We start from the raw sequence: 57671 nt of genomic DNA on the forward strand, positions 1-57671 counted from the left end.
AAGTGCTGCATCTTAATAGCGCCTCCGGGGCATGTTGCACCGCAGGTGCCGCAGCCCTTACACATCGCATCGTTAACGTTCGCCCTTCTCTTGCCGTCTGCAAGGCTGACCATGGATATTGCCTTGTACGGGCACTGGGCCTCACAGATGCCGCAGCCTGCGCATAGCTCTTCACTGACCTTTGCCGCGATGGGCTCCAGCGCGACCTTGCCCTGGTTGATGGGCACCTGGGCCGCAGCCGCCGCTCCGGCAGCCTGGGCCACCGTGTCGGGGATGTCCTTCGGGCCCTGGCAGCACCCGGCCAGGAATATGCCGTCCGTCGAAGTCGAGAACGGGTTCAGCTTCGGGTGAGCCTCGAGCAGGAACTTATCCGGGCTCCTGGAGATCGTCAGCTTGTTCCTCAATAATTCAGTGGTCGCCTTGGGCACTATTGCCGAAGCGAGGACGACGACGTCCGCTTCGAGAGTGACAGGCGTGCCGAGCAGCGTGTCCTCTGCGTGGACGATCAGGTTCTTGGTGGCCGGGTCCTCCTCGATGTACGAGACCCTGCCCCTCACGAACTTCGCGCCCTCGTCCTGGATACGGTAATAGAACTCCTCATACGCCTTACCGAACGCCCTGATGTCCATATAGAACAGCCATGGCACCACGCCCGGCATCTTTTCCATGATCTGGTGGGCGTGCTTCAACGAGTACATGCAGCACACACGGCTACAGTACGGGTTCGCGTCCTGGTCCCTCGACCCTGCGCACAATACGAACGCAACGTTGTGAGGCTTCTGGCCGTCCGAAGGCCTTATCAGCTTACCGCCCGTCGGGCCGGAAGCGTTGATGAACCTCTCGAACTGCATGCCGGTAATGACGTTATCAAACCTGCCATAACCCCACTCCTCCTTCTTCTCGATCTCATAGAGATCGAATCCGGCCGCTACTACAATAGTGCCGACTTTGATCTCTACTAGCTCGTCCTTCATGTTGAGGTCGATGGCGTTCTTGTCCCCGCACTTCTTGACGCAAAGCTCGCACTTGATGCAGCTGTTGAAGTCAACCGTGTACTTGAGGGGCACTGCCTGGGGGAACGGCACGTATATGGCCTTCCTCGGCCCGAGGCCAAGGTCGAACTCGTTGCCCTTCGTTACCGGGCATACTGCAGCGCAGTCGCCGCAACCGTTACAGTCAGCCTCCTTCACGCCTCTCGCCTTCTTGCGCACCGTGACGGTGAAATTGCCGATGTACCCGTCGACCTTCTCCACCTCACAGTAGGTCATGGTCTTAATGTTCGGGTGCCTGTCAACATCCACCATCTTGGGCGTAAGGATACACTGCGAACAGTCCAGCGTCGGGAACGTCTTATCCAGACGGGACATGTTACCGCCAATACTCGGCTCCTTCTCGATGAGGTATGTAGTGATCCCGGAGTCGGCGATCTCCAGCGAGGCCTGAATGCCCGCCACGCCGGCGCCTATCACCATGATAGACTTCTCGACCGGGATGTACTTCGTATCCAGAGGCTCAAGCAACGACGCCCTGGCAACGCTCATCCTGATAATGTCTTTCGCTTTTTGCGTGGCCTTCTCCGGCTCCTTCATGTGGATCCACGAGGACTGCTCACGGATGTTGGCCATCTCGAATATGAACATGTTCAGGCCGCCTGCCGCCGACGCCTTCCTGAACGTGGGCTCATGCAGACGAGGCGAACACGCCGCGACCACGACCGCATCAAGGTTCTGCTCCTTAATTGCGGTCCTGATCTTCTCCTGGCCAGGCGTCGAGCACATATACGTATAATTATCTGCGTGCACGACGTTCGGGAGCGTCTTAGCGTAAGCTTTTAGTTCCTCGATGGGGATGACGCCCGCGATGTTGGTGCCGCAGTGGCAGATGAACACTCCGACTCTGTTAGGTTTCTTTTCTGTCATTTCTTCTCCCTCACACGATCTTATCCAGTAATGAGTCTACCTTGATCTGGTGCGCCTCAAGCCCCAGCTCGTCCGGGCTCAAGCCCTGGGCAAGCCCGAGAAGCTGGCCGTAGTGCAGCACGGGTATGTTGTACACGTCGCCGAACTTCTCCTTGATCTCCACCTGGCCCAGGTCGAACTGCAGGTGACAGAACGGGCACACGTCCACGATACAGTCCACTCCGACGGCCTGCATGTTCCTGAGCTTCTCGTTGGTCATATCAAGGGCGAAATCCTTCTTGTACCCACGGACGCCTCCGCCTGCCCCGCAGCACATCATCTTGTTCTGGTACTCCATGCTCCTCGCCCCAAGCGCCTCGACCATCTCATCGAGGAACCTCGGCAACTCGGTGCCGAAGCTCGGAGCGTTCGGGAAGTTCCTCTCCCTGCCAGGCCTCAACAGGTGACAACCGTAGTGAATACCCACTTTGATACCGTTAAGCGGCTGCACCACGCTATCCCGGATCTTCTTGATCCCGACATCGTTATACAGCTGCTCGGCCACATGCCGCACCTCTATAGAGCCCTGGAACTTCATGTCAGCCAGCTTGAGGATACCGTTGACCTTCTCCTTCTCCGCAGGGTTCTGCTTCAACTTCTCGTTAACATCATACAACGACTTGTAACAGCCATTACACACAACTGTGCAATTCATGCCCATCTGCTCCGACAGGCAAATATTCCTCGCCGCCAAAGCCTCCCACGTCAGGAGGTCCATCGAACCGAACGCACCGGGAGCCGGACAGCACCCGGCACCCTTAAGGTCCACCAGCTCAACGCCAAGATTCTTCGACGTCTTGATAGTAGCAGCCTCAATGCCCGGATAACGGTTCGGAGCAATACAGCCCAGGAACAACGACGACTTAAACTTAGATTCGCTCATTACTTCGCCCCCGCATCGTACTTAGCCTTCAAAGCCATGAGTCCTGTTCCCTCCAGGATCTTCTGCACGCCGGGCATGTACTCCGGGTACGCGTGAGTCGTCGGCGGCACCTCGGACAGTCCCAGCTTGACCCTGAGCTTCTTGGTGGCGTCGTTGATCGGCACTGCGTGGCCGGTCTGGTAGATGAACGTGGCGTTCTGCAGGAAGTTCTTCGGCGCCATCAAATTCTTCGTGGCCATGTTCCTCAACGCCAGTATCACGTCAGTCGGCTTCACGTGCCTCGGGCACCTGTCAGTACAGGTGTAGCACGTCGAACAATACCAGATCTCATCGCTCTTCATCAGCTCATCCTTCAAGCCAAGAGCGGTCATCCTCATTATTTTACGGGTCCTGAGCGCAGTGCGCCTGCCCATGGGGCAGCCTGCGGTGCAGGTGCCGCACTGGTAGCATACGGAGATGTTCTCTCCTCCGCCCTTCTCCACCTCGTGGGTGAAGTTCACGAGACCCTTGTTTAAGTTCATAACCTGAGATTCCAATGATGACATTACTTACGCCCCCTGGATCTTAGGAGTCTTTTCTTCTAACAGCTTAGCCTCGATCTTGTTGAAGAGGTTGGTCTTCTCGCCGGTGACGTTCACCTTAGACCGCTTGAGCGTGATCGTGCCGTCCGCCGGGCATGCCGTAACGCATGCTCCGCAGTACATGCAGAAGTCCTTGTTGTAGCTCAGCTTGCCGGGCTTCTGGCCCGCCTCTTCGACCAGCGGCAGATACAGGGCGTTGCACGGGCAGATCTCGACGCACGTGGAACAGCCGGCCGGGCACTTATCAGTGTTGATGGTCAGCTCGCCCTCGAATAATTTCTCGACCTTCGCCGCTTCCTGGGGGCAGATGACCTGGCACCAGGAACACGTTGTGCACTTCTCCAGGTCGATGTCGACCTTGCCCTTAAGCTTCGGCTCCTCAAGGATCTTACGCTCGATCTGAAGCGCGTCCTCGGGGCAGATCTCCACACAGACCTTGCACGCGTCGCACTTCTTCTCGTCGAAGTTCAGCTTGCCGATCTTCTTCACGGTGAGGGGGGTCGGCTCCTTGTAATCGATCTTGAACGCATCGCACGCCTCGGCGCAAATGCCGCAGAGCGTGCACTTGTCCTCGTCGAGCTTGTAATCGATCGAGTATTTCATGGTTGAGGATGCCTTATGGCCCTGGTCCACGTCGGCCACTTCTCGCTTGATGGCGTCCCTGGGGCAGACTTCCTCGCAAAGCACGCAGTGAGTGCACTTCTCGGGGTCGATCTTCGCCTTCTTCTCCAGGACGGGGAAGCCCTGCTGCTCGATGATGGGCAGCTTCGGCTGGCCGTCCACGGTCAGCTTGATCGCGTCAAACGGGCACATGATGTTACAAACGCCACAGAATGAGCATTTTTTCTCGTCCACATCAATTTTTGCCACTTTAGCTTTGCCTCTACCTGACGCACCGACGGCCCCGCGAGTTATTGCCTCTTCGGGACACGCGTCGATGCACACTCCACAACCAGTACACTTGTCGAGCTCGACCGTTAAGTTGGACTTGGTCAATAATAATTTCTGCTCGACGTCCAGTCTATTGTTGTCTAATCTTTTCGCATAACCGGGAAACAAATCCCTTCCTCCTATACGCTCGACTCCGTTGTTAGCGTGATCGCTCTCTGAGGACATACCATTAAGCAAATGCCGCAACCATTGCAGACGTCCTCATCGATCACTACAGCCTTTCCGTTCAGCACGTTGTACGTCTTCTTCTTAGTCACCGGGTTGATCACGGTGAGCTCCAACGCGTTGACCGGACAGGCGACAACGCAATTATTGCAACCAGTGCAGATCCTGCCCTGGATGTCTAACGCTATTGCCGTCACTTTTCGCACCAGCCATAGATATTAATGAAAAACGTTATATAGATAATATATTTAAAGTTTGCCGTACACGTAGCGCTCTAAATACGAGAAATGGCATACATGTAACTTATTTACAATTTTATGCCATTTATTAAAATACTTTCTGGTCGAATATATCAATAAAAGTAGCCATTTAAAATATAGAAAATTTATTTGGAAACGACGTGCCTAATAAATTACTACTAAAAATGAATGTATAATACTGTATTTTTCGTTATTCCGTGCACTGGACCACGCGCTCGCTGACAATGTTGCCGTCCTTGAGCTCGTAGATGTACTTGCGCCGGGTGTTCATGCAGTAAACGGATGTCTCGATCGTGCCCTTTTTCTTGTCTGTGGTATGGGTGCTGTGGTCTTTCATATGGTCACCTGTGTTCAGTTTTCGAAAAAGAGTAAAGCCTGGATTAGCCGTACCCCCCGATATTATTCATATACTTATTGGTTTGTTATCGCTCAATGGCCAACCATTGAAACTTACGTGTTGATGGAGATAATGCTATATATACTTTTATATCGACACTTGCCGTATTTTTGAATTTTTCCTGCCTTCCGGATGGAATGGTAAACGGATCCTCGCCCGGCGTATAAATTGCGGCGCGAGATTTAAGGTATTATGAGTTAAAGGTCCTGGAGTATGAAAGCCGAACGTTTTTCCAGGAAAATTTATAAGACTGGCATTAATTTTGCGGTCGACGTGCCGCACGAGGTCAGCAAAGCGTTCGGCATGCGGGGTAATATCCCGGTCACGGGCTCGGTGAATGGCGTACCCCTTAAGGCGACGCTCGTGCCTGTCGGCCAGGGGCGGCATCGCCTATTCTTGAACGGGGATACGAGGAAAGCGCTGGGCGCCGGAGAGGGTGATACGGTGGAGGTCTCGGTCAGCATCGATAAGGAGCCCCGCACGAGGCCCGTCCCGCCAATGTTCCGGGAGGCCCTGGATAAGGACCCGGATGCGAAGGCGGCCTGGGATAAGCTTCCGCCGTCCCGCAAAAAGGAGATCCTCGCCTATCTTAATAATTTAAAAAGCCCTGAATCTCTCAAACGTAATATCGATAAGGCCATAAAGAACCACCTGGTCTTTTATGGAAGAAAAAAAAATAAAGGGCCGGGAGGGGATTCCTCCCGTTCTCGCTTTTTAGAAGCCAAGAGATATTTCGAGCTTCATTGCGCTCTTTGCCCATACTCCCGCCGGGTCGGAGAGCACGACCCTTACCCGGGCGCCGGCGATGGAGATGTTCAGCGGCCGGACGCCGCGCTGCCTGAGCAGGTCGGCGAGCTTTACCTTTGCCACAGGCACGGTCAGGTCCTCCACGAATATTAGGATGCTTAAGCCGGGGTCGAGGGATGCGGGCTTTTTGCCGGAGAACTCGACCTTGAGCCGGTGGAGGGTATCGGCGCCGCTCAGCTTTTTGGGGCTGAGGGCGGAATCGAACAGGACTGCCTCGCCGTTCGTAAAGGCGGCCGTGCCCGAGTATACGATGACCTCAGCATTCCGCGGTATCGGGAATGACTCGTCATCAATATCTTCTATAACGCTGGAGGAGTGGTTCAAGTGGTAGACCATATCCGGCATGGCAAACTTGCTGGCCTTCCGGGCAGGGCTCATCAGCTTGAAACTTGCCGACGGAGCCTGCTTCGGTATCGGGGCGCATGACAGTATATCGGCGGACTCGAAGCTCTGGTCCCAGCCTTCAGGCAGCGCATTGGGCACGAGCGCCGTGGCCTCGACACGCTTCCCTGCCCTGTGATAGACAGCGATGAGCGCGGTCTCCGAGGACGGCAGGCCATATCCCAGTGACTCCTTCACGATGAAGTCCCGCAGGGCTTCTATCTCATTCACCTGGCTGTTCTCAGGGTAGAGCTTCGGCGGCCTGTCGAATACCTTTTCCGGATCGTAGCCGAGCGTTTCGAGCTCACTCCTGAGGGCTGTGCCAGTATACCTCGAGTGGATGAGGTATTCGAGGCCGAGGAGCTTTTTCGCCCCGAAGAGCGGCTTGACCTCTGGCATTACGTCCGCTTTCGTTATCGAATGTGTAGATATCGTGGCGCCCGCACGGTTTAGCACCCGTATTGTCATGCCTTCCCCGATGGAGCCCGTCACCTTCCCTGAGGCCCAGATAGTCCTGCCGGCGGGCAGGTCGCCGATATCCAGGTAGCGGCTGCCGTCGGTAACAGGATGGACCGTGCCGCTGGTCGAGTCTAAGCCCGGCCTGTCGACGGTGAGCCTCAGGCCCGCCAGCAGCGGCTGGCGCCAGTCATCCAGGATGGCGTCCAGTGCCGACGAGATGTCGCCCTCGGACGGGTCGCTTGTCAGGAATTTGACGATGCCCCCGCCCCGTTCGGCAATGGCCGCGGCGAGGTACGAGTTGGGCGCCGCGTCGATGCAGAGCAAACTTATAGAGCGCCGGTCCGGGCGCCGGGACTCCCGGTCGACCAGCCGCAGGATGCGGCCGCCGTCGGTGACCTCGGCATCCGTTATTATTAAGACGTGGCGGGATACGTCTCCCTTGAGCCTTTTAATGTCCAGGGCCTGTTCAAGCGCCACTCCCATCTCGGTGCCTCCGCCTTCGAATTTGCTCTTCATGAACTCGACCGCGTTCTTCACTGTGTCCCCGGTGGCGCCGGCCAGCAATCTGGAATACCACCTGGTATTATTGCTGAATGCGCCGAGCGTGAACCAGTCGTCCGGGCCGAGGCCGAGCAGGAACTTTCCGACCGCCCATTCGGCCGCCTCTTTCTTGGGGCCCGCCATGGAGCCCGAGTGGTCGATGAGGATGACGTATTCGCCCGAGATCTTTTTAACATCTTTAGAGGCGGGCGGCGCCAGCATGGCCATGAAATAGGTGTCGCCGGAAGCGTCCTCGTGGGCCATCGCCTTCAGCATCGGGCGCGCCCCCTCCTGCTTCGGCTTCCACACGAGCATGCAGTCCCGGTCGGGCACTACTTCGCCTTCCTGGAGCCTTACGATGATAGAGTCGCCTTCCCGGGCCATGCTCAGGCGGTGTGTCGGGCTTTCCACGCAGGAAGCGCCCAGTATCTTCAAGTCCATAGCAAAGCGGTGCCCGGGGTCCCTCAGGACGGCCAGGGGCTGCCCGTGGGCATGCCGTGAGCTGAACTCGTCCTTACGGATATAGCGGGGCGCCGTGGTAAGAGGCACGCGGATAGACCATCCGATGCCCTCGGGCGCGGCAAGCTGGACGTAGCGTGTCTCGACCTTCACGTCCATCTCCGGCTCGATGCCGGCGATGCATATCGTAAAGACGTCGGGCGACTCGCGGGTGACCATGACGGCCTTTTCCCCGGCCTTCTTCGCCTCTTTATACTCGTCCTTAGCTTCCTGGCGGCTCTTTAGCTCGGTCTGGATCTCCGTGTCGCCGAAGGTGACCTTAACGCCGGTGACGGCCGCGTCGCCCGGCAGCGGGAAACGGTAGCGTGCCTCGAGGACCTTATCGCACTGCTCCTTTGAAAAGCGATAAGTCTGGGTGAGGCACAGCGAGGCTAGCGGTCCCGCTATCTCACCGGTAAGCTCCGACCTGCGGAGCGCAGCAAAAACGATCTCGTAATTTTTCGCCGTCTTCTCGCCGGCGATCTCGAGTACGCCGATGCCCCCGGCACGGCTGTTCTCATAAGTGTTCTTGTTGAATATACAGATTCCTCCTTGTGTGTTCTAAATTTGCCTCTTTTTGTTGCGCGAATAAAGGGCTGTAGATAAGTTTTTCGAGGTCATGCCAACGTAGCTGGAAAGGCGCAAGGAGATGACACCTTCCAATTGGCGAGTGGTTTATATACAAGCCACTTCATTTACGCGTTTAAATGTTATAGGGTAATATAAATCTAATGGTTCAGGTCCTTATTCGGCCGTAGTTTTGCCGGCCCATCATATGGCGGAAAAGGCCGACTCTCTTCCATCGCAAAGGATAGCTTGACTGGAGTTCCGTCCTCAAGCAGGTCGAACTGATATTGTTCGAATATTCTGCCATTGCTCACGAACTTGAAGTACCACCAGTAGGTCTGGCCGGCATATTCCCGGATCTTCGGCAACAATTCGCCAAAGCCCTTCGGAATACTCTGGCCTTCGGGCGCCAGAGCCTTGAAGACGAGCTCATCGCCTTCGATCTCCAATTTGAGGAGAACCTCCTGGCCCTTATACAGGAACTTTCCGGAGAAGAGGACGCTATCGACGCTGACCTTATACATCTCCTGCATCCGCTCATCGACCAGCTTCAGGTCAAAGTCCAGGACTTCCATGTATTGCTGGAAGAAGGCACGGACATTGTTGCCGACGAAGCGCAGGGAGTACTGCTGGTGGAAGTACTTCATCCAGTAATAGCGTGCCGCCTTTTTGGCTTCCTCGCTGAGCTCGTCATATTTATAGAGCTTTAATTGTTCAGTCCTCAGGTTATCACCTTTTATTGTATTTTATTCATGGCTTCGGTAAGCACCGCTTTTGCACGAATATACCGCTTGATGCGGTCGACATTGACCAGTGACGGGTCCTTGAAGCGCCGCACGTCCAGGTTATCGTTCAGGTCGGCCAGCTTTACGCGGGTAGCGACCGTATTCGTCTTCACGCGCTCGATGAAGGCCTCGTATGGCTCGCCGCGGCGCTTTGTCAGAAGGGCCAGGGCATCGGTCACCTCTTTCGGGTAGCCCAGCTTTTCGAGCATAGGCAAGTCAATCGGCGTATCCTCGACAACATCGTGCAGGATGGCCACGACCTTCTCCGTCAGAGACTCGACCTGGAACATGACCCTTAGAGGGTGCAGGATATAGGGAGCGCCCGCCTTGTCCTTCTGGCCCGCATGGGCGGATGCGGCGAGGGCGATCGCCATTTCTAATGTAGGCATGTTTTACCTCCTTTTTAGATGGTCACGGGCATCCGGGGGCTTTCGATGCCCAGGGAGCCCGGCAGCTCAAAAGTGTATCCATTCAGGGCTGCATGGACAGCCAGCGTCCGGATGCAGTCGTTGAAAGCGTTATGCGCTTCCAGGCGGAGGACGCCATCATGCGTAACGTGGTTTTGCACGTAGCGCTCGAGCCTGGAGTATCTTTCAGGCATCATCTCCCGCCAGACAAGTGATGGAGGCAGCATGCGGGCCATCCGGAAGAGCACGTCCACGAAGTGCTTATCGAAGTGATAGTTCCAGGCGCCGACGGGCATTGCCTCGTACTTTGCGAACAGCGCCTTGAGGTCCAGGCAGACCTGCGTGGGTGCAGGGGCACTGTCCAGCTCTTCGGGCAATATGCCGTGGATGAGCATGGTGTCATCAGCCTTTGATGTGTCCGGTATGCGGATGAGCGAGTACATGCCGTCCACGCACCGCACCTGCTTCTTTACCACGTTCACGTCTGCGACCACGGCCCCGATGCTGATCGGGTAATCGACCCTTCCGGGATTCGCCCTGTCGAATTTTCCCAGACCCGTTGTTTCCGTATCGATGACACATAATAAGGTCATGCTTAACACCTCACATCGCTTGCTAAGTAATAATAGTCGGTTCATGTTAATAAATGTTGTTACATGCCAATTAATAACGATAAATTTGAGCAATTGATTTAAGTAAGACCATTCCCTATCTTATTGAAATGGGTTGGTATGGCAGCGATAACCATCTATGATGGCGCCGAGTCCATCGGTGGCAATAAAATTTATGTTGAGGATAATCAGCGCGGAGTTTTTCTGGATTTTGGCATGAACTACGCGAGGCGTAGTGCCTTTTTTGTTGATTTCCTTAACGAAAGGGCAGTAAGGGGTATCCATGACATGCTATATCTGGATATAATCCCGAGAATTAACGTATACCGGCAGGATCTATTAACTTCAGACGTAGAGCCGCTGATAAAGTCATATCCAAAGGTGTCGCCCGAAGCTGTCCTGTTAAGCCATGCACATACAGACCATAATGGAAATATCGGATTGCTTGACCACGGGATCCCGGTCGTGGCATCTGCTACCAGTATAGCTATCATGAAAGCCATGAGGGATATTAAATCGAGTGGATTGGGTGGGGATATCGCATATTCTACGTTAAGGGAAAAAGACAAAAACAATAGCAATCTCCTGAAAACAGAAGGCAGTAAATATCAGGGCCGGCAGTTCTGCTATGCAGGAAAATGTAACCCTGAGCTGAGCGAGTTTATATCCGATAAGCCAGGGAGCGGCGGGAGAAATGCAAAGAAGCTCGACGGTTGCGGCTTAGAAGCTTTGGGTAAAAAAGAGCTGCCATTTGAAATTAAACCATTTGAAGTCAATCATTCAATCTATGGCGCTATGGCCTATACTTTGAGGTCGAATAATACTTCACTGGCGTATACTGGAGACTTCCGTATCGGCGATAATGCGAAGCAGCTTCCAGATTTTATTAAGGAAGCGAAAAACTCTTCTGTCCTGATCATCGAAGGCACGAGGACCGGCCGTTCTGGCGATATGGATGTTACAGAAACGAATGTATACGATACATGCAAAGCCACATCCGATGACGTCAAGGGTATTATCATAGCCGACTTTTCTGCCAGGAACTTTGAACGATTGGAGATATTTAAGAGAATCGCCAGAGAGATCGGCAGGCAACTCGTAATTACTGCGAAAGATGCGTATTACCTGTATGCAATAGGATGCGCCGCTGGCACTTGCAGCACTGACGGATTACTAGTATACGACGAACTCAAGGATAAAAAGGCATGTAAATATGAAACCGAAACACTGGCACAGGATTGTCCGGTCGAATATGTGAGAAATCATGAGATAAAAGATAATCCGGACGGCTATATTCTGTGCATGTCATTCTATGACATCAAACAGTTATTGGACATAGAGCCCAGAGGCGGAGCATATATATATTCTTCATCTGAGGCGTACTCCGAAGAACAGGAGATCGACTTTGAGAAGCTGAAGAACTGGCTGGAGCTTTTTAGTATTGAGCCCCATGGATTTACTTTTGATAATGGAAAGCCGAAATTCATTAAAGGTTTCCACGCTTCGGGACATGCTACCGGCGAAGAGCTCGAAAGGGTTATCGATGCCGTGGATCCTGATGTGCTTATACCGGTGCATACCCAGAATAACGGCTGGTTTAAGGAGAAATGGGAGCAAACTCGCCTGGTGAAAAACGGAGAAACAATTGAGATATAATATACTTTTTTCAACATCATAACATAAAATTTAGTTACATCTCGTAAGTTATTAATATTAGAATAACATTTGGTTACTTACCAGGCGTAAGGTGATAAATTACGTCTGGGGGGTATCCTATGTCTGTACAAACGATAATGTGTCCTAATTGTAAGTGTGAGATCGAGATCACCAGGGTCATGGAAGACCAGATCAAAGAAAAAATGCACCTGGAGATCGATGCCGAACTCAAAGCTAAGCAAAAAGAGTTCATGGATAGGGAGCAGGCCCTCAAAGAAAAGGAGCGCGACATCGAGAAGCAGAAAGCTGAAATGGATGCCCTGGTCGACGCTCGTTTAAAAGAGGAATCCGCCCGCATTAAGGCCGACGCGGATAAGAAGGCCGAAGATGCCGTTGCCGCGAAGTTAAAAGTCATGGGCGACGAACTGGCAGAGAAACGCCAGAAGCTCTCTGAAGCGCAAAAAGCCGAAGTAGAGTATCTTAAACTCAAAGCTGAACTGGAGGAGAAGGCATCCGAGCTGAATCTGCAGATGCAGAGAACGCTGGAGAATGAGAGGGACGAGATCAAAAATAAAGCCCTGAAAAAGTTCCAGGAGGAGCACGATCTCAAGGATAGGGAAAAGGACGAGCAGATAGAATCGATGCGGAAAAAGATAGAAGAGCTCAACGTTAAGGCTTCACAGGGCACCAACCAGGGACGCGGTGAGGCCATGGAGCAGAGCATCGAGGATACGCTTGGTAAGAAGTTCCCGGATGATGAGATAGAAGCCATTGACCGGGGTAAGAAGGGCGCAGACGTACTGCAGTGCGTCTACGACGGCTTCGGCAACGTCTGCGGCAGCATTATCTGGGAATCAAAGAACACGTTGTCCTGGCAGGACAAATGGATCGGTAAGCTGAAGGACGACCGGAGAGAGGCGAAAGCGGAAATCGCCATTATCGTGACAAAGACATTGCCAAAGGGCATCAGTAACTTCGGCGTGATCGATGGCGTATGGGTCACGGACTATAGCTCGTTCGTCAGCGTCGGCCATATACTACGGATGAGCCTGCTGGAGATCGCCGCCGTAAAGGTCGCCAATATGGGTAAAAATGAAAAGATGGAATATATTTACCAATACCTGACCGGCCCTGAGTTCCGGCAACGTATACAGGCGATTATCGACCCGTTCCTGACAATGAAAAATGACATGGATAAAGAGAAAGCCTCGATGACTAGGATGTGGGCAAAGCGAGAGAAGGAGATCAACAAGGTCATCGATAACGCTTCGGGTCTTTATGGCGATCTTCAGGGCATCGTAGGGTCGTCGCTACCCGAGATTGAGAGCCTGGAGCTAAAACAGCTATCGTCGGGCAATGAAGAGTAGATAATAACGAAAAACGATACCTTCTTTATTACACATTTGACTTTATAGTCATAATAGCAATTTTTGTCATGTATCATTTTCAAAGGTTAAATATATGTACTGGCCGGGCCTTTAGTGGTATGGATATGACTAAACCAGGTGTTCATATAATCCCGGCCGGCCTCGAGTACGATCGGGTGATCAAGCCCCTGTTCAAGGACTTTACCGTACAGAAGGCTTATTTACTTGTGCAAAATCCAAAGAGCGATAAAGGTTATTATAAACATCAAACGGATGTTGTCAATTCGTTTTTAAAAGAGATAAAACGCGTCCCCATCGAATGGGAAGATTGTTATATTGACTTATATGATTTTAACAGTACTTTTAAAACCGCTTATAAATTAATTGAAAAAGAAGTTAAAAAAGGAAATCCTGTTTATGTGAATATTTCTTCTGCGCCGAGGATGGTCCAGGTCGCCCTTATCATGGCCAGCTTTTTAAACCGGCGTGAAGATGCAATCGTCGAGTTATATTATATTGAGCCGGAAAAATATTACGAAGGCGAACTGGTAAATACGGTCTTTAAGCTGCTGGAACGAAATGCCGATGAGAAGCAGATAATTAAAAATTTAAAGGGTATTGCCCAGGAAATAAAGGAACATGGCATGGCCTCGGGAGAAGCGACCCTGCATAAGTTCCCGCCATTCCCGATAGCTAAAGTGACGGATATTGAATATGACATGTTAAAAGTCATTAAAGAAAAAACCGTGGAACACGGCTCAAATAATGGTAATGGATATATCGAGTCGATTAAAGAGTTGAAAGAACTTTTAGACAGGAGCAGGGGGTCTGAAACGCCCCGTTCTAATGTAAAATATTATCTGGATAACCTGCAAGAGATGGGTCTGATCGAGACTGAGCGGAATAAGAAAGAGCTAAAGATCTGCCTTACGGTCGTCGGAAAAATTTTTGCGGATACAAAAAGTAATTAAAAAATTTTACATTTTCTTAGAAGCTTTTCATACCAGAGCTTTTCCAAGGTTCGCCCTTAGCTAAGCATCTTCAGGCGCGAGGCGTACGGCTTCTTGAAACTATTTATTTGCCCGGCCGTATGCCATTTGAATATCTCAGGGCTTCACTTCCCACTAGGCCGTGTTGCCCTGCCCCTGGTCGATGACCCTTTGCCATCGCTCGATCGCCTTACGGATTCGGCAGATCTCCGAAGTGTAGGACATATACAGGCGAGCGTCCGGGGTTAATCCATCCCTAATGGCCTGTTTTTTCACCAGGGACCGGTAAAGGTAGTCGATGCGCGCGATCGCCTCATCGATCACGGGATCACCCGTCGAAGCGGAATCGACGATATCCTGCGTGGACAGGATATTTTTCCAGCGGATTATCCGCCGCCGGACAACGGAGATGTAGGAGGTCAGATTACGATATGCCTTTGTATTATAGGGGTAATTCTTTCGCTCCTCGATATACGCGTTCTCCTGCAGTTCCAGGCGATGTACACGGGCCACGATCGCCGTTGTCGTCATGAATGAGGGACGCTCTTTAATCGGCTGGCCCGCTTTTACGCGTTCGCGGTACCGCTTCATCGCTTCTCGGCATGCTTCCCTTTGCTTTTCAGGATCAGAGTATACCATTGATATCAACCTCCTATAGTATTTTCCATCGTTCACCCGTTATCGGGCAATGTATAGTAAGTGATAACTTATACTTATAATTTGCGTTATGTGACAAGATAAGTTGTTAAATTAACAATCTGGTTTTTATTATTTACTCCGAAGACGTTTCGAAACCATTTCCAGATTCTTTTTATAGGCCGCATTGGAAGGGTTCAGCCGGAGAGCCTCCTCGAATTCCGCCTGCGCAGTCTTTAATCGACCGGTTCTGGCGCAGGCGATGCCGAGATAGTTGTGGGCAATTGCGGAGCCGGGATTAATCCTGACCGCTTCTTTATATTCATCGATGGCCTCATTTCTCATCTTCATTTTTTCATAGCACTGGCCCAGATCGAGGCGGGCATCGATACGATCGCCCTTCAGCGCAATGGATTTCTTTAACGCTTCAGCCGCTGTGGGATATTGCTTCTTTTGCAGCAGTGCCATCCCCAGGCCCATATAAGCATCGCTATTATCAGGAGATGCGGTCACGGCAGCCTTATAAGAATCGATCGCCTCGTCGAACATCCCACGCTCGAAATATATCAGGGCAAGGTCCATATGCGCCATCGCGAACCCGGGATCAATACGTATAGCTGTGATATTCTCCTTGACCGCTTCGTCGTAGTTGCCTTTGTCATATAATACGCTGGCCCGCCAATAGTGGGCTTCGGCGCTTGCCGGGTCTACCACGACGGCGGCAGTGTAGCTGCGTAAGGCATCGTCGCTCCTTCCGGCGAGCGCCAGGATATGTCCCTGTTCGAGCAGGTATTGAACATCATCTGGTTCAATTTTTACCGCCATGGCGATCGATGATATTGCTTTATCCATTGATGCTTTCCGCTTATAGAGAATTGCCAGACGATAATAGGCGTCAGCGTTAACGGGAATGAGCGTAACGTATTTCGATAATGCCGATATGGCTTCATCAAGAGAGTCGAGCTCTGACAAACACATGGCAAGATTATACAATGTAGCCGTGTCGCCCGGATCTTTAAGGTATATAGATTTGAGCTCTTTTACTGCATCTGATATACGTCCGCTTTTATAGAGGTCGTGCGCATACTCTTTTTTAGCTTCGAGATTCCCGCCCATATTCCTTAACGCTTCTTTTGTCTTCTCGTCATATTCGAGGCCAAGCTCCCTCAGACATTTTTCACAATAGTGGGGCAATATGCCCTGGATGATCGGCGCACCACACTTAAGGCAATGTCCATCTGGCATGTGTTATCAACTCCTCTGGATTCTATTCATTCTTATCGACAAATGCCGGGCATTCGTCATATTCCGTAAAAGCAAGAAGCTCCAGGGCCGGCAGGACGCTGACCTCGCAATAGGTCTCGTTTATGAAGTACAGGCAACAATAGCAGCAATTCAACACTAGCATATGATGCTCCATCCCTACCCTGGCCCATGATGTGGGCTAAAGCCACGTTATCTCCAACAAGGTAACGTGGCCAGTCCGGCCTGGATAACACCATTATGGCAAATAATGGAGGTGATAAGTTATGAGGTTCAGGCCGGGCGCTATAGCCCCCCTTGTACGGGGCGCCCGTGGTGATAAGCTATGATATTGGTGATAAGTTATGGTAACTTACCAGGCGCCTCGTGCAATACCTCTTAATACACTTTGAGTATAAATAGTTAACTCATAACGTGATAAATTGTTACATTGCAAACCTTTATATTGAAATAATACATAACAATCGGTGGGAGTGTGAACTATCGTGGACGAGCAGATCATGAGCAAGATCAACGAATACAGGGAAGCCGTGCGCATGAACCCAGAGAACGCTCTGGCCCATAACGACCTGGGCAAGATGCTGATGCAAGGGGAAGATCTGGACAAGGCCGTCGAGGAATTCCGGGAATCGGTCAAGCTTGACCCGAAGAACCCGGAAGCACAGTTTAACCTGGGACTTGCCTGTTTTCAGAAAGGCATGCTGGACGACGCCATCAGTGCCTTACGGGAATCGATCTGGCTGGAGCACGACGAGATCGAGGCGCCGCACGTCGTGCTGGGAATGGCATTATTTAACAAGGGAAGTCTGGATGAAGCCATTAAAGAATTTAGAGATGCTATCCGGATCAACCCCGGCGATGCCCATGCGCATTATCATCTTGGGACGGCCCTCGCAAAGAAAGCGGAAGACACTCCAATCTTATATTATGAAGCCATGCTGGAGTTCCGCGAGGCGATACGGCTGATGCCGGAGCTGGCAAAAGCCCATAATGGACTGGGAAAGGCGCTGGGAAAGAGGAACCTGATGGACGAGGCGGTCCATGAGTTCCGGGAAGCAATCCGCATTATGCCCGAATATGAGGAGGCCCACATGAACCTGGCCGAGACTTACTCGGCCATACACCGGTCACAGGACGCGATCCCCGAGTTCAGGGAGGCGTTAAAGCTCAACAATGGCCATCCGTATGCTAAGTATAAGCTGGCCCGTGAATTGCGGATCACTGGCAAGTATACCGAAGCGATCGCGTTACTCAAAGAAGTGGCCGTGAAAAATTCACACCGGATAGAAGTCCATAATGAGCTGGGCGCAGCCTATGCGGCGACCCATGACCTGAATAATGCTATAGCGGAATTCAATGAAGCCCTGAAGATAGAGCCTGCGAACATGGCCGTAAAAGGCCTGTTGGGCCTCGCGCTGACGCAAAAAGGTGCTCTGGACGACGCCATCGCGGTGTTGAAAGAAGCCATACCGCTATCACCTGATGATCCTCAGCTGCACTTTTACCTGGGGCTGGCCTACCAGAAGAAAGGGTACACGCCCAATGCAGTTAACGAATATCGTAAGACCATCGAGCTAAACCCTGACCATGCGGACGCCCATGGAAATCTAGGCGTCGTATTGCGGAAGCGCAAAAAGGTGAATGAGGCACTAAAGGAGATCAAGGAAGCGATTCGGCTCAACCACTATAACGGCTTTAAGCATTACGATATGGGCATGGCGTTGATGGATAAGGGACTGCCATATGAGGCCAGCCTGGAATTCCGGTATGCGGTCTTGCTGGACCTGAAGAATGCCGGGTTCCATCATAGTCTAGGCGTTGCGCTCCATCAGCTGGGACTTAATGGCGAGGCAGTTTTTGAGCTTACGGAGGCGGTCAAGCTCGATCCGGCGGATGCGGACGTACACTATGCACTCGGCCACGTATTTTATGATGTAAACCGTACGGAAGAAGCCCTGGCTGAAGTTCAAAAAGCTGTGCTCATGGGCGCCCGGTCTTATGACGTGTATAAGCTGCTCGGCTCTTGCCACATGGTGTTGAGAAGGCCTGAAGAGGCGCTGAATGCCTTCAAAGAGGCCGTCAGACTGGAGCCAAATAGTGCCATAGCCCATACTTATCTGGGCGACGCGCTATGGGCGACCGGACATCATGAAGAAGCTATCGCCAAGTATAAGGAGGCAATTCAGCTTGAACCGACGAATACGTATGCGCACTATAGCCTGGGGATCTCATATAGCTCAATGAGAAAGCTGGACGAAGCGCTCGCCGAGTATGACGAGATCCTGAAGATCAACCCAAAGGATGAAAAAGTGGTCATGAATCGGGCGAACATCATCCACTGGAAAGATATGATAGATGAGTCTATATCGGAATATAAGAGGGCCCTGGAGCTTGATCCCTATGATGCAATGGCGCATTTCAATCTCGCGAACGCCTACCAGGATAAGAAGATGCTGGAAGAGGCTATCGTCGAATATAAAATGGCCCTGGTGCTGAACCCGTATGATTTCAAGGTGCATAATAACTATGGGGCGCTGCTCCTGAACAAGGGTATGTTGTACGACGCTTTGCTGGAGTTCCGGGAGTCGGTCAGGCTGAACCCGAATGACCATATATCGCATATGAACCTGGGCGTGACGTTGATCAAGAAGGATATGGTCGATGATGGGCTTAAGGAGCTTGAGATGTCGATCAAGCTGAACCCTCAATATGCAGACGCGTATTATGAGCTGGGGAGCGTGTATGATAAGATGCTCCAAACTGATAAGACTAAAGATGCGTTCATGAAGTTCGTCGAGTATGCAGCTAAAGACGATAATAGGGTGGAGCGGATAAATAAGAGGATAGCTGAGCTAAAAGATATGGAAAAGATCGAAGAAAAGCAAGAATCTGTTTTCCAGTAGAGCAATAAAAACTTCTTTTTTAATTATGCGGTGTTAGGTACGCCACCCTCGGGACAGAGGATGGCGATACCCCGCCCGGCAGGGTTTCGACTGATTTTATGGCAATATATGAGAGCGTCGAAGCCTGATGCCGGGCTATATAGCCCCCTTTGTGCGGGCCGTTGGGAGATTGAGCTAGCAACCGGCTCGTACATAAAGTATTAACAAGCTTATGTTATATAAAGATATCTCATGCCATATTATTTTGTTATGACAATCTGGAATTAATTAACGTTCACATGACTGCCTTTTCATTTCCCTGAGCTTTTCAAGGCTGTCCCTGGCTGCCTTTATACCCGGCTCCGTCGCTATTAGCTTCTCATATTCTTCGATGGCCTCATCGTATAGCTCGTCTTCGGCGTATAGCTGGGCCAGCCTGCGGCGTGCCTCAAAGTTACCTGGATCAAGTTTGAGCGCACGTTTTAGCTCTTTTCTCGCTTCCTTGAACATCCCCTCGTCGGCATAGGTGGCACCGATGTAATAGTGGGGTAAGGCGTTATCCGGATAGGTTTTCATTGCTTTTTTGAACATGCGTACGGCGTCGTCGATCATGCCGTGGTTGCCATAATGTTCGCCCAGAAGGAACATGGCGTCCAGGTATTTTGGCCGGATGCGCAGTGCCTCCCGGAGCTCCTCGATGGTGTCCGGGTCGTCGTTGAGGTCGAGGATGTAGGCGAGATCGTAGTGGTATTCGGCGTTCTTCGGGTCGAGTTTGATCGCTTTCCTGAGCTCGTCGACGACGCCTTCGGTCACGTTCATTAAAATGAGGACGACGGCGAGCCAGTGGTGTACCACGGGATTATCGGGGTCTTTTGCCGCGGCCGCTCTGGCGGCCCTGATCTCCTGCTCGGGGAGCAGGCTGAGCTTGGGGACGTACTTGAGTCGGAAGAGTGAGCCTTTGTCGTGCGGGACGAAATGGAGGTTGCGCTTGAATTCTTCGTTGGCCTCCGCGTATTTTCCCGTTTCGACGTATGCGGACCCGAGCCCGTAGTGGGCGAAGGCGTTGTCGGGCGCCCTCTCGATAGTATTTTTGAAGGCGTCTATGGCTTCTTTAATACGTTTTTTCTTATAGCTGACCATGCCAATAAGGAACCAAGGTTCCTGGCGATCCGGGGAGGATTCGGCGGCCTTTTTTAGCGCGTCCACCGCCTTGTCGTCCTTCTTTAGCGCGAAGTACTCCATGCCGAGGTTGTACCAGGCGTCGTAGTTTTGGTTGTCGAGCTTGAGGATTTCTTTGTATTCTTTTACGGCTTCGTTGTGCATCTCTTCGCCGCGGTAGATGCTGGCCAGGAGTAAGCGTAGGTCGATGTTAGTCGGGTCTGCCGTTATCTGTTTCTTGAGGTCGCCTATGGTTGGTGATGAATCGAAGCCTTCGAACATGCGTTTATCCTTTAGTTATATTATATAACATATATGATAAAAATAGTTATTTGAACTGGCCCAGCCATTTTTCATATTCTTTATGATGCTCGAAACATCTCATAATATATATCGTATCTTCCCTCACTAGATATGCGATACGCCCCTGCCCGACGTTTTCCTTGAAGAATGGTACGCCATGCTGGAGATGCCTGCGTGGTGGCATCGCAGCGATCTTATCTATGTGCTTTCTGAACCGGATATAGACATCATTATCCATACCGTCGAGGTCATTTTCAGCCTCTTCGGATAGCTGGATCATTTCAGGCCACGCTTCCTGTTCTGGCGCTCCCGGACTTCTTCCCAGCTACGCGTCTTCATCTTGCCGCTCTCTATGTCGGCCATCATGCTCTCGCATGCCCTGGCAAGTAACTCGGTTTCTTCGTCCTCGATCTGTCTCTCGTAGGCTTTGAGAGCGTGCCTGATCGCCTCGGTCCGGTTTCCTGCGTAGCCGCGCTTGATAAGCATGTCGATGATGGCCTCGTATGGCTGGCCCAGGTTTACTGTGTAGCCCATGATTTTTCACCAATGATGTGTAAAGTATAATGGATATATAATCATTATGCATTTGACATGGTGTTCCGGGATACGGTCGCTTAATTATAGTGCTGCCAGGGCGAGCCACTTGCCCATGCAATCGTTGGCTTCCTCGTGTATCTTTTTAGTGAGCTCTTCGCATTCTATCTGAAGCTCATCCCGCCTTTTAAGTAGATCTTTTATCTCGGGAATTTGTTCAACAAGTGCCGCCGTAATGTAGACAGTGGTCGTGCACTGCCTGGATATTAAATTCAGGCAGGGGAGCTTTGCCCAATAATGGCCCCAACCCTTGCTCCAGTCGAAGTCGCAGACCGTTCCGGGAGTGCGTATCTGGATAGCGTACACCTGCTCTACCGCTCTGATTTCGTTTATTTTTTTAGTCTCGTACAGGTAATGGCAGTAGACTGATCTCGGCGATATTTCCAGGATCGGTGCCTCCGTTCTGCTTATAGTGCTCACTATATCGGTCTCGTTCTGCTTTAGCCAATCGTGGAACTTAAGAAAATCGTCGGCCATGCCACCCATTTTAATATTTTCAGCGATGTACTTGCCATGCTTGACTACAGCGTAGATATAGCGTGCGGACCTGTGCTCCCATCCCTCATTATAGTACACTTTCCCATCCCAAACGCCGAGCGTGTCATTGTCGACCTGTCTGATTTTCACCCTGCCAACACAGTTTAAGACCCTCACCAGCTCGGCCATCACGACGTAGTTGGGGCTCTCGAAAGGCTCGCTCGCGCTCTTTAATATAATTTCATCGGCTCGCTTATCATATTTTTTTATTATGCTCCGCCTGCGCCCTTCGGCCTGTTTCAGTGTCCATTTACGCTTGCCCATGTCCTCTACAAGGACAAATTTTTGTTTTTTGCACAACGCTATGAGTATATCGAGCTTTTTTATCTTGTCGATGTCAGCCTTACCGTCCACGGTTTTATCTTTAACGTTATTATTAACCACTCCCATCACTCCCTACATTATGCTTCAATCGTAGAATGTCTCTATCGCCAACCACTTGTCATTAAATTATTTTTGACATTCGGCTTTCTCTTAGGCAGCATGGTCCAATGGCATTCCTCAGTTAGGTATCTTTATTGCCCACCCAAAAGGCACGTCCTTCTCGCTTATCCCGTCCGGACTAAGCACCCAAATCACTTCGTAAGGTTGACGCTCGCCGAAATCAGTCTCGCCATCCGTTAGACAAACAACGAGCCTTGCTGTGGGCTTATTCTTATTAATCCACTCCCATACAGGCACATGCGAAGTACCACTACCGCCTTTTGGTTTCCACTCTAGCAAACGGTGAATGTCATGCTCGCTGACCGTGATTGAATCCTCCACCGCGGCACTATGGCATAACAAAGTCATATTCAGCCCATGATAGCTTCGGCCAATGTTTACGGCCTCACTCATGAATCTGGTTAAAGTATCCCGGTCTATGCTCGGGCTGGTGTCTATAGCGACGATGACATCGCATCCCTCCCGGATAACAGAAGGCAGGTATGTACCGCAGGCGATACTTTTTTTGCCCGGTCGCCTATACGTGAAATCAAAGGGCAGTTTGTTCGTTATGGCCCGGCGAAGCAAAATACGCCAATCAACCTTTGGGGGTAATAGCTTTTCTATAAGGCGTTCTATGCCCATCGGAAGAGCGCCGCGGCTCACCGCGAAGTTTCTTGCTTCAACCATCATTTCTTTACAATTAGCTTCTATTGCACTCGCCTCGGCCTCGTCCCCTTCACTTATGTAGATGTGTTCATCCAGGCCCGCTCCGCTCTCGCCTGTCGGCCGGCCGTTTTCATCGGTTTCAATAGCATTTTCGGGCTCGTCCTGCCCGGAGCTGTCGGCTTTTCCATCATCCTTATTTTTTATATCATCATTGACCGTTGCCGCTGCCAGCATAAGCTCTTCGTAAACCTCTTCCGCTGATTTCTCGTCCAGGCCATCGATTTTTATGGGCTGGCCGTTAAGCATGGTCTTATAGGTATGGTTTTTCGGGAGTATCCCGCACGCAGGGAGCTTCATGCCCGCCGACAGCAGTATATCGTTTACTACCATGTCTGCAGCAATGTTAAAGAGGCGTTTATCCTTATTCGCCATACGGATCATATGGCATAAGCCGTAGTGCAGAGCCTCATGTATGATGAGCCCTTCGACCTCTTTATCGGTCACGGAGTCCACGAACGCCGGGTTATAGTGGACCTGGCCTTTATGATCAACGCCTATTGTCGGTAATTTACCTTCTTTAAATTCCAGGTGCATGACGAGATAGCAGAAAAAAGGCTGAGATTGCTGCAAATGTACAATGCCCTTCGTGATCTTTTCGCCCGAGGTTAGATCCTGCATGTTTCCGCCTTGCCTCTCAGTTGAGGTATTTACCGTACCTCTCCGTAAATTTATCCAGATCCACTGCAGCGACCAGTTCCCTGGTAAAATTCTTGTTCATGCCCTTGATGGTCCGGTACATCCATATACTGTATTCCGGCCGCATATTATCAGCCACGGCCGCTATCTTACTGAGCTTTTTCTTATTAGCCCGGTACTTTTCAATGAGCCCGCCAGCCACGCCAAATAGTAGCTGCGGCTCGGTTATCCTGGTCACTTCGTCCGGGTGGTCAAGAATATTATCCAGGTCTACATTATCGTACAGCTTTACATGTGCTGTAAATTCCACGGCTGTGGCCTCGCCCACAGCGCTCTCGGCGATCATCCTTATCTGTTCATAATCCTTAAGGCCGCTAATGCACCTGGATAGCTTCTCCCATGATCTCGGCGTCGGGAAGGAATATTCACCATCGAGGCCCGGCTTATACAGCAATGAGGGCTTAAACTTGATGAAGGCGAGCACCCTGGAATCGATACCGTGCCCGGCACCCCATACTGTCCAGTCATCGGCGTTAGGCTGAGCCAGCTTGACGTTAAGGAACCTGTTACGGAGCGGGTATGGTATCTCGTACACGGCCGCCCTGTCCGTGATGTCGTTTCCCGCAGCGACCACGTAAACGCCATCCGACAGGTGGTTTTCTCCGATTTCCCGGTCGTTCACGATCTGGTAGAACATACCCTGTATCGACGGCGGGGCCAGATTAAATTCGTCCAGAAATAGTATGGCCTTCGTTTCCGGCATGCACATGTATGCATATACCATCGGAATGCACCACTCGAATCCACCGTTCTCGTCGAACCTGGGCAGCTTAAAGTCGCCCAGATCCAGCATGAGAGCCCGCTGATCAACGAAGGTGAAATATTTAGACGTGTGAGCCATTACCTCTAGCTTTTCGCACTTTGGAATGTCATTCCATGCCATGAATTCCCGCTGTGCCCTGGCGGCGCACTCCATCGCGAATTCCTTTATGGTTTCCGACTTGCCGATGCCGATGCCGCCCCTTACGTAGAGGGGCTGTCCATTGTTATAAGAGATTTCCAGCACGGTCTTTAATCCGTTGTGATTTATATCGCTTATGTAGTCAGTCCTCCGTTAGTCATATCCCTTCGACGACTGTATAACGGCCATATATTGTAGCGTCCATGTCGTTTACTTTCTTTTGTTAATCGTACCTGTAAACAAATGCCGGGCATTCATCGTCTTCCGTAAAGGCGAGAAGCTCCAGGGCAGGTAAAACGCTTACTTCACAATATGCCTCGTCGATGAAATAGAGACAATGGTAACAGCATTTTAGTATTAGCATTTGATCTTTCGCCTGGCCTCTGTTTCACGTGTTCATGTGTTATTATGGCCACGTTACCCGAGGATGGAGTAACGTGGCCTGTCCGGCCCTTTCGATAACACCATTATGGTAGATAATGGGAGGTGAAAGCTGTTTGCTTTGGGCCGGTTGTTGGTCGTACCCGATTCACGAGCCGCCCGGTGGTGATAAGATATGACATTTGGTGATAAGCTATGATACACATTTACCGGACGGTTCGTGTACTACCCATTAAGTAGCTTTTAGTATAAATAATTAACTTATTACATAAAAAGTTGTTATATTACAAGCATTTACATTATAATAATACATAATAATCGGTCGAAATTTGAACTATTATGGACAAGCAGATCATTCATTCAGAGGATGAATAGTGGTCATGAACAGGGCGAACTTCATCCACTGGAAGGATATGATCGACGAGTTGATCGCGGAATATATGAGGGCACTGGAGCTCGACCCCTATGATGCTATGGCGCATTTCAATCTCGCAATTGCCCACCAAGATAAGAATATGCTGGAAGAGGCCATCGGCGAATATAAAATGGCCCGGGTACTGAACCCGTATGATTTCAAGGTGCAGAATAATGACGGGGCGCTGCACCTGAACAAAGGCAGGATGTATGACGCTTTGCTGTAGTTCCGGGAGTCGGTCAGGCTGAACCCGAATGACTATATATCGCATATGAACCTGGGCGTGACGTTGATCAAGAAGGATATGGTCGATGATGGGCTTAAGGAGCTTGAGAAAGCTATTGAGCTGAACCCACAATATGCCGATGCATACTATGAGCTCGGATCGTTCTTTGAGAAGGCCCAGGATGTAACAAAAGCCCGGGGGGCATATGAGAGCTTCGTGAAGTATGCCTCAAAAGATGATGAAAGAGTTGAGCGGATAAGCAAGCATTTAGTTGAGATAAAAGAAAGAGAGGATGCTGAGAAAAAGGGGGAACAAGTTTACCAATAAATGGTAATAAATGTAAAAAATTAATTATTTATGAAATCATTACATATATTTTTAAGGAAAGGTTTTAAGGTAGATTGCGCATACCAGTATTATATTTACTATAAGTGGTATAATGGTAATATTGAATATTAACTATCCGCTATTGGATCAAAAACCTGAAAAAAGATTGCTATTTTTGAACACGATAATAGATGTTATTCGTTCTGACCATCCTATAGTTTTAAATAAAATTTTAACTGAATCTGATATGAATACTTTTTTGAAGATAATTAATTCTGCGTATAAAGATGTATTTATTATTGATAATTATTCCTTATCAAAAAAAGGGATATTAGATGGTGAAATTGTTTTAGGTTTAGATATTCTATTCAAAGATATTCAAGATAAAAAGTTAAATCCGTTTAACCAAATTCCGAGTATGGAAAATAAAGATGATTCTATATTATTAAAAAGGGTTGATTTAACATTAAATACTTTAAAAAATTATATCTTAAATCCGGGATTTTTTAATTTATGGCTTTTTAAATATTTTGATAATATGTTTATACCATATAACAATACCGGATATACAATATATAAAGCATATTTTGATGAAATGAAAATCGATGAAGTTAAAACATATTTTAGATCTGAGTTAATCGCTTCTGAAATTAGAAGATTACAAAAAAGAGAAAGTAATAACCAAATTAGCCATACAGATTGTGTTCATGTTATTGAATTTGTAAATGAATTTATGGAAACCCTGGATATTAGAACAAAAGAGTATCAAGCAGACAATATAAAAAAATTGATAAGTGAGTTAACTGATGGCAGATATGATAGCGAAGAAGATACTAATAATTTAACAAAAGATAAAATTCTATTATTAGTCGATGACCAAGTTAAAAAAGGTAGAGTAATAAGTCATTATAAAAATGCGCAAGTACTGTTCATAGATAGTAATGTGATAACTCGATCTTTAGGACCACGATATTTAGTGGTTTCACAAATGTTAAAAAAATTTGACTCTGCAAATTTAATAATTGTCGAACCTTTAAAAATTGTTGGAATTCAAGAGGCAAAACAATTATTAGAAGAAGGAATTGATGCAGGACCATCGGTCGATGCAGTTAATGAATATTTGTCGAAGTGTTAGACGATGTTTGAAAGTAAAAAAATCGATATTGTAAATGAGTTCCAGGATATACGAACAGTATTACTTTTAAGATTACGGGAAGGAAAAATCACTCAAGATGAGATATCACAAATAACTTTTTATTTAAAATCACCCAGGGAGACTCTAGATATCAATAGAAGGGATATTGGTAATCAGGAATTAATAACAGAGGATATTAACTCTTTGAGTAATAAAAAATTGATCCTATACACATTAATTAAGTTAAACCAATACTATAAAAAAGACAAAGAAGAATATATCAGGGTTTGTGTCGATGGGCAAAGCATCGTTTGGGAGAGCGTTTTTAATTCGGCAGAAAAAATAATCCAGATAAGAAATCGATTACAGTCTATTGATAATGATGCTTATGAGAATGATTATGTAAAATCAAACAAAATTGTTAGAAAGCACTTAGCACTTCTTGCAGAATCTTATAAAGAGTTATTACTATTCGAGAAGCAGATGGGTATAGACCGTTATCTTGCCACATCTGGGCTTAAGGATATTAAAATATTGCATGATATGGTAACAGAAACGCGTAAAATTTGTAACGATAAACTCAATAATTATATTAATATTTACCAAGAAAAATGGAATCTAACATCTGTATCATTGTGTATTAAAAAGATGTTCAATCCGAAAATATATGATTCGGCAGTAACATCCTGCATGTATTCAGACCAGCAAAGAGTGATCTATGTATTATTGGATGGCTTTGGATATTCTCAATATTTATGGTTGTCTAATGGTTTAAAAGAAAGAAAAAGTACTACATTTGGTATAAATCTATTTGAGTGGTTACAAGGAAAAGATGAGTACAATGATAAATTAATACTAGGTTCGACATTAATTACGGATACAGGTGCCGCGTTAACTACTATATTCACGGGGCTGTTACCTGTAGAAACTAGAGTTATATCATCTAAAGTATATAATGGTACATTAAACGATAAAGAAAAGATTGCGGATGTAAAAAGAGTAGCAGAAGGGGGGTTATCAAGATATATTGGAAAGAAACCTGAAACGTTTCTGAATCATATCAAAGATATCCAATTTAATATACTTAGTGCAACCAAATCTAGTAAGGTCACTAGTGATTTTACTAAGATGCTATATGGTGACAATAATGTTGTTAATATAGACCCTTCCGACCGTTTGTTCAAAAACATTGTTAAAACAATTGTTAATAATAAAAAGCAATTGATTATTGCTTATTATCCATTAATCGATCACTCTGGCCATACAATAGGTTCATTTACATCTTTTGAATCGTATGAGTATGAAAAATTGAACTTATTACTTGTGGAATTTATGCTTGACCTTGCGAAAAATAAAAAAGAAATTTTTGATGGTAAAACAACTATAATATTTTCAGCTGATCATGGGATGTTTGAGACGTCGTCCAAATATATAACTAAAAAAGAGATAAAAGAGGAATTTGAGCATAGTAAGCTTAAATCGCCGTATATATCTGTTAGTAATCGATGTCTACTCTTTTATGATATAAATAGGATGGATCTCGAAGAGTCATACTCTTTAATAAAGGGGTTATTAGAGAAAAAGGGTATTCCGAACAGAATTTATAGGTATAATGATCCTATTATAGAAAAGTTGCTTTGTAAGAAAAATGAACCAATTGACTATAGGGCACCAGATATTGTTTGTCTTTTTAGTGATGAAGGAATTGCTGTACCGTTTAAAGATATAGATGAAACAATGCTACATTATGGCGGGCATGGTGGATGCAGTAGTGAGGAAGTATTCGTTCCATTTATTACCCTCCGATTAACAGAGCGTCTATATGAAGATTTAACAGGTTATTTTTCCAAATTAGGATAGGTGAATTTATGGTTGATGTATATTATTCGCACATAATGGATGACTCTCTTAAGAGCATAAAAAATCCTGAAATCTATAATGTTGATGGAAAAATTATCGATTTATTGAAAATGATAAATTCAAAGCATCCAGGCTTTTCCAATTCTATAATAGATACAAATAATAAAATCCATTCTCGTGTCCGCGTATATAAAAATATTATTTTTGAGGATGGGCGTATAGCAGATAGCGATAAAACTGTTTATGTAAATGATATTAACGATAATATTTCAAACACCGATAATATATTATTTTCTATATTCGATGCAGAAAAATTTAAAGAATTAATAAATCAAACTTTATTAAAATCTGATCAAAAATTTACTTATCGTAGTGTAAAAAGCCAGGGCATATCAAAGAAAGACTATAATATATTCATAGATGATGTAAAAGGCCCTATAAAGGAATCCATAAAAAAATTTAAAAATGGCGACTGCACATTAAAAGATCTTAAGGTTTCTGATGGACAACACATCAATATTAGATTAAAGGAATCTGAGGATCCATTTGATCGTTTTGACAGAAAAGGATCCAAATTGTTACCTTCACCGATAATTAGTGCCATATCGAAAATTTGGGGATTTAACGAAGAAGATTCAAGATTATACTTACACCAAGAAGATTCATTGTTCTTCATACTTAGTAAGCTAGAAAAACCACAGGACATCAATAAAAGTTGTTTACTACTGTCTATCCCGACTGGTGGAGGTAAAACAGAAGCATTTCTGATACCGATAATTGCCCATATTTACGATGATAAATTAAAAGATATAACAAGCGGATATGAGCCGTTATCCAAAGTACGAGCAATAATCACTTATCCGACAAAAGCACTCGCAAATGACCAAGCGAATCGTATCGTTGAAATATTAAATGAAATAAATAGGCAAGCAATACCACATCAACAAATTACCTTAGGTATATTAACAGGGGATACACCAAATCCCCAAAAACTCTATAAAGATAATCCTATTCAGCTTTGTCCAGAATGTAAAGAGTCAAACTTTGAGTACATAATTTCTGATTCTGAGAATGGAAAAAAGTTATACACAATGAAATGTAGCCATTGTGGACTTGAGATTAGATTCGTGCGGCTTACAAGGGAGGATATAATCACATCACCTCCAGATATTCTCATTTCGAATCTTGATATGATTAATGTCTGTCTGCAGTCGCCTAAATATAGAAATATTTTTGAGCAAAAAATCGATTTGATGGTATTTGATGAGTTCCATCTATGTGAGAGTATATACGGATGCCATGCTGGACATTTGTTGAGAAGACTGGAAGAAGCATCTGGAAATAAACCATTGTATATTGGTGTAAGCGCGACTATTAAAAATGCAGAAGAAATTGCTTCATTGGTATTTAATGTAGACAAAAAAGACATTTTGTTCTTATCGGATAAGAATCGTTCTTATCTTATAAATGATGAGAATAATCGCTATAGGTATCATTACGCAATTGTACCATATAATTATAAAGAAAATAGGTTCATGCAAGTCGTAACTACAACATTAAATACTGTCGAAGTGCTAGGTCATTCAATTAATGATCCACATTTCCGTAAAACTATTGTTTTTACTAATTATCGGCATGATACTGATAGCTTAGTAAGAAATCTAAAAGGAAACGAGACTAAGTACTTTAGAACATATAAAGAGGACGTATTTCCAAAGATTGAATCTGATGTACCACTTGATAAATCCGATGAAAGAGTCGGAAGATATGTTGGTAAATGGTATGACTATTTAAAGCAAAATGGCATGCTGAATGATGCTATTCTAGAAATTGGCTGGCATAGAGGCGGTTTGGAACCAGAGGAGCGTATTAAGTCAATCACGAAGTTTACCACAAGTAAAACGACTAATTGGAGAGGCAGGGAACAGTTAAGCCCGATAGATATAATGATGGCAACCAAAACGCTCGAACTTGGTATCGATATTGGCGATGTAAGCAATGTTTTTAATTCGTCGGCACCGTTCACAGTGAACGAATATGTTCAGCGTATTGGTAGAGGTGGCCGAAAGAAAGATTCTATAGCTGTAACGGTAATCGACCCGACAAACGCTATGGATTATTATTTCTTAAATGAATTCGAAAACTTTGCTAAACCTGAAAAAAGGGTCTATGAAGATGCCCCGATTCTCATATCTAATCAAAGTATTGTCGATATTCATTTAACTGCAAGAATACTGGATTTTATAGCCAGTGAACTCCGGTCAAGATCAATTAGCGATAGGCCGATAATAACTATAGAAAATATTAAAAAAATAAAAATATCGTATAAAGGAGAACAGATAGATCTAGTTAATAATCCAAAAATATTTGCTGAGGTTATATTAGATTCGACCATTAACAAGATAATTTCTATAAGCGACGAAACAAAAACAAAATCAATAACATCTTATATGGAATGGTTTGACAGAGAGCAAAAAATTCTTAACACGAATAAATATAATGCATCTGTAGAACAAATTAAAAAGGTAATTATTGATAAATGTGTTGAAATTGCTGATAAAATAAACCGCGGAATAGTTAAAGATCAAGATATTATTAGTGGTCCTGGATCTAAGATTAGCGATTTAGTACCAAATATGAGAGGAGCGGGTTATACCTGCCATATGATGTTAATAACTGGCAAAGAGGACGCAATAAAAGATGCAATCGGAAGAATACAGGTCCTCTCGCACCATCCATTGGGTGGATTCGCTACACAAGGTGCAAATAGTTATAAGATCGATAGCCTTGAAAGAGATCCCATTATTGAGTTAAAAATTAAAAGGCTGCTAAACATTAATGCAAAAGCGTTTGACTTTTATAAAAAACAGTTTGGAGAATCATTCCCTGAAGACGCTATAGCCCTAGATGTACAGACACCACTGAATATTAAGGTTCGTTATTATCCCTACCGATTTTATTGTCCTAAATGCGGTAGGACATACCTTAAGCCTACGGACGAGGGTAATCGTTGTATCAATTGTCATACCGAACTTGCCCAGATAAGTGAAGTATACAGATGCAGGAACTGTGGTGAAATTTATGAACCACCAGTGCCAAGAGTTTGTATGAATCCAGCGCATATTAGAAGAGAAACTGAATTTATGCAATCTATGAAATCTGAAGCAAAGTACGATAAGTTTGCATTCAGATCATTACCTGGGTTATACTGGCAATGCAAAGAATGTAAAAAAGTATTCAATTATCATGATAAGAATGGTATAGATTTGCCAAAAGAATTTATGAGGAAAAAATTTGATAAAAATCTTGATTTTGACATTCCAGAAGACGTGGCAAAATTATATCAGTATAGGCCTGAGGCTAAGTTAATTAACCGAACAGAATATTTGAGTAATGGCTATAACTTGCCAAGATATACTTGCGGAAAATGTGAAAATAAAAGATTTGATAGTGTAACAGCTGTTGATCTACCGAATACTAGAACAGTATTGCTAGAATATCTTATATATAAAGATGAATTAATGTCCCCCGAGACTGCGAAATTCGGATCGGTAGACTTTAAATCGGTAGATGTAATATCACTTGGAAGGGAATATGTTACACGATTTATTAGCTCAAATGGATACGAATTAAAGATATATGATATATTTCCAAAAGATATTGGCCAATACAGCTATATGGGTAATGTATTTTCCACACATTCTATAGGTATAAAATTCTTACCTGGACTGCTAGATGAATTCATTTCCACTCAGCATTTTTGTATTAATGGTAGCTGTTCAAATTGTGAGAATATAGTAAAATTAGATAGCGCAGAGATGACTAGACCAACGCTTGATTTAAAAGATTGGGAACGCCAGAAAAAGCCGGATATAAGGCGTAAATGGTGCGAAACAATAAAAGGAATAGTATGCGATAATGCAGATTGTACATCATGTGCAAAATTTGATAGAGAAGCATATCTTAGATATCTTCTCCTACATACTATCAAACATGGAATAATATTATCTATGCCAAAATATACGGGCATCAATAAAAATGAAGTTCGAGGTATTATATATCCTAATGATGAATCATCGCCTGAACTTGCATTTCTGGATTCCCACGAAAGTGGTTCAGGATCAATATATTTAGCGAAAAGAAATTGGGAACAGATATGGGAACTCTCAAAAGAGCTCATACAAAATGCGAGAGACAATGAAGGCACGTTGTTATTGCCTAACTTCTGCTCGAGATATAATGCAGACTTATGCCCGTTTTTAGCAGCGGAATTCTATAAATTTTTAGATAAAAGGCGATGATATAATTGTATGACTCGAAAGGCCTAGATGCGAAAGAACTAATTAAAAAAATAAATGAATCCATCGCAGAAGATTTAGAACAGTTAGCGGATGAAAGGCCTATTCAACAAAATTTTTCGAATAATTATTCAGATCTTCAAATAGCATGCCAATATATAACCAATCATGAGAGCAATAGTATTTTTTCGAAATTAGAGAATAACATTTTATTAGCATATTCAATTGAAATTTCCAAACGCTTCTGTACTAGTTTTTGGAGAGAATTTTTCGAACAATTGAACATGGATGAGAATTCTTATAAACAAGTGAAAATTCATGATAATTTATGTAAACGACTTGATCAGATTGGTATCCAAGTAGAGAAAAATAAACAAGGATCGAGATTACTTGTAGGTACATTAAGATTATTGACAGAGGCTAATATTAAACCAGCAATCGATTTTTGTATAAAATACTATAAAAATTATTACTTAAAAAATCGTAAGGAAAAATTTCATGATATTTTTAATTTATATTCCCATGATACAAATGAGTATGAATTATATGAAGTGGTTAATGAAAAATTAACTAAAATCTTTGATTATATCAAAGACAATATTGACATAATTGATATAGATAACGATGAAGATGTGGTAGAAAAAATAAAAAATAACACAAATATTAACATAAAAAATATAATAAGGGCCAAAATTTCCACACTATATAGTGAAATTTTTAACAATTATACACCAATACAATTTAAAAGTATATTGAGAAACAATCGAGATAATAATGTAATATGTCCTGACACTAAGACCGTAAAATGTGGTTCACTCGAAGATGCAATCATCGATTATGGGGTATATTCAATAAATGAAAATGAATATACAATAACGCCTAGTATAAAGATAAGTATTAACGATATGGCTCAATGGCCATGTTGTGAAATATGTAACAAAAATGGATTATACTATTATAAAAAAGATGAAGAATTTAGTGTGTATAAGGGTAATATACCTCAAATGGTCAGAGCATTTGTAAATAATGGTGAAAAACAATTCATTTGGTGTGGAAATATAACAGTAGGCGAAGAGTACCTGGTAGATGGAATAAGCTATCGTTCCGAGGGATTTTCTTGGAATCCTGATTTAAAAATGATGTGGGGACAAAACAATGAACTTCCATTTTTACAAATTGAAATCCCGAAGATAGCTTATTATGATGAAAATAACTCAAGAAAAAAGATTCAAATTAATATAGAAGACGAAATCAAAGAGTTAAAAATAGGTAGCGACGGAAGTTTAGTACATAAAAATTTTTACTTTAAAATAGAAAAAATGTTAAAATCAAACAAGTTTTCAATAAATATGTCTGCTTCAATTAGAGATAACGATTTCCATCGTAACCAAATTATTGATTTAGAAGACAATATGCTTTTTTCTGGTAGTACAAGAAATCGGATAGTATCTCAATATGCTCGTAATGAAAAGATAAAACGTAATTTTGGAGATGATCGTTATTATCTATTCACAATAGCTGACAAAGAGGATATAATTGTAAAAACATCAATCGAGGATGCCAAAGTAGAAAAATCTGAGGATGAAGAAGAGTATGAATTAGAATCCATTACATATCTTGGCGATCTATCAAGGTACCATATTTATGAAATCGCTTGGACTTATGGTGATAATTTAATAATCAAAGCCGGAAATTGTAATTGGAAATTTGAGAGAAAAAGTTTTTTAGAATGGCAATTTGAAAGCCCTGATAATGTTTTTTCATCTATTAGCGATATACAGATAAGCGGATTTTGTAATTCAAATAATGACCTAGAGGATGGTTTATATTATAGGATCCTTGATGACAATTATGATGAGATCAGTAGATTTGCCGATAATGGTGTAACAATAAATGGTCTTCACTTTTATATAAATGGTAAAATTATTTTAAAAGATTGTGCCATTGATAACAATCTAGAAGAAGGAGAATATGTGTTTGAAATATTGGCAGAGAGTACTACTTATTCAAAAAAATTTTATATTGTCCCAAAAATTTTCCCAATATCTTGGCCGTCTATGCTCATTGAGGGTGAAAAATCAGTTGTTAGGATAGAATCAGATCATCCTGTGATCATAGACCCGGTTAGTAACAAAGAAGTAGAAAGAGTTGATTTTGAAATTTATGGTAAAGCTATTGAATCTTCTCTTGATGGTTTAATTATAGAAGAAGCCCCAATTTCCGTAAAAGTGGGCTTTAAAAACCCATCTGTAATTAGAACGTTTTCACCATTAAAAGTACCATATCTATTCGCATATAGACTATACCGTAAGGATAAGAAGTCATTAAACCTCATAAAAGAAGCAGAATATAATAGCTTAGAGGATACAATTTTATACGTCTATGGAATCCCCGATATGTTTGTAGTATTAAAAATCGATGGTCAGCATTATAAAAGCAAACGTATTGATACAAAAGGATACGTAAAATTTGATGAATTAAAGGACTTATATCGGTTTTGTAAATCGAGTGAAACATCGGTTTCTATTTGTCTTCAGTATGATTTAAACGCGCATACAGCCGTAGTTGCGCATAAAATATTTAAAGTTATATGGAACCCAGAAACACTTTCGATTGCTCATGATGAAGTTTATTTAGGTAATAATATTAAAGCCAACATATGCAGTAAAGGGCCAAGTGATAAAAAGATCACAGTTATGCTCAGGACCCCAACGATGTTGCTGGAAAAGCAGGATATACAATGTACAGGTAAGGAAGAGTCTAATGAAATTTGTTTCAAACTAGAAAAAAAAGTTGAAGATACATTCCTATATCTTGAAACCTATTATTCATACAATGATATTTTACTTAAATCAAAATATGCCATTATAAATAATGGACTAATTATTCCAATAGAAATCGAGAACGGTGCAAAGACAATTATTTCTGTATCTGATTTTTATAAGAATATAATCAGTATTGTTCAGGATATATTATATCAAGAGCACAAAACTATTATTCGATTAAGTAATACATCACTTAATAAGATTCAACTAATGATTTTGAATATTTTAATTGCATTAGATTCGAGTTATGATGTTGTAATTCCGGATAGCGCTCGATATATGTATTATTCAGAAATTAAAAATATATGCGGCCGAGAAAATTTAATTGTATTAAAGAATAGCGCCATAATAGATAAAGTCGAAAATGTTTTATCATTTAATATTCAACAACAATCACCAGCTGGCATCGGCGCATCATCAATTAATCTTTTAGAAAATACCGAGTACATATTTTCTAGGCCTTTGATATTCATTGATTGTCAAGATCTTAAGCTGGAAGATAAGAAAGCCATTTTAGAGTATCATGGCAAGAGAAAAATCATAATGATTGAAAAAAAGATAAAAACATAGGTTAAAGAATATATCTAGAAAGACTTAAAATAATTGTCATCAGAATCCTCTTATCTTGCACTCTTCATCAATGACTTTCCAAGGTTTACCTTTACTTTCATCAGCCGCAATTTTGGGTGGTACATTTTCTAATAGCACACGATGTACACCAAGCCGTTTTATCCTCTTTCCAAGCTTTGTCCAACGTTTGTTCTCTTCGGCAACCATTGCCATATAGAGAACAGATAACCAAATTTCCATTTCAAGGGAGTCTTTATTATATTTTGATGAAATGGTGCTAATTAATGAAAAAGCCTTAGTGCTAGTCTTTAAATCACTCGTCGTAATATCATATATTTTAACAAAATCATTATAAATTGTATCAGGCCCATAGATATTGGCTGAATCCCGTAAAAATTTAAAATATTGTGTGTCTGTGGGAGGATACCAAGGAATTCCTATATTTGGTCTCTTTAATCTTACCTGCCAACGATCAAATCCCCCCTGAAAATAATCCAAAGCACTTCCATCAATAAACTCTTTAAAAGAGCTATTGTTTGTTTCCTCGGACATATAAATTTGTATATTTGAAACATCTAGCTTATATTTGTTGTGCGATTATTTTCATATCGCAGACTAACAAAGTAATTGTAGGATAATAAATTAAATAATTAAGTAAAACTGGTATCACTTCACACGAAATTCTTTCGGGATAATATGGCGATATTTGCAATAGATTTTGATGGTACGATTGTAATCGATAAATACCCAGGGATAGGGGAACCTATTCCCGAAGCTATCGATACAATAAGAGAGATAAAAAAATTAGGCCATAAAATAATAATTTGGTCATGCAGAGTTGACCCCCAGCTCTCGGAAATGCGTGATTTTTTAATTTTTAATAGGATACCTTTTGACCATATTAACGAAAATTGCCCGGCAAAGATAGCCTACTACAATAATGATACTAGAAAAATCGGTGCGGACTACTATATTGACGATAAAATGATTGGGACTTGGACCTGGCAGGATGTTCTCTCAATAGCAACTAAGTATGCTAACAAGAAAAATTAATACTATAAAATTAAATTATGGATGGTAAGCATGCAATTAACACTAACAAATAAAGAAATCACCAATGCAAAGCCTTTTTTAAAATGGGCAGGCGGTAAAACACAATTACTTGAAGATCTTGAAAAACGATTGCCACAACAAATCATAGCCGATAGGATTATCGAAAACTATGTAGAGCCATTCGTTGGTGGAGGCGCTATGTTCTTTTATCTAAAAAAGAACTTCAATGTTAAGAGCGCTTATCTATTTGATATTAATCCCGAATTAGTATTGGGTTATACCACTATAAAAAAGAGCAATAAAGAGCTAATAAGAATCCTACACGATATGGAAAATGAATATCTTAGTAAAAACGTAACTGATAGAAGCGTATATTTTTATCAAGTCAGAAATTCGTACAATGAGGAAGATAAACAATTCGACTATAAAAAATATAGTGATAAATGGATAGAAAGGACAGCCAAGCTTATCTTTTTAAATAAAACATGTTTTAACGGATTGTTTAGACAAAACAGCAAAGGCGAGTTCAACGTTCCTTTTGGAAAATATAAGAACCCGACGATATGTGATGAAAACAATATCACCGAAGTTAGCAGAGCTCTTAAAGGTGTATCGATAATTTGTGGAGACTTTGGGAAGACTTCTAGGTATATACAAAAAGGAACGTTAGTTTATCTTGATCCGCCATATAGACCACTAAATAATACATCAAGTTTTACCGACTATTCAAAAGATGGTTTTGGCGATGAGGAACAAAAAAGGTTAGCTATGTTCTATAAAAAAATGGATAAAAAAGGTGCGTATCTAATCTTAAGTAATTCTGACCCGAAAAATGAAAATCCAAACGATAACTTCTTTGATGAACTTTATCGTGGATATAACATTAATCGAGTAAGGGCTAATAGGATGATTAATTGCCAAGCAGAGGGAAGAGGTTATATATCAGAGTTAATAATAACTAATTATTAAAGAGGAATTACTATAAACAATAAAATTAAAAATAAACAGCCCCTTACTTTAAATCCAAGTAATTTCAAACCAGAATATTCAACCCTTTGGTCTTTTCCAGAAAGAGGAGATTGGGCTACACATTCGCCTGATTATAGGGGTAATTTTGCCCCTCAAATTGCGAGAAATATTATTTTAAAATATTCAAAAGAAGGAGACGTTGTTTTAGACCCTATGGCGGGCGGGGGAACAACACTTGTCGAAGCTAAGTTACTCAATAGAAGGGGCATTGGTATTGATATTAACCCTAAATCTATTGAGTTAATAAAAAACATCTTAAATTTTGAATCTGAATCAAAATATGAACCCGATGTCAAAATTGGAGATATTAGGAATTTAGGAGATATCAATGAAAATAGTATAGATTTAATTGTTACGCATCCACCATATTTGAATATCATAAAATATTCTGAAGGCAAAATAGAAGGCGATCTTTCTAATATTTCGAGTCTAAAAAAGTTTTGCGATGAACTAGAATTAGGAATAAAAGAATTTTATCGAGTTCTAAAAGAAGACTCTTATTGTGCAATTTTAATAGGTGACACAAGAAGAGCGAAGCATTACATTCCGCTATCCTATTATGTCATGCAGAAATTTTTAGATAATAATTTCGTGCTTAAAGAGGATATTATCAAAGCTCAACATAATTGTGAATCTACACCATACTGGAAAGGGCAAGCAAAAAAACTGAATATTTATTTAATAGCGCATGAGCATTTATATGTATTTAGAAAACCTCGAGAACATGAAGATTTATCGAGACTGAGATATAGTAGAAAAATAAATTAAATTATAAGGTTGATTGTCCGTCATTTTTCAAATACCATAAAGGTTTAAGGTTCGGTTGATATCTCCTATTTTTCTTATTTTCTTTATCGGTATATTGAGAGGTTGGCGGCTGAAATCTCGCAACGCTCATACACATATTATCAATCTCTTTAGGATTGTCAATAAATTGACGAATCCATCCCTGATAAAACAAATTTTTAGGATCAAAATTGCTCTCTCGTGTATAATTTAATTCTTGCTCGATCAAAAACAACTGAGATAAACATGCTATTGTTTTAATTGAATTTAGATAATGGGGGAATTGTTCATTATCAAAAACCCTAACTTCTTCTAATGGATCGCTGCCATAAAATATATTGTCAAAAGCCATTAATAATTTATTTTTTAAGTCTGGCCTAGCTCTTACCCTTAAGTTCAAATCAATAAAAACACGTAGATGATTTGGTTTAAAGTTTCTATAATGATGATTTAACCATATTTGAAAATTCTTCTTTACATCATACTCATTTCTGAGCGACCCGGGCAGAACAGAAGGCCGTATTACATAAAGTTCGGCATTATCATTATCAATGTTAATTGTTGATTTCTTATCGAATTCGAGCTTTTCAATTTTAGCCAACAATTCATTTTTCTTCATACCATAACCCTAAGATATCATGATATTTTATTGATAATATTTCTATCTCTGAAAACTTTTCTAGATTCAGCTTGACCTTCTTGCTCTACATGACTAATTGTACTAATTCATAAATTCGGCACTCATCTTCATGTACCCCAGCTAATCTCAAACTATTTTTGAAAAGGTGCTTCTACATCACGTGGCAAAATGCAAAACATGTTCATTCTATTGTGCCATTGTATCCTTTGTGCCTTAACGCCAATGAACAGGGCTTTGTGCGCCATTGTGTCATAGTGCCTTTGTGGTGAAACCGATACCGCGCCGATATAAGATTAAAACAGGAATCACTCAACCGCAGGCAGCATTACCACAAACCGGCTTCCTTCATTATACTCCCCACGCACCCGGTTCTCGACCCACACGCTCCCGCAATAGCTCTCCACCTGCGACTTCACCAAGTACATCCCTAACCCACTACCTTTCGCACGATTCGCGGCGTTCGAGAAAACGTCGACTACGAAGTGAAAAAGAATACAATAATAAACCCTACCCTCGCTTAAGCAGCTCCAGCTTCTTACGGACCATCTCAACACCCGGTTCCATCTCAACAAGCACTTCATACTGCTCGATAGCTTTATCCTTCAAACCCTGAACCAGGTACAAACCGGCGAGCACACGCCTCGCCTCATAATTATCCGGATTCAACTCCACGGCCGTCTCCATCTCGATCCGGGCATTTCTAGCATTAAAAGCCTTAAAATACGCATCCCCGAGAAGATAATGCAAGAGGTCATTATCAGGATATATCTTCAACGCCTGCCGGTAAGCATTAATGGCATCGCCGAGCCGGCGCAAGTCCGCGTAGAACGCGCCCAGAAAAAGCCAGGCTTCAAGCCACCTGGGCGCCAGCCGCAGTGCAGCTTTTACCTCCCGCAGCGCTGCACCCTCATAAAAAGACGACAATGCATAAGCGAGATCCAGACGATACTCCTCCTTATCCGGGGCAAGCTTTACCGCTCTCTCGACTTCTGCCCGGCCGCTTTTCATGTCATCCATCATGAGTAAAAGGGTACCCAGACGATCATGTGCTCCGGCATCATTAGCATTCTTCTCCACCGCCATCCGGGCGTCCTTTAATACCTCATCAGGGGCTTTATTGAAACGCGCAATATGCCGCAAAAAGAAACGTATATCCAGGTCATCCGGGGCAAATCGCGCGGCCCTTTCCAGTTCCCTTGAGGCTTCATCGCCATTGCCCGTCATCAGCCAGGCCTCCGCCAGCTTGAAATGGGCAACTGCATGGTCAGGGAGCTTATTCGTGACCCGCTTAAATTCCTCGATTGCATCGTCATACCGACATTCATCCATCAGCTCCCTGCCCCGGTTAATAGCTTCACGGGCTTCATAAGCCTCGGCATCGTCCATCTCAACCGTATAGTCTTCGTCCATCTGTATCGTATTGAATGGTTTGACTACCCATGGATAATAGAGTTGGGCATAAAAAAATTGATTTATAGCGCCGTAATTATCAAACTCTTTCGGCTTAGCGATTTCAGATCCCGCTGAATCGCCTGTACTCTGGGATAAGGCAAATATGCATAGTTTGTACCGAGCTTGTTTTTCAGCCGGAAGCCGATTTCGGTCCAGAAGCGACTTCACCAGGTACAGCCCGAGCTCATTTTCCTTGACTCTCCCCAACCCGTAGAGAACCATCCGAAGGCATTTCTTTCAAGCACCCCACAAGTTAAAAGTTTATATGATGCGGACCCATAATATGAATTGGCTCAGGAATCATGTTCGACCAGGATACCAGGAACGACCTTGAATTGATAAAAGAGGCGATCAACAAAGAATTACCCGACGTTGAAGCCATCTACCTGTTCGGAAGCGTAGCCAGAGGGAACTATCGTAAAGAAAGTGATTACGACATCCTGGTATTAGTAAATGACCTGCCGGACAATAAGATTAAAAGGATATCCCGGATCAGGTACGGACTTCTAGGTAAGATAAAAAGGCCGCTAGAGCTGTTTATTCTGGGCACTGACGAGCTAGAATTTTCATCGCCTTTCCTCTACGAAGTCTACCACAACCATAAGCAGATCTATGGTAAAGACGTAATGTCTCGCTATAAGGACATAGCGAAAAAAATGAGGCCGTTCGTGCTCAACGGGGTCAAAGTAGGATACTATGTCTAGCCTGGCGGAAACTAGGGCCGTCCGATACTTATTGGATGCGATCTTTGACAGATCGCTTATCGATGCTGCTATCGATGATAATATACCCTCGTTAGCCCTGTTCCACATGGAGCAGCTATGTGAAAAATCTACCAAAGCTTGCCTCGCTACGATGAATATTCTTATTACAAAGGAACATACGTTCAGCGATTATGTTGAGGCCGTATTGATTCCCGATTCCACTGCGTTTCAAGAGGATTTCAAGAAGCTATTGCCTGCTCTTAGCGATATCGAGACCGAATACATTTCTTCGAGATATGGAGTTGATTCCTTCGGGCGGGTGACTCTCGAAGAGTATCAAAAAAATGACGTTCTCCGGTTACGGCAAGCTTCATTTGACTACATGGAATTAGCCTTTAAGTTTGTCGAATCAAAGTATGGTAAAAAGTTCCCGAGAAATAAAGACGAACTGTTGGCGTATATGAAATCAACCTATGATGAGTTCATCACGAAGAGTTCAATTAAAAAGAATTTGAAATAATATAATTTTATACAGCTTCATAAACAGCCCCTGGCCGAACCCTTCTGCATTCTGTTAAAGGTCAAACCTTCAAAACCATCCGCCACACACAGCCCATCACCGTCGACGATCACAGGACAATACACTCTATTAAAAGCGATAAATAATTAAGTTATAAACCCAAACATCCAAAAGCATGATAAAACAATTAATTGCTTCCATAGCGATTTTATCATCCATCATACTCATAACCGGGTGTACAGGCATACAACAGGCAACAGTGACCCCGACACCTATTCCCTCACCAACTCTGAGCCAATCGGCTCCGACCATTACACCAACCCCGTCACTCTCTCCTTCACCGAAACCAACAACACTACCCGCGGCAAACGGCCTCATACCTGGCACAGCTCTCTACAACCCCTTCAACACCCACAACTACGAATACGTGGCGACCATCACCGACTACCTCGGCACACGCCCATACAAATGGGCCGACTCCAACCTCACCACAGACACATACAACGGCCGAAGCGCATACCACTGGAAAGTCAATGAATACGACACCTCCCACAGCCTGGCCAAAACCACCGACTACTATTACGACAAAGACCACGCCCTCCTCGGCGGGCACATGAAGATCCAGCCCAACGTAGACAGGGACTTCTCGTCCTCAGAAACGGGCATATACGGCGAAGCCACCGAGCCAAGGAACTACGATTACCGCCTCGAAGGCCGCGAATCAGTAACCGTACAGGGATTCACCTACCAGGACGCCGCAAAATACGCCGCACAAAAAACCCCTTACGACAGCGTCACCATCTGGGTCGAAAGCTCCATCAGCATACCGGTAAAGATCGAGTACGCCTACAGCAACGTACGCATAACATACGAACTAACGGACATGAGCTGATAAGCCTGGTAATTCCGGTATTTTCAAAGACTTGTTTATTATTTTATATTGCACAAAGGTGATAGTGCCACAACGAATGAACAGGCAAGCACTTTTTGCCATCGTGCCATTGTATCCTTTGTGACCTAAAACCCAAAAAGCATGCTCTGTGGCCTTTGTGACCTCCATCTAAAAAGAAATCTTTGTGAACCTTAGTGCGCTCAGTGCCATTGTGGTGAGAATAGTGCCTCCGTAAACTTAGTGCCTCAAAGACGAGCTGAACATGAATGTATGAATCGCGAACAATATCAAGCGATTAAAACACCCTATTAAATCGTCTCAACGGCGGGCAACAGGACCACGAAACGGGCACCCTTAGCATAATCACCCAGCACCCGGTCCTCCACCCACACACGCCCGCCAAAACTATCTACAAGCGTCTTCACAAGATACAGCCCAAGCCCCATCCCTTTAGCCGAACCATTTTGCATACGGTTAAAGACCCTATCTTTAGACCCATCGGGTACCCCGGGGCCATCATCCTCGACAATGACACGATAATACGCACCGCCTGCATTAACACGGTCAACGTCAATGATGATCTCCGCCTTCTCGCCCGTATGACGCACGGCATTACTCACGAGATTAGCGAAAATATCGTGCAGCAGCTCATTAGCCTGAACGTGGCAATGCTCATGACCGTTAAGGTTAAGAAAAATACTCTTACCGGGCACGCCCCCGAACTCTTTCTGCACACTCTGCAACACAGAAAGCAGGTCCATCTTCTCCGTCTTATAGATACCATGCCGGTGCTTCTGCAGCTTCTGCACATTCTTAATGAGGCGGGAGCTACGCTGCAGAACTTCAATAGGCTTATCGAGCAATTCATTCGGGCCGGCATCCGGGTGCATATCCTGAGCGATCTCCAGGTAACCGAGAGCCACCTGATGCAGGTTATTGATGTCGTGGCCCATCAAGTCCAGGTATAGCTCGGCCTGGGCTCTAGCCTCCTTCATGTCGGCCTCCATCCTCTTACGATGAAAAGCCTCGACGATCGCCGGCGCAAGGGCGCTCATCGCGGCCACATCATCGTTATTATAGCCGCCGTCCCTGTTACCGACGGCGATTACGCCGGTGACCTCTCCGGACTGCAGGAGAGGCACGCCCAGGAACGCCGTTAATGGCGGATGGTCCCCGGGTAAACCGGTAAAGTCCGGGTGCGATGCGGGATCGTTAATATAAAATGGCCTTCCGTCTTTGAGTAACCGTAGGGACAGGTCCCGCATCCGATAGCACATCTTCATCACGATGTGGCCCCTGGGGTTCACTGCACGGCCGGCATCCCGGTCTGGATTGCATAGGGCAACATAGTCGAGGCGACCCTCTTTATTTATTTCATAGATGAGCCCGAACCGGCTCCGGGTGACATCCTCGGCTACCCGGAGGCAGGTTTCGCCCAGCGCTTCTTCCGTGCCCGAAGACATCGCCTCCCTGAAGATCTGATTGATGCCCTCAAGGACCAATTTATGCTGCTGGACCCTCAGCTCATTCAGCTTACGCTCGGTGACATCACGCTGGCTGCCGTCCCGGTATATCGGCCTCCCGCTACTATCCCGGATAATGTTCATATGATTGGATATCCAGCGAAGCTCGCCGCTTTTCGTCCGCTGCCGGTATTCCACCTTTGCGCTTCCGACCTCTATACAGCGCACAACGGCCGCCCTCATCGCCGGAAGGTCATCCGGATGAACCATGGCCAGCGATGTCTCGACGTCCAGAGCCATTAATTCCTCGGGCGTATAGCCCAAGATATCTTTACAGGAGGGGCTAATGTACTCATAGCGGCCGGTATGCACGTTCATGCGATAGATACAATCCCGCGAATTATCCAGCACAGACTTGAACCGGGCCTCGCTCTCCCGCAGCTCTTTTTCCGCACGGGCATGCTCGACCGCGGCCCAGGTGCGCGCATGGACTTCCTCGATGATCGATACCTCGTCGGACGTCCAGTCTCGCGGAGTGCGGGAAACTACGGTCAACGTCAAGACTAGCTTACCTTCCCTGACCAGCGGCACTGAGACAAAAGAGATGAATTCGAGCGCACGGTACATCGCATGCGCCGGCACGGAAAGCATGGGCCAGGTTTCGATATTATTGATGACGAGCGTACGGCCGGCCCGTAGAGCCGCCGGCGATTCGCCGAAGTCGGCAATGGAATACCGTCCCGAATGGTCCTTCAAACCCTCGCGTAAGTAGCCGGGCGGAACGATGACGAATCCCCCATCGTCATGGTACTCTCCGTAATGCACGCGGTCGGCGCCGATGTGCTTACCCAGGAGCGTGGATGCGGTGAGCTGGATATCGGACAGGTCCGTCAGCGGCCTCAGCGCATCGCTAAGCTTAAGCAGGAACGCCTGCCGCTCCTCGGCGAGCCTGCGCTCCGTGATATCCTGGGCGATCACCAGGACACGTACGGGCTTACCATCCCGATGGAGCACCTTCGTATTGAGAGACGCGTAGATCTTCCGCCCGCCCTTACCTATTATACCGAATATTACGGACTCGTTGATCTTCAGGCCGGCCAGAACATTCCGGATCCGTTCCTGAAATATTGCCTTAGTCCCCGCGTCCAGGAGAGAAGAGGGTTCCATGGCCAGAAGCTCTTCCCGGGTATAGCCCAGGACATGGCACATGGCATCGTTGACACGTAAGAAGCGGCGGCCCATGATGTCCATCTCGTAGATCGCAGTCGGCGCAAGCTCCACTATATGCCGGTATTCTTCCTCACCTGTGCGCAATGCCGCCTCTGCCAGCCGAAGTTCCGTGACGTCCATGGAGATCACGGCGACCCGGTATAACCGTCCGTCTTCAGAAAAGACAGGATTCACGGTGCTCCGGATAACTCTGCCGTGGGTAATATCTTCGAAGCTCACCGGTTTGCCCACGCGAAAAGCCTCGTCCATCTTTGCCCTTCGGAACCACGCGACGCCCGGGTCAAGAATGTCAAAGATGCACGAGCCGATCAGCCTGTTAAGGGGAATATTCAGGCGCTTTGACAGCGTTTCGTTCGCGATAAGGACAACGCCGTTCAGGTCCAGCAGCATCAGGGCCTCGGGGATGCTGTCGATGAAGCCCTGTGTCATATGCCCTTGTGACCGGAGTTTCTCGATCTCCGCCTCGAGGTCTTCGTTCCGGCCCGCTATCTCCTCCGATGATATAGCATTTTCGTTATTAGAAGCCGGTTTCCTGACCATGAGTATCCTTAATAAATCTCATTTGCTATCTTATACGATAAATGCTTTTAGAATAAGGCCCTGAAGAATTTGTTTATACGTTTTTTATAGCTTTAATGGGCTTATACTCTCCGGGCTGCTTTTAATCTACCTGGAAGGAAGCACAACAACGAACCTGCTACCTGCTTTATAATTCCCGGCCACTCGGTTCTCCACCCACACACGACCGCCATAGCTCTCCACGAGCGACTTCACAAGATACAGCCCGAGCCCGCTCCCCTTGATCCGGTTCGCGCCACTGGAGAAACGCCCAAAAACCGCCTCTTTCCTCTCATCCGGTATGCCCGGGCCATTATCATCGACGGTTATCCGGTAAAAGTCCTTACCGCCCTCGTGCAGTTCAGACATGCCGATATCAATGACCAGTGGCCTATCGCACGGCGAATGCTTAATCGCATTAACGACGAGGTTCGAGAACACGTCGGTCAGCAGCTCATCTGCTGAAACAAGCCCCCTGGCAGGCGTATAATGAATAGTGATGTCCCTTCCGGGAACGGTAGAATAGGTCTTAACAACGTCCTCGATGATCTTTCCCACGTCAACGGTCTTCGATTCCAGGTGCCCGGACCTCATCATCTGCAGTTTTCTCACCTTCTCGATCAGCCGGGAGCTTTTCTCGAGCGCTTCCATCGGCTTAACGATAAACTCCCTGGTTGATTCGTCCAGCGGCAGCCTCTCGGTCGCGAGCTCCAGGTATCCCAGCGCCACCTGGTTTAAATTATTAATGTCATGCCCCATCAGGTCGACATACAGGTCGGCCTGCGCTTTCGACTCCATTAGCGAAGCTTCAGCCTGCTTCCGGTCCGTGATGTCCAGGGCGATAACGATGCCCGCGGGCTTTCCCTTATAATCGATCAGGCCGGCTGCGAATTCGGCCCATCTGACTTCTCCTTTGCTCGTGATATACTGCACTTCATACCGGGATGGCACCTGTTCGCCCTTTTGCCTTGCCAGGCCTATTTCTTTTACCATATCCCGGTATTTCGGGTGCACCATGTCCCAAAAGTTCTTTTTTAACAGTTCCCCCGGATCAAAGCCAGTGAATTTCACAGCCGCAGGGTTCGCATAGATCAGCTTGTTCTCCTGGTACAGGAATATCGCCGCGGGCGACGTCTCCGACAGCACGCGGAACTTCTCCTCGCTCTCCCGCAGCGCTATCTCGGCAAACTTGCGCATAGTAATATCAAAGGCAATGATGACGGTCGCATGATTTCCCTTATACTTTAAATGGCCGACGGTCAGGTCACACCAGCCAGTCTCACCGTTTTTCTTTAAAAATTGAGATTCAAAATGCCTGGGTACTTGCTCGCCGCTGATGAGAGCCCGCCGATACGCTTTTACTTGTTCCCTGAGGCTGGGGTCGACGACTTCCCAGTACTTCATATGTAAAAGCTCTTCTTCCGAATACCCGAGAATGCGACTTGCGGCCGGGTTCACGTAATTGAACATGGAATTTTGGACGAAGAATATGGCTGCCCGGGAAGTTTCCGTCAGGACCCTGAACTTCTCCTCGCTTTCTGTCAGGGCAGTCTCTGCACGCTTGCGCTTGGTGATATCAAGGCCGGATACGACGCAGGCCGGCTCTCCTTTGTACAGGGTAGGAGCTGCCGTGAAGATCGCCCAGCCTTCCTCTCCCGTCTTCTTAACGTACTTGACCTCGAGATGGCCATGTACATGCTCATTACGGTGTATCGAGAGGCCGCATTCCTTGACTTGCTCGCGATGATCTGGATGTATAGGCTCCCAGAAGTCCATGGCTAAAAATTCCTTATCGGAATATCCCATTGTGTTCTGGGCTGCGGGATTGGTATAAACGAACCTCTCGTTCTGGACGAGAAAGATCGGGGTCAATGACGTGTCTGCCAGGACCCTGAAAAGCTCTTCGTTCTTTTCGAGGGCTTCCCTGGTCGCTAACACCTCTTTATCGTTAACGTAAAAATCCGATAAACTATCCTTAACTCTTTCACTATGCGCCTCTATGTCTTCCTGGGTTTTTCTCAGCTCATCGAACAGAGACCTCGTATCCTCTATCCCTGTTCCAGGCTTCTCGCTTTTACCGGCTGCTTCTGAGCCGGGATACGATATTTTTTCACATCTATGGAGGATCTCTTTTAACCTTAAGTTTGCAGAAGATATCGCTTTAAGCTCATTAAGAAGCTCCCTTCCATGAATATCCTTGTTCCTTAAGGCTGAGTTAGATTCTATTCCCATGAAATTTACACCGGTGTTGGTCAGGATTGAGGAGAGGCATGATAAATACTTTGAGTACAACGATGGCACAGCAATGGTATTTTCACACAATGACGTTGCGCTCAGGTATACAATATTTCAGTGTTCGAAAAATCAACTGATCTTTAAGCTGCATATAACAATACTGCTTTGAATTTCTTTTGTATATAACGCTGAATAACGTTTAGCCCCCATGCTCACATTGCCTCAATGGAGGCTTAAAATGTGAAAGTCAGGATCATAGCCGTAATGCTCTTGCTGATCATCGTATTAGCCATACAGCCCGTTCACAGTCAGACAGGCTCCTCGTATAACCCGGGCCAGAACTATGGCCAGTACGGCGTGCCGCCAGTCCCGAGTGCGCCACAGCCGCCTGCGACACCGGGATTCCCGGCTATACCGTGGCCCTGGAAGCCGACCCTGACGCCAACACCAGTCCCGACCCTCGTGCCAGTTACACCGACGCCCACGGCCCTGCCAACGCCGGTACCGACGCCGCTACCGACACCGATACCGGGATAAAAACTGGCACCATCCATAAAATATAAACTAAGAACTATTTATCGTATTTGAGGCACTGAGCTTACAGAGGCACTATTCTCACCACAATGGCACGGAGTTCACGAAGGCTCACAAAGACTTTTTTAAATGTAAGGGACAGAGGCCACAAAGCCCGGTTCATTAGGTTATAGGGCACAAAGGAGACAATGGCACAATGTAATGAACAATTACCATTATTTTCAATAATATTAGAAATTGTTATATTATGGTAATTACACTTAATATACTATGCATAAAAGAAAAGAGCCCATACCCGACAAAACCAACAAGATATCCGGCATAATAGTCGATTCAGCATTAACAGTCCACCGAACACTTGGACCGGGATTACTCGAACGAGTATACGAAGAATGCCTGATACAAGAATTAACACTAAGAGGCCTCAAAGTAGAATCCCAGATACCCCTACCCATCGAGTACAAAGGATTAAGGATCGAAGACGCCGTAAGAATAGACATACTTGTCGAGAACTGCGTCATCATCGAAATTAAAGCAGTAGAAACCGTACTACCGGTACATGAAGCACAACTGCTTACATACCTAAAGCTATCAAACAACCGATTGGGCTTGCTTATTAATTTTAATTCTCCACTTATAAAAGACGGCATAAAAAGAATAGCGAACTAAGAAAACTGACAAATTGGTAATCCTTTTTTCCACCGTGCCATTGTCCCCTTCGTGCCTGTAACCCAAAAAGCCTGCTCTGTGGACTTTGTGATCTCCATTTAAAAAAAGACTCTGTGAAACTCCGTGCCCTTAGTGCCATTGTGGTGAGAATAGTGCCTCGGTCAACTTAGTGCCTTAAATATCAGAATGTACGGAGTAAGGCAAAAAGTAGGTAAACGCATCAAGTATAATCACAGCAGTACTGTACTTTGGATAATATTGGTCATTTTGCTTTCAACAGTTCAAGCTTCTCCCGGGCAGCTTTAACGCCCGGCTCCATCTTCACCAATTCCTCGAGCTGGTCGATCGCCTTATCGTCCCGGCCACTGATCATGTACAGCTCTGCCAGAGCCCTCCTCGCTGCGTAATTATCCGGGTTTAATTTTACAGCCGTCTCTATCTCTATTCTCGCCATTCCGATATTTTGAACTGCAAAATATACATTGCCTATGAGATAGTGAAGCAGGTCGCTACCCGGATAGATCGATACCGCATCTTCGTACGTGGCAAACGCATCGGCTTCCCTGCCCAGGTCCATGTATAGCGCCCCTAAAAAAAGCAGTGCGTCAAGGTTCTCCGGCCCCATGCTCGAGGCCAGGTCCGCCTCCCGCCACGCCTCGCCCTCGTCGAATAGCGATTGAGCGTAGGCGAGGTTCAAATGATATTCGGCCTTATTCTCGAGCTCCACCGCCCACTGTATCTCCTGCAGCCCGCAGTCCAGGCTGTCCATCATGAGCAATATGACGCCGAGCCTGTTATGTGCGAAGGCATCTCCTGCGTCCATGTCCACCCCATTCTGCGCATCTTTCAGCTCCTCGCTCAGCGGCTTCGTGAATTGAGGCACGTAGCGCAGGAAAAACTGGATGTCCATGTTATCGGGCTCGAACCTGGCCGCCCTCTCGAATTCCTTTAGGGCTTCCCGATTTTCGCCCATCAAAAGATACGTCTTCGCCAGCTCATAGTGGGCAGTAGAGAAGTCCGGAACATTATTAACGATCGCCGTAAATTCCCGGATAGCATCGTCATACCGGCATTTCATCTTAAAGCCCATGCCCCGGTTAAACTGCTCACTAATGCCAGGCTCATTTACATCTGCCCATGTCTCACCAGACGGGTTATCAGGCATATCGAAGACCGCAATATAAGATATAAGATCCTGGAATAATAGCCTTAGGAAATAAAAAAGCGCCCGATACTCAAAACTTATCATACTTCAGGTTCGAGCCCCGGGTCTTTTCGACGGGGTACTTAAGCTCGTTCTTCTCCATCTTCCTCGCCAGCGCCGTCGCAAGGTCGATGTCGTACTTCTGCCCCAGCCTCAACACGAAAAACAGCACGTCCGCCATCTCGTCCTCGATATCCTCGCGCTCCCGGGCATTACGGAACATCCCTTCGACCTCCTCCAGGGACTTAAAGCGGAACAGGTCCAGCAGTTCCCCGGCCTCCGTACTCACGCCGATGGCCAGGTCTTTCGCGTTATGGTACTGGTCCCAGTCGCGGGCTTCGCAAAAGGATTTAATACGAGCTTTTAAATCAACAATAGAGGTCGTAGGGTCTGCATTCATGATGATCAATTAAATTATCAAAAGTATCAATCTATTATAGCATTATTCTCGATTTATTTCAAGACACTCTTATACTATATCTTAATTACACTTTTTTGCATATAAGTTTTTAATATTTATGAAATTAGTAAGGCCGTGATAAAAATTAGCCGATTATGTTTTTATACAAAAAAGATATACTTATATATACAGGGGATATGCTTTGCGTGATTTTCACAATATCCCCATAGTGTTGAAAAAACACGCATCCCAGGCCATAACTCTTAGATTTAAAATGGATGCTGAGGATGTCGTACACTATATAAAAACGGCTAGAGTCATTAAAGATATCGATAAAGACGGGAACATCGGCATATTACAGAGCGATATAGGAGATCGGAAAATACAATTCATATGTACGATAAGAGAGGGGGTCCTATACATAATTACAGTGGAGGAATGTAAATGAGCAGGTGTCCAATTTGTAATACTCCAATGAATAGGGAGAGAAGAGAGATTGAGAAAGGTCTATTCTGCGAGGTTGAAGTCTGCCCCAAATGCCAGGATGAATGGTTAGACCTCAAAGCGCATGAAGAACTGTACCAGTACTATAATAGAAAAACATTCAAAATAGGCGGTAGTCTGGCAATCCGTATACCAAAAGATCTTGCAGAGATCGTTGGTATTAAAGAGGGAACTCGAGTGAAGTTTGCCGTAAAGGATAAAAAGCTGGTCATTGAAGCTATATCATAAGCTAAATATCAGATTACTTTTACTATACTCTAACCCGTTATTTATCAACCATTTATCGCACATGACCAATTATGCCTGAAGATACATTACCAGCCGTTTGCTGCCTCTTCTGCGGCTCCTGCATAAATTTAGGCAATGGCTGCGAGGACCGTGACGATGTTAAAGAAAAGCCCTTCTGGACTGAATTAATAGGTATCGGCATCTCCCCGGTATATGACTGCTGCGTGAATACCCGGCACTACGGGCATTGCGGTGAATGCAGCGAGCTATTGTGTGACAGGTACGATCCGATCAAGAACCCGGCCATACCAGAACATCGGATTGGAATTATCAATATTGGGAAGGATAGGTCACGAATAAGAGCGAATAATTAAAAGATCATTTTTTCACTTTAGCTTTCGGCTTCGGCTTCGCAACTTTCTTAACGACCTTACCCTTTATGGCTTTAGCTTTCGGCTTCGGCTTAACAGATTTCTGCTCGGCCTTTTCTTCCTTGTCCAGGTCATCCAGCAGATCCCGAGCTTCCTGATCCTTAGGCGACTCCAGCAGAACAATATCAAGCTGTTCCTGCGCCAGGCCGTACTTCTCCTGCCCGATATAGGCTTTCGCCAGGTTCCTCCGGGCATCGATATCATCCGGGTCAAGCTCAATGGCTTTCAGTAATTCTTTAATAGCCTTACTCCTCTGGCCCATTGCCATATACAGGATGCCCAGATTATAGCGTGCGTCAGAGAACATCGGGTCGAGCTTCAGCGCCTCTTTGAGAATGGCGACGGCCTCGTCGCTCTTGCCGTTCATGTAATACACGTTCGCCAGGTAAAAACGCGACTCCGTATCCTTCTTGCCGACCTCGACCGCGCCTTCCAGCTCCCTCTCGGCATCCTTCGGCTTATCCAGGTTTAAATAGACCAGCGCGAGAGACGTCCTTGGCTGAACGACATCAGGGTCCAGCTCGATAGCCCTCTTAAGCTCTTTTATGCTCTTCTTCGCATCGCCCTTTTCATTGTACGCCAGCCCCAGGCCGAAATGCGCGGGCGCATAGTCCTTGTTGATGGCCAGCATGCCCTTGAAATCAACGATGGCCCTGTCGAAATTGCCCTTCTGCATGTTCGCGTGGGCACTCTTTAAAAGCGATACGGCCTCATCGAGCTTATCCTTCGTTAACCCGGGCGATCTATTAGTCGAGCGTGTAGCCATAAAAACCAATCCCTTAATTTATTTGCCCTTATAGTTTAAGTGTTTTTTTCTATATCGTTATTTACAATACTTATTAATAGGTTCCATTGCAGTAGATTTGTTTGGTTGGTAACACGAACCTCTCCAAAGGAATTAAAACACGAATTTTCTTTTAAGATTTTACTCACTAAGCCTCAGATGCTCTAGCACACCGTCAATGCCCGAACTCTCTAATACACAGGGCAGTGCTCTAAGCCTCTAACGCGCTAACCCGAAAAGAAAGCTCTAAGTCTCTAAATCACGTTTGAAACGCTAAACAGTGGAGCACCAACACTCAAAGAGCCCGGTCGTTCCCCGTAGTTAGGGGTTTTAGTGCCGTTAGCGTTTTAGCCGAGCCTTAGAGAGTTAGTGCTATGTCGTTTAGCGTTTCAAACGTGCATTCGAGCATTAGAGCATTCGTTTCGGGTTAGCGCGTTTGTGAATTCGTGCAATGCCCAGAGTATTTGAGAGTTCGGGCATTGACGGTGTTTTAGAGGCTCAGGGATTTAGTGAGTAAAAATTATAAAAAAAATTCGTGGTTTAATTACTTTGGAGAGGTTCGTGTTACTGACCAAACAAAAGTGATACCGACCAAACAAAACAGCGTATACCGGAAACAATGCATGATAAAAAAATGTATATTAAGGATATACAGGCTCTGGCTCGGGCACCACCTGCGCCTCGATCGCGGGCAATGTGATAATGAACTCGCTGCCCTGCTTATAATCCCCCGGCACACGGCTCTCCACGCGTATATCCCCGCCCAGCCGGTCCAGCACCAGCTTCACCAGAAACAATGGCAGCGCCTTCCCGTGCGCCTGCGTAATGCCAAGGTGGAACGTGAACAGCTCATTCCGGGTCTCGTCAGGGATCTCCTGAGAATTATCGATGATGGACACCGTGTAGTAAGGCTGCGTGTCGATGTGCACCTTGTCCACCTTGATGTCGAGCGCGACGTCCCCGCGGGAGCACATGATGGCATTATTCATCAGCGTATAGAAAACGTCTTTCAACACGGTGCTGCCGTTCACTATCCGCCCCATCTGCGGAGTATAGTGGATATCCACGCTCTTCGTCTGCGGCCAGTCCACTTCCTTTATTGCGTCCTCGATCAACCCATCGAGGTCCATTGACTCGATGGGCAGGTCTTCGCTGAGCGTGTGGTGCAGGATGCGGACATTATCGACGATGGTCTCGCTTTCCTCGACATCCCTCTTAACGGCGTCGATGGTATCCCTGGCGTCCCGGTCAAGCGTCGTTTCCGAAAGGACCGTATCCAGGTCTTCGATAATGACCTTGTTCAGGTTCTTGATATCGTGCTCGATAATGTCAAGGTACATGGAAGCCTGGCGGTTCATGTCGAGGTTCAGCACGCACAGCCTGCCGACGGCAATGGCCGAAGAACAGCGCTCCGCTGCCACCATTAAGATCTCCAGCTCCAGCTCGCTGAACAGGTGCGTCTTCCGCCAGTCGACGTGCAGAACGCCGATGGCCTCCCCGCCATACAACAAAGGCACGCCGAGCATTGAATGGATGCCGGCACGCTGGACATATGGGCTGATGACGAGAGGGTCGGCCTGGGCGTCCTGGACGTACAGGTGGTTCTTCGTTTCGGCGATCATGCCCTCGAAGCCCTGGCCTATGGGCACGGTGAAGCGCTGCGCGGCCTCCTCGCCCGCGCCCAGCGCCATGAACGCCGTCAGGTTATCCCCCTCGCGTAAATGCAATACGGCCCCGTCGGCCTTGAATAGATCGATGAGCGTTTGCAGGATCTCGTAAAGCTGCTCTTCGGCGTCCGCCGCGTCGTGCCCGCTCATCCCGATGTCCAGTACGGCGTGCAGCGATTCCTTCGCGCTGTCCAGCTGCTCCTGGAGGCTGCTCCTGTCTTCCTGTTTTCCCATCATCCCGTCCGACCCCAAGAAGCGTTTCACGGCCGGATATAAAAACGCATATCAAAATTATTATGGCTGATGATAATAAAATAAAAAAAGACGAGGGCAATGGTCCGATTATTTCTTTCCTGCCCTCAATATCGCGGCAATGCAAAAGACGCCGATCGCCAGTAATAGGGGCGTGGATGGAGTCTGCGTCCCGGTCGTGGCGGAACCCGCCGTGGGCGCCGCAGTGGCCGTCGGGACGGCCGTCGAGGCCGATCCGATGAACTTGATCTGCGTAGCCTTTCCGGATTCTGCCAGGTAGCCAGTCTCCGGGTCCCTATAGCTTAATCCGCCGATACCCCAGACCGTGCCATTCTGGTTTAACGCCAGCACGGGGGCCTTAAAGTCCGCCGAAATGGCCTTCGCGCCGGTGATCGCCGTCAGTGCCGTGGGCGTATTGATCGGGGGGCCCGCCACGCTAAGGCTCATCGCGGACGGATAGTAATTGCCCCAGACGTATATCGTCCCGTCGTCCTTGAGAGCTGCGGCCGTCTCGGACGAGGCCGCGACATCGATGATGCCGCTCAGCCCGGGGACCTGTACGGGCACCTTCGACCCGGACGTGCCCGTGCCGAGGACGCCCTGGTTATTCCAGCCGCAGGCCCAGACCGTGCCGTCCTCCTTCAAGAACAGGCTGAACTGGTAGCCCGCCGCAACGTCCTTGACGCCCGATAAGCCGGTCACTTTGACGGGCGTCGGCTGGGCGGCATAGCTGCCGATGCCGATCTGGCCGTTGAGGTTATTGCCCCAGGCCCAGGCGTTGCCGTCCTTATCCACGACGAGGTAGTGCCAGTTGCCGGCGGAGATGGCCTTGATGTTCGCAAGGCCCGGGACAATTTCGGGAACCGTTACGTTCTTATTATTGGCACCGCTGCCGTACGAGTAATAGCCCCAGACCCAGACGGTGCCGTCGTCCTTCAGCGCCATGCCCACCGAGTCCTTTGCGTCGATGGCTACGATATTGCTGAGGCCTTTAACCTGCGCGAAGCTCGAGCGGTCCGTCATAGTGCCGTCGCCGAGTTGCCCGTGGTCATTCTTACCTGCCGCCCAGACCGTGCCATCCCCCTTCAGCAAGAGCGTGAACGTCGCGTCTGCCGATAAGGCCTTGACGCCGGTCAGGCCCGGTATCTGGAAAGGCACGTATATCGTGCTCTTGTCGCCAATGCCCATCTGGCCGTCCCGGTTATTGCCCCAGGCCCAGACCGTACCATCTTCAGCCAAAGCGAAGTTCGCGTATGCGCCGGAATCGACCGCTTTCATCTTGACCGACGATGCGGCCATTGATATCGTCGCGGCTGTAGAAAAAAGGGCCGCTAACATGATCACAGTAATCACTAACCTTAACTTACCCCTCATAATGAAAGCAATCTCTTGCAGTGTATCTTTAATATTTCCTTATCTTTTGATAATTGCCGAAAGGTGGATAAGCTCTTAAGCTCATATGGAGTTCGGGTATTAGATGAGAAAGAAGGCCAATGGTACAGAGACGAGCGCCTTCGGCTCCGCGGGCCGGTATAGTCACGATTCCTCGAAGTTTTATGGCGGCAGGCTGTACGAGGGCCTGCAGGCCCCGGATATCGTCGAGCATGGCGAGAATCCGGTACCAGCGAAGCGCCTGAATAAGATCTTTTGTAAGTCCAGCGAGCGCATGGATGAGCTTCCGGATAATTCTGTTCATTTGATGGTCACATCCCCGCCGTATAACGTCGGCAAGGAATATGACGATGACCTCACGCTGGACGAGTATCGGGCATTATTATTTTGCGTCTGGGAAGAGGTTTATCGCGTTCTCGTCCCTGGAGGCCGTGTCTGTCTCAACGTCGCTAATCTAGGGCGAAAGCCCTACTTGCCATTACACGCGTTCATGGCTGAAGATCTGCTGAAAGCAGGGTTCCTGATGCGCGGCGAGGTCATCTGGAACAAAGCATCTGCAGCGGGAACATCGACAGCATGGGGAAGCTGGCAGTCGGCGAAAAATCCCACGCTCAGGGATGTCC

General features: G+C 46.0%; 51 protein-coding genes and 1 pseudogene (2 of these 52 running past the window's edge). 22 read left to right on the top strand and 30 right to left on the bottom strand.

The features are described from left to right. The 6 genes from MCP_RS07975 to MCP_RS15670 form a co-directional block, all read right to left on the bottom strand. A protein-coding gene (locus MCP_RS07975; RefSeq protein WP_012900327.1) for a CoB--CoM heterodisulfide reductase iron-sulfur subunit A family protein crosses the window boundary here: on the bottom strand, positions 1 to 1919 show its 5' portion. It extends 58 nt beyond the left edge of the window; 1919 of the gene's 1977 nt are visible here — the first part of the coding sequence; it begins with the start codon at positions 1917 to 1919; its stop codon lies off the left edge, out of view. A gap of 10 nt (positions 1920 to 1929) precedes the next feature. Further along, positions 1930 to 2841: a CoB--CoM heterodisulfide reductase subunit B gene (gene hdrB, locus MCP_RS07980; RefSeq protein WP_012900328.1), complete on the bottom strand. Its 912-nt coding sequence runs from the start codon at positions 2839 to 2841 to the stop codon at positions 1930 to 1932. After that, positions 2841 to 3386, bottom strand: coding sequence for a CoB--CoM heterodisulfide reductase subunit C (gene hdrC / locus MCP_RS07985; RefSeq protein WP_012900329.1), 546 nt, complete (start codon positions 3384 to 3386; stop codon positions 2841 to 2843). Before hdrC ends, hdrB begins: the two co-directional genes overlap by 1 nt. 3 nt (positions 3387 to 3389) lie before the next feature. Continuing rightward, the gene (locus MCP_RS07990; protein ID WP_012900330.1) at positions 3390 to 4481 is read right to left on the bottom strand and encodes a 4Fe-4S binding protein; all 1092 of its coding nucleotides are present in this window, start codon (positions 4479 to 4481) and stop codon (positions 3390 to 3392) included. 11 nt (positions 4482 to 4492) lie between these two features. Continuing rightward, positions 4493 to 4744 (bottom strand): 4Fe-4S binding protein, encoded by a 252-nt coding sequence (locus tag MCP_RS07995; RefSeq protein WP_128567100.1) that lies wholly within the window; start codon positions 4742 to 4744, stop codon positions 4493 to 4495. Positions 4745 to 4988: 244 nt separating this feature from the next. Beyond that, complete coding sequence (locus MCP_RS15670; protein ID WP_158301466.1) at positions 4989 to 5135, bottom strand: hypothetical protein; 147 nt, start codon at positions 5133 to 5135, stop codon at positions 4989 to 4991. A 273-nt stretch (positions 5136 to 5408) separates the two neighbouring features. On the opposite strand from MCP_RS15670, the gene MCP_RS08000 reads away from it, so the two are divergent. Next, positions 5409 to 6095 carry a YdeI/OmpD-associated family protein gene (locus MCP_RS08000; protein ID WP_012900332.1) on the top strand — a complete coding sequence of 229 codons (687 nt, stop codon included), beginning with the start codon at positions 5409 to 5411 and terminating at the stop codon, positions 6093 to 6095. Positions 6096 to 7100: 1005 nt separating this feature from the next. Here the strand turns inward: MCP_RS08000 and MCP_RS16060 are convergent. The 4 genes and pseudogenes from MCP_RS16060 to MCP_RS08020 form a co-directional block, all read right to left on the bottom strand. After that, positions 7101 to 8426 (bottom strand): annotated as a pseudogene (locus tag MCP_RS16060) (VIT and VWA domain-containing protein); the annotation flags it as partial. A gap of 182 nt (positions 8427 to 8608) precedes the next feature. Beyond that, on the bottom strand, positions 8609 to 9094 hold the full coding sequence (locus MCP_RS08010; protein WP_012900334.1) for a hypothetical protein: 486 nt from the start codon (positions 9092 to 9094) through the stop codon (positions 8609 to 8611). An 89-nt stretch (positions 9095 to 9183) separates the two neighbouring features. Then, positions 9184 to 9621 carry an HD domain-containing protein gene (locus MCP_RS08015; protein WP_012900335.1) on the bottom strand — a complete coding sequence of 146 codons (438 nt, stop codon included), beginning with the start codon at positions 9619 to 9621 and terminating at the stop codon, positions 9184 to 9186. 14 nt (positions 9622 to 9635) lie between these two features. Next, positions 9636 to 10232: a 3'-5' exonuclease gene (locus MCP_RS08020; protein ID WP_012900336.1), complete on the bottom strand. Its 597-nt coding sequence runs from the start codon at positions 10230 to 10232 to the stop codon at positions 9636 to 9638. A 138-nt stretch (positions 10233 to 10370) separates the two neighbouring features. On the opposite strand from MCP_RS08020, the gene MCP_RS08025 reads away from it, so the two are divergent. From MCP_RS08025 to MCP_RS08035, 3 genes are all read left to right on the top strand, one after another. Then, positions 10371 to 11906, top strand: a complete 1536-nt coding sequence (locus tag MCP_RS08025) for an MBL fold metallo-hydrolase (RefSeq protein ID WP_012900337.1) — start codon at positions 10371 to 10373, stop codon at positions 11904 to 11906. Positions 11907 to 12025: 119 nt separating this feature from the next. Continuing rightward, complete coding sequence (locus tag MCP_RS08030; RefSeq protein ID WP_012900338.1) at positions 12026 to 13273, top strand: DUF2130 domain-containing protein; 1248 nt, start codon at positions 12026 to 12028, stop codon at positions 13271 to 13273. 119 nt (positions 13274 to 13392) lie between these two features. Then, positions 13393 to 14244, top strand: coding sequence for a DUF6293 family protein (locus tag MCP_RS08035; RefSeq protein ID WP_231845037.1), 852 nt, complete (start codon positions 13393 to 13395; stop codon positions 14242 to 14244). Between the two features lie 153 nt (positions 14245 to 14397). On the opposite strand, the gene MCP_RS08040 is transcribed toward MCP_RS08035, so the two are convergent. From MCP_RS08040 to MCP_RS15680, 3 genes are all read right to left on the bottom strand, one after another. After that, positions 14398 to 14901, bottom strand: a complete 504-nt coding sequence (locus tag MCP_RS08040) for a hypothetical protein (RefSeq protein ID WP_012900340.1) — start codon at positions 14899 to 14901, stop codon at positions 14398 to 14400. Between the two features lie 129 nt (positions 14902 to 15030). Next, on the bottom strand, positions 15031 to 16143 hold the full coding sequence (locus MCP_RS08045) for a tetratricopeptide repeat protein (RefSeq protein ID WP_012900341.1): 1113 nt from the start codon (positions 16141 to 16143) through the stop codon (positions 15031 to 15033). Between the two features lie 22 nt (positions 16144 to 16165). Continuing rightward, positions 16166 to 16306 carry a hypothetical protein gene (locus MCP_RS15680; RefSeq protein ID WP_158301468.1) on the bottom strand — a complete coding sequence of 47 codons (141 nt, stop codon included), beginning with the start codon at positions 16304 to 16306 and terminating at the stop codon, positions 16166 to 16168. 340 nt (positions 16307 to 16646) lie between these two features. Between MCP_RS15680 and MCP_RS08050 the strand changes: the two genes are divergently transcribed. Then, on the top strand, positions 16647 to 19064 hold the full coding sequence (locus tag MCP_RS08050; RefSeq protein WP_012900342.1) for a tetratricopeptide repeat protein: 2418 nt from the start codon (positions 16647 to 16649) through the stop codon (positions 19062 to 19064). Between the two features lie 267 nt (positions 19065 to 19331). On the opposite strand, the gene MCP_RS08055 is transcribed toward MCP_RS08050, so the two are convergent. From MCP_RS08055 to MCP_RS08080, 6 genes are all read right to left on the bottom strand, one after another. Then, the gene (locus tag MCP_RS08055; protein WP_012900343.1) at positions 19332 to 20483 is read right to left on the bottom strand and encodes a tetratricopeptide repeat protein; all 1152 of its coding nucleotides are present in this window, start codon (positions 20481 to 20483) and stop codon (positions 19332 to 19334) included. A gap of 46 nt (positions 20484 to 20529) precedes the next feature. After that, entirely contained in the window at positions 20530 to 20784 is a 255-nt protein-coding gene (locus tag MCP_RS08060; RefSeq protein WP_012900344.1) for a hypothetical protein, read from the bottom strand. Next, positions 20781 to 21038, bottom strand: coding sequence for a ribbon-helix-helix domain-containing protein (locus tag MCP_RS08065; protein WP_012900345.1), 258 nt, complete (start codon positions 21036 to 21038; stop codon positions 20781 to 20783). The genes MCP_RS08060 and MCP_RS08065 overlap by 4 nt, the downstream gene beginning before the upstream one ends. 84 nt (positions 21039 to 21122) lie before the next feature. After that, the gene (locus MCP_RS08070) at positions 21123 to 21989 is read right to left on the bottom strand and encodes a hypothetical protein (protein WP_145972512.1); all 867 of its coding nucleotides are present in this window, start codon (positions 21987 to 21989) and stop codon (positions 21123 to 21125) included. A 147-nt stretch (positions 21990 to 22136) separates the two neighbouring features. Continuing rightward, entirely contained in the window at positions 22137 to 23405 is a 1269-nt protein-coding gene (locus tag MCP_RS08075) for a vWA domain-containing protein (RefSeq protein ID WP_012900347.1), read from the bottom strand. Positions 23406 to 23421: 16 nt separating this feature from the next. After that, positions 23422 to 24489 carry an ATPase AAA gene (locus MCP_RS08080; protein WP_012900348.1) on the bottom strand — a complete coding sequence of 356 codons (1068 nt, stop codon included), beginning with the start codon at positions 24487 to 24489 and terminating at the stop codon, positions 23422 to 23424. A gap of 656 nt (positions 24490 to 25145) precedes the next feature. On the opposite strand from MCP_RS08080, the gene MCP_RS08085 reads away from it, so the two are divergent. The 6 genes from MCP_RS08085 (at position 25146) to MCP_RS08110 (ending at position 36421) form a co-directional block, all read left to right on the top strand. Beyond that, positions 25146 to 25406 carry a tetratricopeptide repeat protein gene (locus tag MCP_RS08085; protein WP_231845201.1) on the top strand — a complete coding sequence of 87 codons (261 nt, stop codon included), beginning with the start codon at positions 25146 to 25148 and terminating at the stop codon, positions 25404 to 25406. Between the two features lie 45 nt (positions 25407 to 25451). Continuing rightward, complete coding sequence (locus MCP_RS08090) at positions 25452 to 25733, top strand: tetratricopeptide repeat protein (protein ID WP_012900350.1); 282 nt, start codon at positions 25452 to 25454, stop codon at positions 25731 to 25733. A 112-nt stretch (positions 25734 to 25845) separates the two neighbouring features. Further along, positions 25846 to 26868 (top strand): hypothetical protein, encoded by a 1023-nt coding sequence (locus MCP_RS08095; RefSeq protein ID WP_012900351.1) that lies wholly within the window; start codon positions 25846 to 25848, stop codon positions 26866 to 26868. A gap of 3 nt (positions 26869 to 26871) precedes the next feature. After that, on the top strand, positions 26872 to 28728 hold the full coding sequence (locus MCP_RS08100) for an alkaline phosphatase family protein (RefSeq protein WP_128567104.1): 1857 nt from the start codon (positions 26872 to 26874) through the stop codon (positions 28726 to 28728). Between the two features lie 8 nt (positions 28729 to 28736). Then, a complete protein-coding gene (locus tag MCP_RS08105) occupies positions 28737 to 33029 on the top strand; it encodes a DEAD/DEAH box helicase (RefSeq protein WP_012900353.1) in 4293 nt (1430 codons plus the stop codon). 5 nt (positions 33030 to 33034) lie between these two features. Then, the gene (locus tag MCP_RS08110; protein WP_012900354.1) at positions 33035 to 36421 is read left to right on the top strand and encodes a hypothetical protein; all 3387 of its coding nucleotides are present in this window, start codon (positions 33035 to 33037) and stop codon (positions 36419 to 36421) included. A gap of 39 nt (positions 36422 to 36460) precedes the next feature. Here the strand turns inward: MCP_RS08110 and MCP_RS08115 are convergent, their stop codons facing one another. After that, positions 36461 to 36973, bottom strand: coding sequence for a DUF7004 family protein (locus tag MCP_RS08115; RefSeq protein WP_012900355.1), 513 nt, complete (start codon positions 36971 to 36973; stop codon positions 36461 to 36463). A gap of 144 nt (positions 36974 to 37117) precedes the next feature. Here MCP_RS08115 and MCP_RS08120 point away from each other — a divergent pair, with 144 nt between their 5' ends. From MCP_RS08120 to MCP_RS08130, 3 genes are read left to right on the top strand one after another with little or no spacing between them, the layout of a single operon-like run. After that, a complete protein-coding gene (locus tag MCP_RS08120) occupies positions 37118 to 37474 on the top strand; it encodes a hypothetical protein (protein ID WP_012900356.1) in 357 nt (118 codons plus the stop codon). A gap of 30 nt (positions 37475 to 37504) precedes the next feature. Beyond that, on the top strand, positions 37505 to 38443 hold the full coding sequence (locus MCP_RS08125) for a DNA adenine methylase (RefSeq protein ID WP_012900357.1): 939 nt from the start codon (positions 37505 to 37507) through the stop codon (positions 38441 to 38443). A gap of 24 nt (positions 38444 to 38467) precedes the next feature. After that, complete coding sequence (locus MCP_RS08130) at positions 38468 to 39271, top strand: TRM11 family SAM-dependent methyltransferase (protein ID WP_128567105.1); 804 nt, start codon at positions 38468 to 38470, stop codon at positions 39269 to 39271. Position 39272: 1 nt separating this feature from the next. Here MCP_RS08130 and MCP_RS08135 read toward each other — a convergent pair whose 3' ends face one another. Both MCP_RS08135 and MCP_RS08140 read right to left on the bottom strand, forming a co-directional pair. Beyond that, complete coding sequence (locus tag MCP_RS08135; protein WP_012900359.1) at positions 39273 to 39908, bottom strand: hypothetical protein; 636 nt, start codon at positions 39906 to 39908, stop codon at positions 39273 to 39275. Between the two features lie 528 nt (positions 39909 to 40436). After that, a complete protein-coding gene (locus MCP_RS08140) occupies positions 40437 to 41339 on the bottom strand; it encodes a tetratricopeptide repeat protein (RefSeq protein ID WP_158301470.1) in 903 nt (300 codons plus the stop codon). Positions 41340 to 41683: 344 nt separating this feature from the next. On the opposite strand from MCP_RS08140, the gene MCP_RS08145 reads away from it, so the two are divergent. Together MCP_RS08145 and MCP_RS08150 are read left to right on the top strand one after the other, a co-directional pair. After that, positions 41684 to 42085 (top strand): nucleotidyltransferase domain-containing protein, encoded by a 402-nt coding sequence (locus MCP_RS08145; protein ID WP_012900362.1) that lies wholly within the window; start codon positions 41684 to 41686, stop codon positions 42083 to 42085. Then, positions 42078 to 42605, top strand: coding sequence for a HEPN domain-containing protein (locus MCP_RS08150; protein WP_012900363.1), 528 nt, complete (start codon positions 42078 to 42080; stop codon positions 42603 to 42605). The genes MCP_RS08145 and MCP_RS08150 overlap by 8 nt, the downstream gene beginning before the upstream one ends. 129 nt (positions 42606 to 42734) lie before the next feature. Here the strand turns inward: MCP_RS08150 and MCP_RS08155 are convergent, their stop codons facing one another. Next, positions 42735 to 42983 carry a hypothetical protein gene (locus MCP_RS08155; protein WP_128567106.1) on the bottom strand — a complete coding sequence of 83 codons (249 nt, stop codon included), beginning with the start codon at positions 42981 to 42983 and terminating at the stop codon, positions 42735 to 42737. Positions 42984 to 43032: 49 nt separating this feature from the next. On the opposite strand from MCP_RS08155, the gene MCP_RS08160 reads away from it, so the two are divergent. After that, on the top strand, positions 43033 to 43497 hold the full coding sequence (locus MCP_RS08160) for a hypothetical protein (RefSeq protein WP_128567107.1): 465 nt from the start codon (positions 43033 to 43035) through the stop codon (positions 43495 to 43497). Positions 43498 to 43805: 308 nt separating this feature from the next. On the opposite strand, the gene MCP_RS08165 is transcribed toward MCP_RS08160, so the two are convergent. Next, a complete protein-coding gene (locus tag MCP_RS08165; RefSeq protein ID WP_012900365.1) occupies positions 43806 to 46730 on the bottom strand; it encodes a PAS domain S-box protein in 2925 nt (974 codons plus the stop codon). A gap of 126 nt (positions 46731 to 46856) precedes the next feature. Further along, positions 46857 to 48980, bottom strand: a complete 2124-nt coding sequence (locus MCP_RS08170) for a PAS domain S-box protein (RefSeq protein WP_128859997.1) — start codon at positions 48978 to 48980, stop codon at positions 46857 to 46859. Between the two features lie 243 nt (positions 48981 to 49223). Between MCP_RS08170 and MCP_RS15685 the strand changes: the two genes are divergently transcribed. Next, complete coding sequence (locus MCP_RS15685) at positions 49224 to 49520, top strand: hypothetical protein (RefSeq protein ID WP_158301471.1); 297 nt, start codon at positions 49224 to 49226, stop codon at positions 49518 to 49520. Between the two features lie 267 nt (positions 49521 to 49787). Further along, complete coding sequence (locus MCP_RS08175) at positions 49788 to 50186, top strand: GxxExxY protein (protein ID WP_012900368.1); 399 nt, start codon at positions 49788 to 49790, stop codon at positions 50184 to 50186. 262 nt (positions 50187 to 50448) lie between these two features. On the opposite strand, the gene MCP_RS08180 is transcribed toward MCP_RS08175, so the two are convergent. Then, complete coding sequence (locus tag MCP_RS08180; RefSeq protein WP_158301472.1) at positions 50449 to 51351, bottom strand: tetratricopeptide repeat protein; 903 nt, start codon at positions 51349 to 51351, stop codon at positions 50449 to 50451. Between the two features lie 70 nt (positions 51352 to 51421). Continuing rightward, on the bottom strand, positions 51422 to 51790 hold the full coding sequence (locus MCP_RS08185) for a nucleotide pyrophosphohydrolase (protein ID WP_012900370.1): 369 nt from the start codon (positions 51788 to 51790) through the stop codon (positions 51422 to 51424). A 202-nt stretch (positions 51791 to 51992) separates the two neighbouring features. Here MCP_RS08185 and MCP_RS08190 point away from each other — a divergent pair, with 202 nt between their 5' ends. Then, the gene (locus MCP_RS08190) at positions 51993 to 52238 is read left to right on the top strand and encodes a DUF4258 domain-containing protein (protein ID WP_012900371.1); all 246 of its coding nucleotides are present in this window, start codon (positions 51993 to 51995) and stop codon (positions 52236 to 52238) included. Next, a complete protein-coding gene (locus MCP_RS08195; protein WP_012900372.1) occupies positions 52235 to 52522 on the top strand; it encodes an AbrB/MazE/SpoVT family DNA-binding domain-containing protein in 288 nt (95 codons plus the stop codon). The genes MCP_RS08190 and MCP_RS08195 overlap by 4 nt, the downstream gene beginning before the upstream one ends. 378 nt (positions 52523 to 52900) lie before the next feature. Here the strand turns inward: MCP_RS08195 and MCP_RS08200 are convergent, their stop codons facing one another. From MCP_RS08200 to MCP_RS08210, 3 genes are all read right to left on the bottom strand, one after another. Then, positions 52901 to 53719: a tetratricopeptide repeat protein gene (locus tag MCP_RS08200; RefSeq protein ID WP_128567108.1), complete on the bottom strand. Its 819-nt coding sequence runs from the start codon at positions 53717 to 53719 to the stop codon at positions 52901 to 52903. 659 nt (positions 53720 to 54378) lie between these two features. Continuing rightward, positions 54379 to 55641, bottom strand: coding sequence for a GAF domain-containing sensor histidine kinase (locus tag MCP_RS08205; RefSeq protein ID WP_128860179.1), 1263 nt, complete (start codon positions 55639 to 55641; stop codon positions 54379 to 54381). 105 nt (positions 55642 to 55746) lie between these two features. Continuing rightward, positions 55747 to 56994 (bottom strand): RCC1 domain-containing protein, encoded by a 1248-nt coding sequence (locus MCP_RS08210; protein WP_231845202.1) that lies wholly within the window; start codon positions 56992 to 56994, stop codon positions 55747 to 55749. A 139-nt stretch (positions 56995 to 57133) separates the two neighbouring features. On the opposite strand from MCP_RS08210, the gene MCP_RS08215 reads away from it, so the two are divergent. Beyond that, a protein-coding gene (locus tag MCP_RS08215) for a DNA-methyltransferase (protein ID WP_012900377.1) crosses the window boundary here: on the top strand, positions 57134 to 57671 show its 5' portion. Its footprint extends 344 nt past the window's final position; only the first 538 of its 882 coding nucleotides appear in the window; its start codon is at positions 57134 to 57136; its stop codon lies beyond the right edge, outside the window.

Source organism: Methanocella paludicola SANAE, from assembly GCF_000011005.1.
GTDB classification, from domain to species: domain Archaea; phylum Halobacteriota; class Methanocellia; order Methanocellales; family Methanocellaceae; genus Methanocella; species Methanocella paludicola.

Bases quoted from the DNA above. Each gene is read 5' to 3' on its own strand.
- MCP_RS08185 (WP_012900370.1), bottom strand. From the start codon at position 51,790: ATGAATGCAGACCCTACGACCTCTATTGTTGATTTAAAAGCTCGTATT.
- MCP_RS08010 (WP_012900334.1), bottom strand. From the start codon at position 9,094: ATGAAGTACTTCCACCAGCAGTACTCCCTGCGCTTCGTCGGCAACAAT.
- MCP_RS08020 (WP_012900336.1), bottom strand. From the start codon at position 10,232: ATGACCTTATTATGTGTCATCGATACGGAAACAACGGGTCTGGGAAAA.
- MCP_RS08100 (WP_128567104.1), top strand. From the start codon at position 26,872: ATGTTTGAAAGTAAAAAAATCGATATTGTAAATGAGTTCCAGGATATA.
- MCP_RS08105 (WP_012900353.1), top strand. From the start codon at position 28,737: ATGGTTGATGTATATTATTCGCACATAATGGATGACTCTCTTAAGAGC.
- MCP_RS08155 (WP_128567106.1), bottom strand. From the start codon at position 42,983: ATGAGGCCGTTTGCCGCGGGTAGTGTTGTTGGTTTCGGTGAAGGAGAG.
- MCP_RS08200 (WP_128567108.1), bottom strand. From the start codon at position 53,719: ATGGCTACACGCTCGACTAATAGATCGCCCGGGTTAACGAAGGATAAG.
- hdrC (WP_012900329.1), bottom strand. From the start codon at position 3,386: ATGTCATCATTGGAATCTCAGGTTATGAACTTAAACAAGGGTCTCGTG.
- MCP_RS08115 (WP_012900355.1), bottom strand. From the start codon at position 36,973: ATGTCCGAGGAAACAAACAATAGCTCTTTTAAAGAGTTTATTGATGGA.
- MCP_RS08165 (WP_012900365.1), bottom strand. From the start codon at position 46,730: ATGGTCAGGAAACCGGCTTCTAATAACGAAAATGCTATATCATCGGAG.
- MCP_RS08000 (WP_012900332.1), top strand. From the start codon at position 5,409: ATGAAAGCCGAACGTTTTTCCAGGAAAATTTATAAGACTGGCATTAAT.
- MCP_RS08125 (WP_012900357.1), top strand. From the start codon at position 37,505: ATGCAATTAACACTAACAAATAAAGAAATCACCAATGCAAAGCCTTTT.
- MCP_RS08095 (WP_012900351.1), top strand. From the start codon at position 25,846: ATGGTAATATTGAATATTAACTATCCGCTATTGGATCAAAAACCTGAA.
- MCP_RS08180 (WP_158301472.1), bottom strand. From the start codon at position 51,351: ATGCCTGATAACCCGTCTGGTGAGACATGGGCAGATGTAAATGAGCCT.
- MCP_RS08210 (WP_231845202.1), bottom strand. From the start codon at position 56,994: ATGTTAGCGGCCCTTTTTTCTACAGCCGCGACGATATCAATGGCCGCA.
- MCP_RS08030 (WP_012900338.1), top strand. From the start codon at position 12,026: ATGTCTGTACAAACGATAATGTGTCCTAATTGTAAGTGTGAGATCGAG.
- MCP_RS08205 (WP_128860179.1), bottom strand. From the start codon at position 55,641: ATGATGGGAAAACAGGAAGACAGGAGCAGCCTCCAGGAGCAGCTGGAC.
- MCP_RS08145 (WP_012900362.1), top strand. From the start codon at position 41,684: ATGTTCGACCAGGATACCAGGAACGACCTTGAATTGATAAAAGAGGCG.
- MCP_RS15670 (WP_158301466.1), bottom strand. From the start codon at position 5,135: ATGAAAGACCACAGCACCCATACCACAGACAAGAAAAAGGGCACGATC.
- hdrB (WP_012900328.1), bottom strand. From the start codon at position 2,841: ATGAGCGAATCTAAGTTTAAGTCGTCGTTGTTCCTGGGCTGTATTGCT.
- MCP_RS08035 (WP_231845037.1), top strand. From the start codon at position 13,393: ATGGATATGACTAAACCAGGTGTTCATATAATCCCGGCCGGCCTCGAG.
- MCP_RS08140 (WP_158301470.1), bottom strand. From the start codon at position 41,339: ATGGACGAAGACTATACGGTTGAGATGGACGATGCCGAGGCTTATGAA.
- MCP_RS08175 (WP_012900368.1), top strand. From the start codon at position 49,788: ATGCATAAAAGAAAAGAGCCCATACCCGACAAAACCAACAAGATATCC.
- MCP_RS08150 (WP_012900363.1), top strand. From the start codon at position 42,078: ATGTCTAGCCTGGCGGAAACTAGGGCCGTCCGATACTTATTGGATGCG.
- MCP_RS08025 (WP_012900337.1), top strand. From the start codon at position 10,371: ATGGCAGCGATAACCATCTATGATGGCGCCGAGTCCATCGGTGGCAAT.
- MCP_RS08120 (WP_012900356.1), top strand. From the start codon at position 37,118: ATGGCGATATTTGCAATAGATTTTGATGGTACGATTGTAATCGATAAA.
- MCP_RS08045 (WP_012900341.1), bottom strand. From the start codon at position 16,143: ATGCCAGATGGACATTGCCTTAAGTGTGGTGCGCCGATCATCCAGGGC.
- MCP_RS08170 (WP_128859997.1), bottom strand. From the start codon at position 48,980: ATGGGAATAGAATCTAACTCAGCCTTAAGGAACAAGGATATTCATGGA.
- MCP_RS08040 (WP_012900340.1), bottom strand. From the start codon at position 14,901: ATGGTATACTCTGATCCTGAAAAGCAAAGGGAAGCATGCCGAGAAGCG.
- MCP_RS08065 (WP_012900345.1), bottom strand. From the start codon at position 21,038: ATGGGCTACACAGTAAACCTGGGCCAGCCATACGAGGCCATCATCGAC.
- MCP_RS08085 (WP_231845201.1), top strand. From the start codon at position 25,146: ATGAACAGGGCGAACTTCATCCACTGGAAGGATATGATCGACGAGTTG.
- MCP_RS08135 (WP_012900359.1), bottom strand. From the start codon at position 39,908: ATGAAGAAAAATGAATTGTTGGCTAAAATTGAAAAGCTCGAATTCGAT.
- MCP_RS08090 (WP_012900350.1), top strand. From the start codon at position 25,452: ATGAACCTGGGCGTGACGTTGATCAAGAAGGATATGGTCGATGATGGG.
- MCP_RS08195 (WP_012900372.1), top strand. From the start codon at position 52,235: ATGAGCAGGTGTCCAATTTGTAATACTCCAATGAATAGGGAGAGAAGA.
- MCP_RS08060 (WP_012900344.1), bottom strand. From the start codon at position 20,784: ATGATCCAGCTATCCGAAGAGGCTGAAAATGACCTCGACGGTATGGAT.
- MCP_RS08075 (WP_012900347.1), bottom strand. From the start codon at position 23,405: ATGCAGGATCTAACCTCGGGCGAAAAGATCACGAAGGGCATTGTACAT.
- MCP_RS15680 (WP_158301468.1), bottom strand. From the start codon at position 16,306: ATGCTAGTGTTGAATTGCTGCTATTGTTGCCTGTACTTCATAAACGAG.
- MCP_RS08055 (WP_012900343.1), bottom strand. From the start codon at position 20,483: ATGTTCGAAGGCTTCGATTCATCACCAACCATAGGCGACCTCAAGAAA.
- MCP_RS08015 (WP_012900335.1), bottom strand. From the start codon at position 9,621: ATGCCTACATTAGAAATGGCGATCGCCCTCGCCGCATCCGCCCATGCG.